This is a genomic window from Streptomyces sp. NRRL S-350 (assembly GCF_000719705.1).
In the GTDB taxonomy this organism is placed as follows: domain Bacteria; phylum Actinomycetota; class Actinomycetes; order Streptomycetales; family Streptomycetaceae; genus Kitasatospora.
In genome coordinates, this window is the sequence record NZ_JOHO01000061.1 from 1 (window position 1) to 43678 (window position 43678).

The 43678-nt window shown below is 73.7% G+C and carries 39 protein-coding genes and 1 pseudogene; 22 read left to right on the top strand and 18 right to left on the bottom strand.

All coding sequences use genetic code 11. The features are described from left to right. From IF30_RS0133485 to IF30_RS44130, 4 genes and pseudogenes are all read left to right on the top strand, one after another. A partial coding sequence (locus tag IF30_RS0133485) for an electron transfer flavoprotein subunit beta/FixA family protein (RefSeq protein ID WP_030245556.1) occupies positions 1-546 on the top strand: 546 nt, incomplete at its 5' end. Positions 547-587: 41 nt separating this feature from the next. Then, positions 588-1475, top strand: a pseudogene (locus IF30_RS0133490) (electron transfer flavoprotein subunit alpha/FixB family protein); the annotation flags it as partial. A gap of 308 nt (positions 1476-1783) precedes the next feature. Further along, positions 1784-3205 carry an acyl-CoA synthetase gene (locus IF30_RS0133495; protein WP_030245561.1) on the top strand — a complete coding sequence of 474 codons (1422 nt, stop codon included), beginning with the start codon at positions 1784-1786 and terminating at the stop codon, positions 3203-3205. A 341-nt stretch (positions 3206-3546) separates the two neighbouring features. Beyond that, positions 3547-4428, top strand: a complete 882-nt coding sequence (locus IF30_RS44130; RefSeq protein ID WP_051711753.1) for a C40 family peptidase — start codon at positions 3547-3549, stop codon at positions 4426-4428. Here IF30_RS44130 and IF30_RS0133505 read toward each other — a convergent pair. Further along, a complete protein-coding gene (locus IF30_RS0133505) occupies positions 4401-4859 on the bottom strand; it encodes a PfkB family carbohydrate kinase (protein WP_030245565.1) in 459 nt (152 codons plus the stop codon). The genes IF30_RS44130 and IF30_RS0133505 overlap by 28 nt on opposite strands. A gap of 599 nt (positions 4860-5458) precedes the next feature. Here IF30_RS0133505 and IF30_RS0133510 point away from each other — a divergent pair. Continuing rightward, positions 5459-6526 carry an NUDIX hydrolase gene (locus IF30_RS0133510; protein ID WP_030245566.1) on the top strand — a complete coding sequence of 356 codons (1068 nt, stop codon included), beginning with the start codon at positions 5459-5461 and terminating at the stop codon, positions 6524-6526. 148 nt (positions 6527-6674) lie between these two features. Next, positions 6675-7559 carry a DUF4184 family protein gene (locus IF30_RS0133515; protein WP_030245568.1) on the top strand — a complete coding sequence of 295 codons (885 nt, stop codon included), beginning with the start codon at positions 6675-6677 and terminating at the stop codon, positions 7557-7559. Here IF30_RS0133515 and IF30_RS0133520 read toward each other — a convergent pair. Continuing rightward, the gene (locus IF30_RS0133520; protein ID WP_030245570.1) at positions 7535-8899 is read right to left on the bottom strand and encodes a dipeptidase; all 1365 of its coding nucleotides are present in this window, start codon (positions 8897-8899) and stop codon (positions 7535-7537) included. The genes IF30_RS0133515 and IF30_RS0133520 overlap by 25 nt on opposite strands. A 310-nt stretch (positions 8900-9209) precedes the next feature. On the opposite strand from IF30_RS0133520, the gene IF30_RS0133525 reads away from it, so the two are divergent. After that, positions 9210-10472 carry a geranylgeranyl reductase family protein gene (locus IF30_RS0133525; protein ID WP_030245572.1) on the top strand — a complete coding sequence of 421 codons (1263 nt, stop codon included), beginning with the start codon at positions 9210-9212 and terminating at the stop codon, positions 10470-10472. 114 nt (positions 10473-10586) lie between these two features. Here IF30_RS0133525 and IF30_RS0133530 read toward each other — a convergent pair whose 3' ends face one another. Then, positions 10587-11573: an ArsR/SmtB family transcription factor gene (locus IF30_RS0133530; protein ID WP_030245574.1), complete on the bottom strand. Its 987-nt coding sequence runs from the start codon at positions 11571-11573 to the stop codon at positions 10587-10589. Between the two features lie 268 nt (positions 11574-11841). Here IF30_RS0133530 and IF30_RS0133535 point away from each other — a divergent pair, with 268 nt between their 5' ends. Continuing rightward, positions 11842-13173 (top strand): MFS transporter, encoded by a 1332-nt coding sequence (locus IF30_RS0133535; protein WP_030245577.1) that lies wholly within the window; start codon positions 11842-11844, stop codon positions 13171-13173. A gap of 64 nt (positions 13174-13237) precedes the next feature. On the opposite strand, the gene IF30_RS0133540 is transcribed toward IF30_RS0133535, so the two are convergent. After that, entirely contained in the window at positions 13238-13642 is a 405-nt protein-coding gene (locus IF30_RS0133540; protein WP_030245579.1) for a RidA family protein, read from the bottom strand. 65 nt (positions 13643-13707) lie between these two features. Then, positions 13708-14661 (bottom strand): ATP-grasp domain-containing protein, encoded by a 954-nt coding sequence (locus tag IF30_RS0133545; RefSeq protein ID WP_078891906.1) that lies wholly within the window; start codon positions 14659-14661, stop codon positions 13708-13710. A gap of 291 nt (positions 14662-14952) precedes the next feature. On the opposite strand from IF30_RS0133545, the gene IF30_RS0133550 reads away from it, so the two are divergent. Then, complete coding sequence (locus IF30_RS0133550; RefSeq protein WP_030245581.1) at positions 14953-15726, top strand: enoyl-CoA hydratase family protein; 774 nt, start codon at positions 14953-14955, stop codon at positions 15724-15726. A 160-nt stretch (positions 15727-15886) separates the two neighbouring features. Here the strand turns inward: IF30_RS0133550 and IF30_RS0133555 are convergent, their stop codons facing one another. Beyond that, a complete protein-coding gene (locus IF30_RS0133555) occupies positions 15887-16651 on the bottom strand; it encodes a maleylpyruvate isomerase family mycothiol-dependent enzyme (protein ID WP_030245583.1) in 765 nt (254 codons plus the stop codon). Between the two features lie 217 nt (positions 16652-16868). Here IF30_RS0133555 and IF30_RS0133560 point away from each other — a divergent pair, with 217 nt between their 5' ends. Together IF30_RS0133560 and IF30_RS0133565 are read left to right on the top strand one after the other, a co-directional pair. Beyond that, a complete protein-coding gene (locus IF30_RS0133560) occupies positions 16869-17624 on the top strand; it encodes an acyltransferase (RefSeq protein WP_030245586.1) in 756 nt (251 codons plus the stop codon). A 242-nt stretch (positions 17625-17866) separates the two neighbouring features. Then, positions 17867-18229 (top strand): peptidoglycan-binding domain-containing protein, encoded by a 363-nt coding sequence (locus IF30_RS0133565; RefSeq protein ID WP_030245588.1) that lies wholly within the window; start codon positions 17867-17869, stop codon positions 18227-18229. A 185-nt stretch (positions 18230-18414) separates the two neighbouring features. Here the strand turns inward: IF30_RS0133565 and IF30_RS0133570 are convergent, their stop codons facing one another. Next, entirely contained in the window at positions 18415-19728 is a 1314-nt protein-coding gene (locus IF30_RS0133570) for a PucR family transcriptional regulator (RefSeq protein WP_051711755.1), read from the bottom strand. 224 nt (positions 19729-19952) lie between these two features. Here IF30_RS0133570 and IF30_RS0133575 point away from each other — a divergent pair, with 224 nt between their 5' ends. Further along, a complete protein-coding gene (locus IF30_RS0133575; protein WP_420791181.1) occupies positions 19953-20873 on the top strand; it encodes an esterase/lipase family protein in 921 nt (306 codons plus the stop codon). A gap of 142 nt (positions 20874-21015) precedes the next feature. Here the strand turns inward: IF30_RS0133575 and IF30_RS0133580 are convergent, their stop codons facing one another. Both IF30_RS0133580 and IF30_RS0133585 read right to left on the bottom strand, forming a co-directional pair. Further along, positions 21016-21603, bottom strand: a complete 588-nt coding sequence (locus IF30_RS0133580; protein WP_030245600.1) for a HutD family protein — start codon at positions 21601-21603, stop codon at positions 21016-21018. Between the two features lie 184 nt (positions 21604-21787). Then, the gene (locus IF30_RS0133585; RefSeq protein WP_030245601.1) at positions 21788-23089 is read right to left on the bottom strand and encodes an MFS transporter; all 1302 of its coding nucleotides are present in this window, start codon (positions 23087-23089) and stop codon (positions 21788-21790) included. Between the two features lie 17 nt (positions 23090-23106). On the opposite strand from IF30_RS0133585, the gene IF30_RS0133590 reads away from it, so the two are divergent. Beyond that, on the top strand, positions 23107-24381 hold the full coding sequence (locus tag IF30_RS0133590) for an ROK family protein (protein WP_078891907.1): 1275 nt from the start codon (positions 23107-23109) through the stop codon (positions 24379-24381). A 260-nt stretch (positions 24382-24641) separates the two neighbouring features. Beyond that, entirely contained in the window at positions 24642-25832 is a 1191-nt protein-coding gene (locus tag IF30_RS0133595) for a PLP-dependent cysteine synthase family protein (protein ID WP_078891908.1), read from the top strand. A gap of 24 nt (positions 25833-25856) precedes the next feature. On the opposite strand, the gene IF30_RS0133600 is transcribed toward IF30_RS0133595, so the two are convergent. Beyond that, a complete protein-coding gene (locus IF30_RS0133600; RefSeq protein WP_107054580.1) occupies positions 25857-26399 on the bottom strand; it encodes a DUF4267 domain-containing protein in 543 nt (180 codons plus the stop codon). 114 nt (positions 26400-26513) lie between these two features. Between IF30_RS0133600 and IF30_RS0133605 the strand changes: the two genes are divergently transcribed. Continuing rightward, on the top strand, positions 26514-27086 hold the full coding sequence (locus IF30_RS0133605; RefSeq protein WP_030245615.1) for a TetR/AcrR family transcriptional regulator: 573 nt from the start codon (positions 26514-26516) through the stop codon (positions 27084-27086). A gap of 192 nt (positions 27087-27278) precedes the next feature. Here IF30_RS0133605 and IF30_RS0133610 read toward each other — a convergent pair whose 3' ends face one another. From IF30_RS0133610 to mscL, 4 genes are all read right to left on the bottom strand, one after another. Then, on the bottom strand, positions 27279-29834 hold the full coding sequence (locus tag IF30_RS0133610; RefSeq protein ID WP_030245616.1) for a right-handed parallel beta-helix repeat-containing protein: 2556 nt from the start codon (positions 29832-29834) through the stop codon (positions 27279-27281). A 400-nt stretch (positions 29835-30234) separates the two neighbouring features. Continuing rightward, the gene (locus IF30_RS0133615) at positions 30235-31110 is read right to left on the bottom strand and encodes an MOSC domain-containing protein (protein WP_030245617.1); all 876 of its coding nucleotides are present in this window, start codon (positions 31108-31110) and stop codon (positions 30235-30237) included. A gap of 278 nt (positions 31111-31388) precedes the next feature. Next, the gene (locus IF30_RS50865; protein WP_107054581.1) at positions 31389-32189 is read right to left on the bottom strand and encodes a DUF6643 family protein; all 801 of its coding nucleotides are present in this window, start codon (positions 32187-32189) and stop codon (positions 31389-31391) included. A 452-nt stretch (positions 32190-32641) separates the two neighbouring features. After that, positions 32642-33088 carry a large conductance mechanosensitive channel protein MscL gene (gene mscL, locus IF30_RS0133625; protein WP_030245620.1) on the bottom strand — a complete coding sequence of 149 codons (447 nt, stop codon included), beginning with the start codon at positions 33086-33088 and terminating at the stop codon, positions 32642-32644. A 452-nt stretch (positions 33089-33540) separates the two neighbouring features. On the opposite strand from mscL, the gene IF30_RS44135 reads away from it, so the two are divergent. From IF30_RS44135 to IF30_RS0133640, 3 genes are all read left to right on the top strand, one after another. Continuing rightward, on the top strand, positions 33541-34707 hold the full coding sequence (locus IF30_RS44135; protein ID WP_051711757.1) for a glycosyltransferase: 1167 nt from the start codon (positions 33541-33543) through the stop codon (positions 34705-34707). A gap of 174 nt (positions 34708-34881) precedes the next feature. Then, positions 34882-35556: a thiol:disulfide interchange protein DsbA/DsbL gene (locus IF30_RS0133635; protein WP_030245623.1), complete on the top strand. Its 675-nt coding sequence runs from the start codon at positions 34882-34884 to the stop codon at positions 35554-35556. An 84-nt stretch (positions 35557-35640) separates the two neighbouring features. Beyond that, positions 35641-36531, top strand: coding sequence for an alpha/beta fold hydrolase (locus IF30_RS0133640; protein WP_030245624.1), 891 nt, complete (start codon positions 35641-35643; stop codon positions 36529-36531). A gap of 71 nt (positions 36532-36602) precedes the next feature. Here IF30_RS0133640 and IF30_RS0133645 read toward each other — a convergent pair whose 3' ends face one another. Then, complete coding sequence (locus IF30_RS0133645; protein ID WP_030245626.1) at positions 36603-37349, bottom strand: SAM-dependent methyltransferase; 747 nt, start codon at positions 37347-37349, stop codon at positions 36603-36605. Between the two features lie 76 nt (positions 37350-37425). Continuing rightward, a complete protein-coding gene (locus IF30_RS0133650; protein WP_078891909.1) occupies positions 37426-38607 on the bottom strand; it encodes a glycosyltransferase in 1182 nt (393 codons plus the stop codon). Positions 38608-38631: 24 nt separating this feature from the next. Here IF30_RS0133650 and IF30_RS0133655 point away from each other — a divergent pair, with 24 nt between their 5' ends. Further along, a complete protein-coding gene (locus IF30_RS0133655) occupies positions 38632-39402 on the top strand; it encodes a glutamate racemase (RefSeq protein WP_030245630.1) in 771 nt (256 codons plus the stop codon). Positions 39403-39890: 488 nt separating this feature from the next. Here IF30_RS0133655 and IF30_RS0133660 read toward each other — a convergent pair whose 3' ends face one another. Further along, entirely contained in the window at positions 39891-41129 is a 1239-nt protein-coding gene (locus IF30_RS0133660) for a polysaccharide deacetylase family protein (RefSeq protein ID WP_234322939.1), read from the bottom strand. A gap of 350 nt (positions 41130-41479) precedes the next feature. On the opposite strand from IF30_RS0133660, the gene IF30_RS0133665 reads away from it, so the two are divergent. The 3 genes from IF30_RS0133665 (at position 41480) to IF30_RS0133675 (ending at position 43110) form a co-directional block, all read left to right on the top strand. Then, positions 41480-41752 carry a hypothetical protein gene (locus tag IF30_RS0133665; RefSeq protein WP_158835666.1) on the top strand — a complete coding sequence of 91 codons (273 nt, stop codon included), beginning with the start codon at positions 41480-41482 and terminating at the stop codon, positions 41750-41752. Between the two features lie 292 nt (positions 41753-42044). Then, positions 42045-42587, top strand: a complete 543-nt coding sequence (locus IF30_RS0133670; protein ID WP_037901983.1) for a sugar transferase — start codon at positions 42045-42047, stop codon at positions 42585-42587. A gap of 34 nt (positions 42588-42621) precedes the next feature. Beyond that, a complete protein-coding gene (locus tag IF30_RS0133675) occupies positions 42622-43110 on the top strand; it encodes an NUDIX hydrolase (protein ID WP_037901985.1) in 489 nt (162 codons plus the stop codon). A 124-nt stretch (positions 43111-43234) separates the two neighbouring features. Here the strand turns inward: IF30_RS0133675 and IF30_RS0133680 are convergent, their stop codons facing one another. After that, entirely contained in the window at positions 43235-43675 is a 441-nt protein-coding gene (locus IF30_RS0133680) for a PTS-dependent dihydroxyacetone kinase phosphotransferase subunit DhaM (protein WP_030245639.1), read from the bottom strand. Positions 43676-43678: the final 3 nt, after the last annotated feature.

Here is a 43678-nt window from a genome sequence, read left to right on the forward strand (position 1 = left end):
GCGGACCGGGCCGTGCACGTGAGCGACGAGGACATCCACGGTTCGGATGTGATGGCGACGTCGGCGGTCGTGGCGAAGGCGTTGGAGCGGACCGGGTTCGATCTGGTGATCGGTGGGATGGCGTCGACGGACGGCACGATGGGTGTGCTGCCGGCGTTGTTGGCGGAGCGTCTGGGTGTGCCGCAGGTGACGTTGCTGTCGGAGGTGTCGGTCGAGGGCGGTGTGGTGCGGGGCCGTCGTGACGGGGATGCGGCGACGGAGCTGGTGGAGGCGGCGTTGCCGGCGGTGGTGTCGGTGACGGACCAGTCGGGTGAGGCGCGGTACCCGTCGTTCAAGGGGATCATGGCGGCGAAGAAGAAGCCGGTGGAGTCGCTGGATCTGGACGATCTGGGGATCGGGGCGGACGAGGTGGGTCTGGCGGGGTCGTGGACGGCGGTGGAGTCGGTGGCGGCGCGTGCGGCGCGGACGGCGGGCACGGTCGTGAAGGACGAGGGTGAGGGCGGCAAGGCGCTCGCCGGGTTCCTGGCCGGTCAGAAGTTCATCTAGTCCCTTCCCTGGTTACCTGCGAAACACGGAGACATTGAGCAATGGCTGAGATTCTCGTCCTGGTGGACCACGCGGATGGTGTGGTGCGCAAGCCGGCCCTGGAGTTGTTGACGCTGGCGCGTCGGATCGGTGAGCCGTCGGCGGTGGTGCTGGGGGCCGGTGGCGCGGCCGCGGGTGTCGCGGCGAAGGCTGCCGAGTACGGTGCGGTGAAGGTGTACGTGGCGGAGGGGGCGGAGTTCGCGGATCTGCTGGTGGTGCCGAAGGTGGACGCGCTGGCGCAGATCGCGAAGGCGAACGGTGTGGGGGCGGTCTTGGTGACGTCCTCGGGGGAGGGCAAGGAGGTCGCGGCGCGGGTGGCGTTGCGGCTGGGTTCGGGTGTGATCACCGATGCGGTGGACGTGGAGGCGGGTGAGGGTGGCCCGGTGGCGACGCAGTCGGTGTTCGCGGCGTCGTTCCAGGTGAAGTCCGTGGTGACGCGGGGGGTGCCGGTGATCACGGTGAAGCCGAACGCGGTGGCGCCGGAGGCGGCGCCGGCGGCGGGTGCGGTGGAGGAGGTGTCGGTGGAGTTCACCGGCGCCGCGGCCCGGGTGACGTCGCGGACGGCGCGGGTGTCGACGGGTCGTCCGGAGCTGACGGAGGCTGCGATCGTGGTGTCCGGTGGTCGTGGTGTCGGTGCGGCGGAGGGCTTCGGGGTGGTCGAGGAGCTCGCGGACGCGCTGGGCGCGGCGGTGGGCGCCTCGCGTGCGGCGGTCGACGCCGGCTGGTACCCGCACAGCAGCCAGGTCGGCCAGACCGGCAAGCAGGTCTCCCCCCAGCTCTACATCGCGGCGGGCATCTCCGGTGCCATCCAGCACCGGGCCGGCATGCAGACGTCGAAGACCATCGTGGCCGTCAACAAGGACCCGGAGGCCCCGATCTTCGAGCTGGTGCCGGAGCCCGGAGCCCGGAGCCCGGGCGGCCAGGCAGCGGCCCGTAGAGTCGGCGTGAGCACGTGACGGGAGGTCATGAGCCGACCTCATGAGCCGACCTCATGAGCCGACCTCATGAGCCGACCTCATGCGCCGAGGTCATGAGCTGGCCTCATGGCCCGACCTCATGAGCCGGCCTCATGGCCTTGGCATGAGGCCGGCTCATGACCTCGGCAGGTGGCGTGCGGGGTATGAGTTGACCGCATTACCCGAACGGGTGAGCTGCGGGACGCGACGCGATGGCGTGGGACGAGGGCGAGGACGGTGGCATGGCACTGCTGACGGCACTTCAGGGCGGCTTCGGCGACGTGGCGGACGCGCTGCGGATCGACGGCCGGACGCTCTCCCGGGAGGAACTGCTGGGCGCGGCGACCGCCGTCGCCGACCGGGTGGCGGGTGCCCCCGCGCTGGCGGTGCTCGCCCGGCCCACGGTCGAGACCGTCACCGCCGTGGTGGGCGGCTTGCTGGCGGGAGTGCCGGTGGTGCCGCTGCCGCCCGACTCGGGGCCCAAGGAGCGCGAGCACATCCTGCGGGATTCGGGCGCGGTGCTCCTCGCCCATGCGGCTGGGGAGACGCTGCCGGAGGGGACTCCGGTGGAGGGGCTGCCGGTCGATCCCGGGCAGCACTCCGCCGCCACGTACGCCGAACCGGCTGCCGAGTCGGTCGGCTTCGTGCTCTACACCTCGGGAACCACCGGCGCGCCCAAGGGCGCGGTGATCCGGCGCGAGGCGATCGCCGCAGACCTGGACGCCCTGGCCGCGGCCTGGCAGTGGACCGCCGAGGACACCCTCGCCCACGGTCTGCCCCTGTTCCACGTGCACGGGCTCCTGCTCGGTGTGCTCGGCGCCCTGCGCACCGGGAGCCGGCTGGTGCACACCGGCCGGCCGACCGCGCAGGCCTACGCCGCGGCGGGCGGCAGCCTCTACTTCGGCGTGCCCACGGTCTGGTCCCGGCTGGCGGCCGATCCGGAGGCGGCGGCCCGGCTGGCCGCGGCCCGGCTGCTGGTCTCCGGCAGTGCCCCCCTGCCCGTGCCGGTGTTCGAGAAGTTGGCGGCGCTCACCGGGCACGCCCCGATCGAGCGGTACGGCATGACCGAGTCGCTGATCACCGTCAGCACCCGGGCGGACGGCGAGCGGCGGCCGGGGAGCGTCGGGCTGCCGCTGGACGGGGTGCGCACCCGGCTGGTCGGCGAGGACGGCGCCCCGGTGCCGCACGACGGGGAGACCGTCGGTGAGCTGCAGGTCTGCGGCCCGACACTGTTCAGCGGGTACCTCAACCGGCCGGACGCGGACGCCGAGGCGTGGACGTCGGACGGGTGGTTCCGCACCGGCGACGTCGCGGTGATCGGGCCGGACGGCTTCCACCGGATCGTCGGCCGCGCCTCGGTGGACCTGATCAAGAGCGGCGGCTACCGGATCGGTGCGGGCGAGGTGGAGGCCGCGCTGCGTGACCACCCGTCGGTCGCCGACGCGGCGGTGGTCGGCGTGCCGGACGAGGACCTCGGGCAGTCGATCGTGGCGTACGTCATCCCGGACGGCACCGTGACGGGGGAGCAGCTGACGGCCTTTGTGGCGGAGCGGCTGTCGGTGCACAAGCGGCCGCGCCGGGTCGTCCTGGTGCCCGAACTGCCCAGGAACGCCCTGGGAAAGGTGCTGAAGAAGCAGCTGTTGGCGGAGGACGGCGGCCGGTGATGAGGGGGCGTCGGATCGCCCTGCGGTGACGGGCTCTCACCCTGATGCGCCGTCGGCGCTCACCGCCCGTGACCCTTCCATTGGCGCACTCCACTGCGCGCTGTGAGCGGACGCGTGCCTAACGTGACACGCAGGCAGAACTGAATCCCCGGGCGACGGCGCCACTGCTTCCGGTCGTGGAGCCGGAGGCCGCGGCTCGTCCGACGGGGATCTGCCGAGCCGTACGAACCGGCGGTGCCGGGGCGTACGGCGGATCCGAAGCAGTTCCGCAGCCGCCGCCCGGCGGCCGTCCGCAGAGATTCGCAGCAGTGAAGCTCGCAGCAGTGAAGGAAGTCAGCAGGATGACCACCGTCAACACCGGCGCGCCGGATGCCGCCGACGAACCGACCGGGCAGCAGTGTGCTGCCGCCGCCCCTTCCTCCCGTCCGGCCCGGGCCGCGCGGCTTCGGCGGGGGATAGGCATGGTGGCCGTGATCGTGGCCGGAGCGGGCGTGTTCGGCCTCGGCACCGGTGTGAGCCCCGCGGCCGCTGAGTCCGCGCCGGCGCACGCCGGGTGGGACGGCTCGCGGTACTGGTTCAAGAACAGCCAGGGGCAGTGGCGCTGGACCTCGCACTACAGCGTGTACGTGACGCGCACAGGGGGCGGAGCGAAGTCCTCCGGCACGTCGTCGAGCGGCGCGAAGTCGAGCGGGGGGATCAAACAGGGGTGGGACGGGTCGCGCTACTGGTTCCGCAACAGCAAGGGCGAGTGGCGCTGGACCTCGCACTACGACGTCTACCTGGCGCGGACCGGCGGCGGCTCCTCGTCCTCGGCCGGTTCCTCCGGCTCGGGATCGGTCCACGACTCGGTCGCCGAGGACCAGGACGTCGAGACCGCCGTGCAGTACGCGCTCGCCCAGCTGGGCAAACCGTTCCGCACGGCGGGCAACGGGCCGGACGGCTACGACTGCTCGGGCCTGGTGCAGCAGTCCTTCAAGCGCGGCGGCATCAGCCTGCCGAGGGTCGCCAACGACCAGTACGCGGCGACCACGCCGATCAGGGCGAGCCAGCTGCGCCGCGGTGACCTGCTCTTCTGGTCGCCGGACGGGACCGCCCGGGGCATCCAGCACGTGGCGATCTACCTGGGCAACAACCAGTACGTCGAGGCCGCGCGGCCCGGGACCAACATCAGGATCTCGGGGATCAGCAGCGGCTACTACCCGACGTACATGGGGCGGCCGTAGCGCGCCCTGACCGGTCCGCAGGTCGGGGGCGCCCGTTTCGGCGGGCGCCTCCGGCGTGTGTTGTTCCGTGGGCGCGTGTTCGGGGTGTTCGGGGTGTTCGGTGCGGTCGTCCGCGCGGTCGGGGGTCGGCGGTCGGGGGTCGGTGGGGCGGGGAGGGCGCCGCGGGCACCGAGGGCGGTGACGGCGAAGGCCCCGGGGGCGACGGCCGTCGTGGCCGCGGTGGGGAGGCCGGCACCGCGCGCGAGTCCGGCGGCGAGGGCGCCGCTGAAGACGGCACCGGCCCCCGTGGTGGCGACCACCCGGACGGCGGGGGCGGGCAGCCGGATCGGCCGGTCCTCGGTGACGACCTCCGCAGCGGGCAGCTCGGCGAGGGTTGCCTCGCCCTCGGCGTCGCCTCCGACCTTGGCGACCAGGTGGGTCGCCTCGCCCATCCGGGCCAACCGCCACCGTCTGGTTCGCGCCGTTGCCGCCGAAGCCCTGGGGGACGGCGGCGGGGACGGCCCCGCCCGCCGGGGGAGGGGAGCGCGGGGCAACGGAGGATCCGGTCGGTGTTGACCGCTCCGATGACGACCACTCGGCCGACGGGCAGCAGCTTCATGGTTCCTCCGTACGGGCCGGGGTGCGGGTGGCGCGAGGAGGTCGCGGTGCGGCGGAACCCCGGGGCGGGCCGACGGCGCGCGGGCGTGGGCGGAAGGGTGTCGGGGGCGTCACCGGTGTAGGAGCGGGGGCGCGCGAACGGGGGCGCGCGAGCGGGGCGCGTACGGCAAGTCTGCCCACTCGAGTTCCTGTGGGTGAGCAGTGGTGAAGGGGCGCAATTTTGATGTAGACCGGTCTGCGGGTTTCCGGTCGTAGGCGCCTGGCCTGGGCACATGCCGCTGTCACGGGGCACGCCGGGGCGCGCGGACAGGCGCGATGGGCAGGCATGGGGAGCGGCGTGGCGCGGGTACCACCACGGGTGGCGCTGGTTCGGCTGACGGGCGCGCTGCCCGGTGCGAACGGCATCGGGGGAAGTCTAGGGGCAGGGGACGTTGTGATCGTCTGGGTCAATGGCACATTCGGGGCGGGCAAGACGAGTGCCTGCCGCGAGCTGGTGGAACTGCTGCCGGGGAGCGTGCTCTTCGATCCCGAACTGGTGGGCTCCGGTCTGCGTCGGATGCTCCCGGCCGACCGGCTGGCAACGGTGTCCGACTTCCAGGACCTGGCGGCCTGGCGCCGGCTCGTCCCCGAGACGGCGGCCGCGCTGCTCAATGAGGTCGGGGGCCCGCTGGTGGTCCCGATGACCCTGCTCAGAGAGGACTACCGGGACGAGATCTTCGGCGACCTGGCCTCGCACGGGATCACGGTGCATCACGTCGTGCTGGACCCAGAAGAAACGATCCTGCGCGACCGCATCGCCCAGCGCGACGAGTGCCCGGGTGACCCGGCAGCCAGCGAGCGGGTCCGCGCGTGGTGCCTCGAACACCTGCCCCGCTACCGCGCCGCCCGCCGCTGGCTGGTCGGCGACGCCCGGTTGATCGACACCGGCGAGCTCACCCCCCGGGAGACCGCGCTCCGGATCGCCGAGCTGGTCAGGGTCGGCGCCGCGCGCTGCCCGATCGTCCAGACCCCGGACCCGACCGGGGACACCGTCGCCTCCGCCGTCCTGTTGTTCGACGAGCAGGACCGCGTCCTGCTCGTCGACCCCGTCTACAAGCCCGACTGGGACTTCCCCGGCGGCGTGGTCGAACGCGGCGAAGCCCCCACCGACGCCGCCCTGCGCGAGACCGCCGAGGAACTGGGTCTGCGCCTCGACCCGGCCGGCCTGCGCCTGCTCGCCGTCGACTGGGAACCCCGCACCGGCCCGCGGCGCGGGGGCCTGCGGCTGATGTACGACGGCGGCCTGCTGGACGCCGCGGGCCGCCAGAACCTGCTGCTGCAGCAGGAGGAACTGCGCAGCTGGCGCTTCGTCACGCTGGACGAGTCGGCCGAACTGCTGCCGCCGAGCCGGTACCGTCGCCTCGCGGCCGCCCTGGACGCCCGGCGGAGCGGCGAGCTGCGGTACCTGGAAGCGGGGTGCCGGGTGGCGGTCGGCTTGGCGAGCACGGCGGACGCGGCGTAGCCGGCCGAGCCGTGCCGACGGGGCGCTCGCGTTCGCCAGGGCCGGCGGGGCCGGCGTGGCTGGAGGGGACGGCAGGTCTGGAAGGGCTTATAAGCCGCCGGGGCCGCCGGGTTGGCCCGGCAGTCGGTGTGGGCGGGAGGATGGCGGCATGCCGTTCACACTGAGCCACCCCGCTGCCGTCCTGCCCCTGCTGCGCCGCGCCGGGGAGCGTGGGCCGTTGGTGGCGTCGGCGCTGGTCGCCGGGTCGATGGCGCCCGACGTCCCGTTCTTCGCCGAGTCGCTGCTGCCCGGGGTGTACGGCCACGGCGGTCTGACGCACCGCTGGTGGGCGGTGCCGACGCTCGATGTGGCGATCGCCGGTGCGCTGGTGGCCGGTTGGCACGGCCTGCTCCGGGCGCCGCTCGTGGCGCTGCTGCCCGAGCGGTGGGCCGGCGGCGCCGAGGCGCTGACGGCCCGGCGGGCAGGACTCGGCCCGGGCCTGGACACGGGCGTCGGCCTGCACACTGGCGCGGGCGCGGACGCGGCGTGGTTCGCGGCCTCGGCGGCGATCGGCGCGGCCACCCACGTCGGCTGGGACGCGTTCACGCACGGCGGCCGGCTGGGCGTGCGGCTGCTGCCCGTACTGGACCGGCAGGTAGCCGGGGTGCCGCTGTACGAGGCGCTGCAGTACGGCAGTTCGGCGCTCGCGCTGGCGGCGATGGGCGGCTGGGCGGCGCGTGCGGTGCGGTCCGTCGAGCCCGTGCGTCCGGCCGTCGGGCTCGCGCCCCGGACGCGACGGGCCGCCGTCGCGGTGCTGGGCGCGGCGACGGCGGCCGGGGTGTTGCAGCGGCTCAGCCCGTTGAAGCGGAACCTGGTGCCGGAGGTCTGCTTCGGTGCCGGGGCAGGGCTCGCGGTGGGTGCGGTCGGGTACGCGGCGGTGGTGGCGGCCGCCCGCCGGCTGCGGGGCGGGCGGCCGGGGCCCGGGCCGGGAGCCGCTGCCCCCGGCCCGACACCCCGGAGCGACGCCCGTCAGGCGGAGCGCAGTTCGGCGTAGCGGCGCAGGAACAGGGCCTCGGTGAGGGCCATCCGCTCCAGCTCCTGCGGGTCCACGCTCTCGTTGACCGCGTGGATCTGGGTGGTCGGTTCCTCGACCCCGATCAGCACGATCTCGGCCTGCGGGTAGAGCGAGCGCAGCGTGTTGCAGAGCGGGATCGAGCCGCCCTCGCCGGAGGCGACCATCTCGGTGCCGAAGGCCTCGGCCATCGCCTCGCCCATCGCCTCGTACGCCGGGCCGGTGGTGTCGGCGCGGAACGGGGAGCCGACGCCCTGGCGCTGGACGGTGAGCCGGGCGCCCAGCGGGACGTGCGCCTCCAGGTGGGCGACCAGCGCCTCCTGGGCGGCGGAGGCGTCCATGCCCGGCGGGACGCGCAGGCTGATCAGGGCCTTGGCGGCCGCCTGGACGGAAGAGGTGGCTCCGATCACGGGCGGGGCGTCGATGCCGAGGACGGTGACGGCGGGGCGAGCCCACAGCCGGTCGGCGATGGTGCCGGTACCGGTCAGGGCGACACCGTCGAGCACCTTGGCGTCGACGCGGAACTGCTCCTCGGGGTACTGCACGCCCTCCCAGCTCTGGTCGGAGGTCAGGCCGGCGACGGCGACGTCGCCGTTCTCGTCGTGCAGCGAGGCGAGGATCCGGACCAGGGACTGCAGTGCGTCCGGGGCGGCGCCGCCGAACGCACCGGAGTGCAGGTTGCCGGCCAGGGTGGTGACCGAGGCCTCGACCACGGTCATGCCGCGCAGCGAGGCGGTGACGGTGGGCAGGCCGGGGGCGAAGTTGCCGGTGTCGCCGATGACGATGGCGTCGGCGGCGAGCAGCTCGGGGTGCGCCTCGGCGTAGCGCTCCAGACCGCCGGTGCCCTGCTCCTCCGAGCCCTCGACGATGATCTTCAGGCTGACCGGGTAGCCGTCCCCGTACACCTGGCGCAGTGCCCGCAGGGCGGTCAGGTGCATCAGGATGTTGCCCTTGCAGTCGGCGGCGCCGCGCCCGTACCAGCGGCCGTCACGCTCGGTCAGCTCGAAGGCGGGGCTGAGCCAGGCGTCCTCGTCGAGCGGGGGCTGGACGTCGTAGTGCGAGTAGAGCAGGACGGTCGGCGCGCCCTCCGGGCCGGGCAGCTCGGCGTAGACGGACTGGGTGCCGTCCGGGGTGTCGAGCAACTGGACCTTGGTCAGGCCCTCGGCGGCGAATGCGTCGGCGACCCAGCGCGCGGCCTTCTCGCACTCCTCGACCGGGAACTGGCGCGGGTCGGCGACCGACGGGAAGGCGACCAGTTCGGCGAGGTCGGTGCGGGCACGGTCCATCAGGGACCGGACGGCGTCGGCCAGGGGCTGTGACATCGGGGCTCCGAGGGGATGGGTCCGCCCGGGGGGTGACGCGGGCGGAGGCGGTTGCTTGGGGTACCGCCGATCATAGGCGGAGGGGAATCGGGCGCTTCGGGGCCGGGTGGGGCCGCGGTCGCGGGTGGTGAGCGGCTGGTCCCGGGCCGGGTGCGTCCGCGCTCCGGGGTCGGTGTCGCGGTCGTCCGGGGGCGGTGGCCTGTCGGTCGGGCGGCGCGGCGGAGTCCCGGTGGCGCGTCGTCCGGCGGAGCGGCGGAGTCCGGGTGGCGCGTCGTCCGGCGGGCTGGGCGGACGCATAGGATTGCTCGACGTGACTGACTCCGGAAGCTCCGATTCCCGTAGCCCGCTCGACAGCCCGCTCGACGACACGGCCTCGCTGCTCGACGACGCGGCCTCGCCGCTCGACGGCGTCTGGGACGTCGTGGTGGTCGGCGCCGGCCCGGCGGGCGCCTCGGCCGCGCACGCCGCCGCCGCCCAGGGCCGCCGGGTGCTGCTCCTCGACAAGGCCGAGCACCCCCGCTACAAGACCTGCGGTGGCGGCATCATCGGTCCCTCCCGGGACAGCCTGCCGCCGGACTTCCGGCTGCCGCTGCAGGACCGCGTGCACGCCGTCACCTTCGCCTACAACGGTCGGTACACCCGGACACGCCGTTCCCAGCGGATGCTGTTCGGCCTGGTCAACCGGGACGAGTTCGACCTGCGCCTGGTGCAGGCGGCCAAGGAGGCCGGGGCGGTGCTGGTCACCGGAGTGACCGTCACGGGCGTCGAGCAGCGCGGCGGCGAGCACCGGACGGCGCTGGTGACGGCGGCGGACGGTCGCACCTTCGAAGCCCGGGCGGTGGTCGGCGCGGACGGCAGCGCGAGCCGGATCGCCCGGCACGTCGGCGTCACCTTCGACCAGATCGACCTCGGCCTGGAGGCGGAGATCCCGGTGCCGCCGCAGGTCGCCGCCGACTGGGCCGGACGGATCCACCTCGACTGGGGCCCGCTGCCCGGCAGTTACGGCTGGGTCTTCCCGAAGACCGAGACCAGCAGCCTGACCGTCGGTGTCATCTCGGCGCGCGGCGACGGTGAGCAGACGAAGCAGTACCTCGCCGACTACATCCGGCGGTTGGGGCTGTCCGGATTCACCCCCAAGGTCGAGTCCGGGCACCTGACCCGTTGCCGGGCCGAGGACTCGCCGCTCTCCCGCGGCCGGGTGCTGGTCGCCGGAGACGCGGCGGGACTGCTCGAGCCGTGGACCCGTGAAGGCATCTCGTACGCGCTGCGCTCGGGCCGGCTGGCCGGCGAGTGGGCGGTCCGGGTCGCCGAGGCGGGCAACGCGGCGGCGGTGCGGCGCGAGGCGCTGAACTACGCGTTCGCGGTCAAGGCCGGGCTGGGTGTGGAGATGCGCGCGGGCAAGCAGCTGCTGGGTGCCTTCGAGCGGCGCCCGTACCTGTTCCACGCGGCGGTCTGCCTGATTCCGGCCGCCTGGCGGGCCTTCGCCAGGACCACCCAGGGGCGCACCACCTTCGCCCAGGTGCTGCGGCAGAACCGGGCGGCGCGGAAGCTGATGTCGATGGCGTCCCGGTAGGGCGCTCGAACCGCTGCGGGGCAGGTGCTTCGGTGCGGGGCCGGTGCTCCGGCGTCGGTCGCCCGGCTTCGGCCGTCGGCCGTCCGGCGTCGGTCGTCGGTCACCTGCCGACCGTCACCTGTTCGCACCCGTGAGCTCGTCGCCCAGCGGGCTGCGCCGGTACAGCACCGATCGGCCGTGGCGGGCCCGGTCGACCAGGCCGGTGGCCGCGAGGACGGCCAGGTGCTGGCTGACCGCACCGGGAGTGACGCCGAGGCGGTAGGCGAGGTCGGTGGTGGAAGCGGGCTCGGCGAGCATCGCCAGCAGTCGGGCCTTCGGTGCACCGACCAGCGCCTCCACGGCCTGCGGCGGCACCGGCGCGCCCCGACCGGCCATGCCCGCCTGCCCGCGGGCCGGGTAACTGATCTGCGGAGCCCGGTCTTTGCTGATCATCGTGATCGCGCCGCGGACGAAGAAGGTGGGACAGAGCACGAGGCCGCGCCCGTCCACGGGGGTCTCCACGTCCCCGTCCGTCCAGCGGTGGTTGATCGACAGCACGCCGTTCTCCCAGTGGAGCCGGTGGTCCAGGTCGGCGAAGAGGGCCGCCGCGCCGTGCCGGGCCAGCACCCGGGCGCGGTAGACCAGGTCGGCCTCCAGCACCGAGCGGGCCTGCGGCCACCAGGCGGGCGCGAGGCACAGCTCCCAGTACTCCTCCAGTGCGTCGGCGATCCGCGCCAACAGCCGCTCCGGGTGGGCGAGTCCGGCGGCGAGCCCGGGCGGAAGCGGTTGGCCGTGCAGGAGGAAGGTCTGCTCCAGCTCGGGGCGCAACTGCTCCGGCGGCAGCGCGCGGACGGTGGCGAGTTCGGCGTGGAACTCGGGCGCGGGGGAGGTGGGGCGGGGCGTCAGGAAGTCCGGCACGAACCGGTTCTCGGCGACGAGCGAGAGCAGCAGCCGTGAGTCGAGGCGTTCGAAGGTGGGCCTGATCTGTTCGAAGGCCCGGGTCTGGAGGTGGTAGACGCCCGGGTGGGTCCACATCCGCAGGCTGAGCACGGCTTCGAGGATCGGCGAGGCGGCGAACCAGGTGGTGGCGAGGTCGGCCAGGCGGAGGGTGAACCGGTGCACCGGGGTGTCCTCCTGCAGGGATCGGGTCGGGTCGGGCCGGGAGCCCGGTTGCGGAGTTGGATTCAGCCAGAGCCTAAAGGAGTACCGGGACTGCCTGGATCGGCGGTGGGATCGCTGCATGACCACGACGGCGGAGTCCCCCGCACCTTCCCCTGCCACGCCCGAAGCCTCCGCTGAGGCCGAAGCCGCCGGCGCGCCCGAAGCCCCCGGCGCGCCCGAAGCCCCCGGCGTGTCTGCGGCTCCCCCCAGCGGCGGTGTCCTCGGTGTCGTGCGACGCCGCCTGCACCCCGATCCGACGGTCCGCCGACTCGCCGGGATCACCCTGGTCAACACCGTGGGCAACGGCCTCTCCCTCTCCGTCTCGGTGCTGTTCTTCACCCGCGTGCTCGGTCTGAGCGCTGCCCAGCTGGGGCTCGGAATGACCGCCGCCGGTCTCTGCGGGGTGGCCGCCAGCGTGCCGGCCGGCCGGGCCGCCGACCGCTGGGGCGCCCGGCGGGTGCTGGTGGCGCTGGTCTCGGTGCAGGCGGTCGGCACCGCCGGGTACGCGCTGGTGCACAGCTACCCGGCGTTCGTGGCGCTGGCCTGCCTGGTCTCCGCAGTCGACCGCGGGTCCGCCGCCGTACGGAACGCGCTGTACGCCGAGGTGCTGCCCGCCGAGGGTCGGGTGGCGGGCCGGGCGTACCTGCGGGTGGTGACCAACGTGGGCATCTGCCTGGGCACGGCCCTGGGTGCGGTCGCCCTCCAGTGGGACACCCGGCCGGTCTACCTGACGGCGATCCTGGCCGACGCGGCCTCGTTCGTGGTCGTTGCCGTGCTGTTCCACCGCCTCGCCGACCTGCTGCGTCCGGTGGCGGGACGGTCATCGGTGGCCGAGCCGTCGGTGGCCGAGCCGACAATGGCCGAGCCGTCGGTGGCCGAGTCGTCACGGGGTTCTGGTGTCCCTGACCCGTCGGACCCTTCGGGCAAGGGGCGCAGGCAGGGCCGACGCCGGAATCCGGCGCTGCGGGACGGCCCGTTCCTCGCTGTGACCGTGCTGAACGCCGTGCTCTGCCTGCAGTTCGCCGTCCTGGAGGTCGGTGTGCCGCTCTGGATCGTCCAGGAGACCGACGCGCCGAGGATCACCGTCGCGGGCACCCTGGTGGTCAACACCCTGCTGGTGATCACCCTGCAGGTGCGGGCCACCCGCGGCACCGAGGAACGGGCGGTCGCCGCTCGGGCCTGCGGGCGCGCCGGGTTGGCGCTCGCGGCCTCCTGCCTGGTCATCTCGCTGGCGCACGGCCTGCCCGCGGCCCTCGCGGCCGTGGTGGTACTCGGCGGGGTGGCGCTGCAGTCCCTCGGTGAGGTCATCGGGCAGGCGGGCGGCTGGGCGCTCAGCTACGACCTCGCGGGCGAGCGCGACCACGGCGCCTACCAGGGCGTGTACAACGCGGGGACGGCAGCCGCAATGATGGCCGGTCCGGCGCTGGTCAGCACCCTGGTGATCGGGTACGGCGTGGCCGGCTGGGTCGCCCTGGGCGCGTTGCTCGCGGCGGCGGGCCTGACGATGCGTCCCGTCGTCCGGTGGGCCGGACGACGGGACGGCAGCCCCGGACCCGCCTGACGCCGGGGCCGCTCGCGGCCGGCGCGGGCCCGGGCCGCTCACGACCGGCCGGTTCCGGATCCGACTACTCGGGGACGACCGCCAGCGCCTCGATCTCGATCAGCACCTCGGGCTGGAACAGGGCCACGACCTGCATCGCGGACGCGGCAGGCAGGGGCAGGTCGCCCAGGTACTCGTCACGCGCGTCGCGGATGGCCGGGAGGTACGCGATGTCGGTCATGAAGAAGGTGAACTTCACGACGTGCTCGAACCCCGCCCCGGCGGCGGCCAGGCAGCGGCGCAGGTTCTCGAAGATCTGCCGCGCCTGCGCCTTCGGGTCGCCCACGCCGACGAGGTTCCGGTCCTCGTCGAAGGCGACCTGGCCGGAGACCTGGACCAGTCGGCCGGCGCCCGTGACGACCTGGGTGTAACCGGTGCCGGGCGCGACCCCGGGCGGCTCGGTGATGTGGGTGAGATGAGAGGTGGTCATGGCTCGGATGCTGGGCCATGAGCCACCGTGACCGCAAGTTCCACGTTCCCCGCCTCCGGCGACCGTCAGCGCAGCACCTCGGGCAGGTCGCGAAGGAACGGCCGGTCGGTGGCAGGGAGTTGGGCGGACGGTCCGCCCGCGCGCAACACCACGTCGAGCACCGCGTCCGGATCGGCGGCATAACCGCCGCTGGCCCAGGCCGCGTTGGCCTCCACCACCGCCCAACGGCCGCCTGTCGTAAGGCCGACGTCCACGACGGCGGCGCTCGGCAACGGCGCCTGCGTCACCGAGGCGGCCAGGACGTCGCGGGTGAACGCGAGCACCTCGGCGGCCTCTCCGCCGGACGCCTTCCCCGAGGCCCCGCCCGGCGTCGCGGCGGACCTGGGTGCGGCGGACTTCGGTGCGGCGGACGCGGGCGCGACGGCCATCGGTGCGACGGACAGGTCGCCGTCCACCGCGTAGCGCGAGCCGGCCCGCACCGTGCCGTCCAGCACGAACAGCCGGTACTCCGTGCCGAACCGCACCACCTCGCTCACCAGCACCGGCGTGTCACCGTCCAGGACCTCGGGCCCCGGCAGCGCCCCGCCGTCGGGGTACACCCGGGCGGCGAACAGCTTGTCGGCCGGCGGCTTGACGAAGGCCGGAGGCCGCAAGCGGCGCGCCTCGGCGAGCGTGGTGCAGGTGACCCGCCGTCCGGTCAGGGCGGGCGGCAGCCGGGTCAGCCAGTCGGCTGCCGGTTCCAGCAGACCGAGGCCGAGCTCCCGCCCGACGGCATCACCGAACAGGGGCCCGCCGTACACGTGCACCGTCGAGCCGAGCAGTTCTCCCGGGGCCTGCCAGGACGTGGCCACGCACGCCCGCAGGCCGCGCCGCCCGGCGGCGGTGCGCAGCTGGAGACCCGTGTCGTTGATGCGCGGGGCGAGGAGAAGGGCGGCGGTGCCGATGGTGCCGGCGCCGGCGACCTGCGAGATGCCCGTGCCCTGCGCGGTGTCGGTCGTCCGGCCGGGGTCGCTGGTCATGGGGACGATGCTGCCGTGGGTGCGACGGATCTGACCACCGGATTACGGCCCGCCGGGAGGGCGGTCGGCCTCGGCGGTGGGAGCGGCCCCGCTTTCCGCTGCCGGGGCCGGGCCGGGGCGGTCCGGGTCAGGGCGGGCCGGGGGCGGGGCCGGGCGAGGCGGGGCGAGACAGCGTGGGTTGGCTCTGGCCGCGGGACGGGTGGGCGTGCCAAAGTCGTCCGGGCGCGATCCGGGCACCCCGGACCGCGCCCGCAGTCCGACCCACCCTCAGCCGGAAGGCAGGCCCCGACGATGACCAGCGCAGAGCCCCTCGTCCGCGTCACCACCGCCGACGCCGTTACCACGCTCACCCTCGACTCTCCGCACAACCGCAACGCGCTCTCCACCCGTCTGATGGCCGAGCTGCACGCCGGTCTGGCGACGGCCGCAGCCGACCCGGAGGTCCGCGCCGTGGTGCTCGGCCACACCGGCAAGGTGTTCTGTGCGGGCGCGGACCTCTCGGAGGCGACCGGCGCGGACCCGACGGTCGGCCCGCGCGGCCTGGTCGAGTTGCAGCGGGCGATCGTGGACTGCGCCAAGCCGGTGATCGCCCTCATCGACGGGCACGTCCGGGCCGGTGGCCTGGGCCTGGTCGGCGCGGCGGACCTCGCCGTCGCCGGACCGGCCTCGACCTTCGCCTTCACCGAGGTCCGGCTCGGCCTCGCGCCCGCCGTCATCTCGCTGCCGCTGCGTCCCAAGCTGGAGCCGCGCGCCTCCTCCCGCTACTACCTCACCGGGGAGGTCTTCGACGCCGCCGAGGCCGCCCGGATCGGCCTGATCAGCAGCGCAACCGGGTCCGCCGAGGAAACCGGTGTCGTGCTGAAGGGGCTGCTGGACGCGCTGCGCCAGGGCTCGCCGCAGGGCCTGGCGGAGTCGAAGCGGCTGGCCAACGCGGACGTGGTGCGCTCCTTCACGCGGGACGCGGACGAGCTGGTGGAGCTCTCGGCGCGGCTGTTCGGCTCGGCGGAGGCGCAGGAGGGCATGCGGGCGTTCCTGGAGAAGCGGCCCGCGCGCTGGGTGCGCTGACAGCTGGGTGCGTTGACGGCGGCGTACTCGTGAGCGTGCCGTCGTTGAGCGGGCCCGACCGTCGGGGCGCGGGCGCGGGCGCGGGCGCGGGCGCGGCGCGAGCGTGGCTGCCGTCGTGTGAGCGCTACGCCCCGCCTCCCCGGCCGCGACGATCAGCTGATCAGCTGATCGTCGCGGCTTCGCTCCAGAGGTCGAGCAGGTCCTGGTCCCCGGTTGCCTCGACCTTCCGGGCCTGCCCGGCCGGCTGCCGGTTCCAGAGCAGCAGGTAGAGCTCGTGGGCGGGGCCGGTGAGGGTGAGATCGGCGGGCTTGGGGCTCTCGTCGGTGGTGACGGCCGGTGTCTCCTGGGTGATCGTCAGGTGCCAGGAAGGTGCGCCGTCGGTGGGCCGGACCCGGAGGGTGCGCGGCCGGTCGCTGCGCAGCGTGGCCCGGCTGCGGGTCATGAAGCCGCGCACCAGTTCGTCGATGCCGTCGAGGGCGAGCGCGGTGTCCACGGCCGGGCCGGGGGTGCCCGCGGCCGCGTCGGCGTCGTGGCGGTGGATCGCGGTCTCGTGCGCCTGGCGCCGGGCCCAGAACGCCAGCGGGCTGGGGGCGGGCAGGAAGCTCCAGCACTCGATGTCGGCCGGGGCCTCGGTGAGCGTGGCCACCAGGGCGGCGTGGCCTTCGCGGAACCAGTCGAGCAGTGCGGCGTCCGAAGGCGGTGCCCCGATGGCGGCGTCCGCGTCCGCCTCGTCCAGTGGCGCCCGCAGGCCCCGGGCGAGGATGTCGGCGGCCCAACGGTGGACCCGGCCGGTGTGCCGCAGCAGGTCCGCCAGCTGCCAACCCGGGCAGGTGGGAACGGGGGCGGACAGCTCGGCACGGGCGGCGGCATCGGCGAGTCGGACACCCTCGTGGCGCAGTGCGTCGATGTGTTCGGTGATCTTCATGGGGCGGAGTCTTCCACCAGGGGCCGCCGACGGTCGCGGACTTCGGACATTCCCCCGGTGGCGGGTGGCGGGTGCCGAGTGTCTGGGCCCCCGTGCCGGGTGCCCGGTTTCCCCGCAGCCCGGTGCTGCGGTCGGTCGGGCAAGTGGGCTGGGGCGGCCGATGTGATGTTGGCCGCCTGGCGGCCGGGTGACTGCTACGGGCCGGTAACGTGAGCGCATGCCGATAACCCGTTCCGTCGTCTCCGCCCTCCGGGCCGGTGGCCGCCGTGCCGCAGGGCGCCTCGTGCACCGGGGCTGGCGCTGGGTGCAGCGGACCGGCGCGGTCACTAACCAGAGCCCGGGACCGTACCGGTTTGGCGAGCTGGGGGACGGCACGACGCTCGCCTTCCCGCTCGGTGCTGTGTTCAACGAGCAGTGGATCACCATCGGACCGTTCTCGATCGTCGGCGAGCGGGTCACCATCAGCGCCGGATTCCTGCCCGGCCTCGACCTCGGGCCGGTCCCGATCGTGCGGATCGGCGGCGGCTGCGTGATCGGCCGGGACAGCCACATCGTCGGTCACCAGTCGATCGTGCTCGGCGACGACGTCTGGACCGGACCCGGCGTCTACATCTCCGACCAGGCGCACGAGTACCGGGCCACCGACCTGCCGATCGGCAAGCAGTGGCCGCGCAACGAGCCGGTGGAGATCGGCGCGGGCAGCTGGATCGGCACCGGCGCGGTGATCCTGCCGGGAGCGAGGATCGGTCGCAACGTGGTGGTCGCGGCGGGGGCGGTGGTGCGCGGCGAGGTGCCCGATCACAGCGTCGTCGCCGGGGCGCCTGCCAAGGTGGTCCGCCGATGGACCGTGGAGGAGGGCTGGCAGCCCCCGCTGCGCCATGACGCGCCCCAGCCGGTGCCGGAGGGCGTGACGGCGGAGCAGTTGCGTGCCCTGGTGGGGTGGGACCTGAGGCTGCCGGGGGAGCAGGACTGAGGATCGTTTGGGCGATCCGTTGTTTTGTCGATCCTTTAGGCGACATCTCCGTTCTTCTGATGAATCGTCGGTTAGGGTGCCGCTTGTTTGACCATGATCGACCTTGGTTGACCTTGGTTGACCTGGGGTTGGGCTTGGTTGACCTGGGTTGGGCTTGGTTGATCCTGGTCGCCGTCGGGTGATCCTCGGCCGAGTGGTCGACCTTGACGGACATCGATAGATCCATCGAACGGGGGACTCCCATGCGCAACCGTCTCGTCGGCGGTCTCGTCACCGCCGGACTCGTGCTGGCGGCCGGTATCGCGACCGCGCCCACCGCCTCGGCGCAGGCCTCGCAGTACTGCGGCTACACCAGTGCTCAGCCCACCCTGCGCTACGGCAACACCGGTGACGCGGTGAAGCAGCTCCAGTGCGAGCTCAACCACGTCACGTACTCCTCCTGGAACAGCAGCCTGGACGAGGACGGGGTCTGGGGCTCCGCGACCGACAGCGCCGTCTGGCGGTTCCAGCGGTGCACCGGCCTCTCGCAGGACGGCGTCGTGGGCCCGATGACCTGGGACAAGGTGAACGGCTGGGTGCTGACCCACGGCTCGATCAACTGCTGAGGCCGGGACCGGACCGCTGAGCGGAGCTTTCGCGGCACCCGTGCCGTCGTCGTCGTGACCGACGGCGGTGGCGCGGGTGCCGCGTCGTGCCGTGAGGTGTTCGGGTTCGTGCCTTGTTCGGTGCCGTGCTCGTGTCGCGCAGTGCCGTGTCCGCGCCCTGCCAGGCGGGGTGGGGCTGGTCGGAACTACCGTACGGGCGAAGCCTGTTCGGCTGTCCGTGCGGCGAGGGCGGCGGTGATCCGCAGGATGTCGGCGGGGTGCGTCGGATCCAGGCCGGTCAGGACGGCGATGCGGCGCAGCCGGTAGTCGACGGTGTTCGGGTGCAGGTGCAGGGTGCTCGCCGTGTGCCGACGGTTGAGCCCGCCGCCCAGGTGGGTGCGCAGGGTGGTGAGCAACTCCCCGGTGTCGGCGAGGGGTTCCAGGAGGGCGGCGAGTCGGGCTCGGGCCTGGGTCGGTCGGGTGAGCTGATACTCCAGCAGGACGTCGTCCAGCCGGTGCAGTCCGGGCGGCCGCCCGAACGCCCGGGCGACCTCCAGGACTTCGTAAGCGAGAGCGGCCGCGTCGGGCACCCCGGCGGGAGCGGCTGCGGCGGCTCCGACCAGTACCGGCACGCCGGCCGCGCGGGACGCCGTGGCTAGGGTGGCGGCGAGGTGCGGCCAGGGGGCTTCGACGCCGGGGGCGCCGGGTGATTCCTGGGGCGGGCCGAACGGGACGAGAACCAGTCCGCCCGACGGTGTGAGCGCGGTGAGCGCCGACTGCCGTGTGCAGTGGTCGAGTTCGGCGGCCAGGCGCCGGAGCTTGCGGCGGCCGGCGATACCGGGGTCGACGCCGGGGGAGCGCTCGTCCGGGTGCTCGGCGACGGACAGGCAGAGGACGGCGTAGCCGGCGGACAGCCGGAGACCGGCCCGGGTGGCTGCCTCGTCGGCTGGTGCGCCCGCCAGCAGCGCGGTGAGCAGGGACTGCCGCGCTGCGTACCGGCGGTCGGCGGCCGGGCGGCGGCCCTCCAGGTAGCCCGCGCCGGCGGCGGTGACGGCCTGGCGGAGCTGGTCGAGCAGCAGCCGGTGGAGGACCAGTAGTTCGGCGGTGTCACTGTCCCGGGCGTGGCGGGTGACGAACTCCCAGCAGATCTCCAGTCCGAGGTGGTGGGCGAGCAGGACGGCGTCCAGTGGCAGGCCTTCCTCGGCGCGCCGGGCGGCGGCCTCCCGCACGGCGGTGAACTCCTCGGCCGGAGCGGGGAGTCCGGTGCGGACGGTGTGGGCGAGGGCGCGGATCCGGCGCTCGGTGTCCCGGGTGAGTTCGCCGGTGAGCTGTTCGCGGGGCAGGCGGTGGTAGACCGGCACGCGTTCCAGCAGGGCGGCGACCACGGCTTCGGCCAACTCGCGGACGGCGCGAAGGAGTCGTCGGTCGGCGGGCAGCCCGCCGATCACCGGGATCCGCCAACCCGGTGCCTGGGCGGAGGTGTCGGGGGGTGGGCAGTGGGGTGCGTTGTGACCGGTCACAGAGAACACCGTCCAGGTCTGGGGGACACCCAAGAGCCGGGCCGGAGGGGCGACCGCATGATGGAGCACTCGGGTTACCTGTTGGTAACAAACTTCCGCTGTGGAGGCAACAGTTGAGAACCCCACTTCTCCGCTTCTCCGCAAGTCCCTTCCGCCGGGCGTTCAGTCGCGCGTTCGGTGCGTTCCGCGCGTTCGGTACGTTCGGCGCGGCCGTGCTCGCAGGGGTGCTGCTCGTCGGCGCGACGACGGCTCCTGCGTACGCGGCCCCGACCGGCCCGGCGGTCCCGACCGCCGCCACGGCTGCCGAGGCCGCCGGCGGTGCTGCCGCTCTCAGTGCCCCGGGCGAGCTGCCGCCCGACGGCGACACGGTGGCCTCACCCCCCGGCGCCAACGACTGGAACTGCCGGCCCACCGCCGCGCACCCCGACCCGGTCGTCCTGGTGCACGGCACCTTCGCCAACCGCTACGAGAACTGGCTGGCGCTGTCCCCGCTCCTGAAGGGCCTCGGGTACTGCGTCTTCGCCCTCGACTACGGGACGATCCCCGGCGTCACCTCCACCGGCAGCGGCCTGCTGCTCCCGATCGGAGGCCTCGGCCCGGTGCCGGACTCGGCCGCCCAACTCGCCCGCTTCGTCGACCTGGTGCGCAACGCGACGGGCGCGGCCAAGGTCGACATCGTCGGGCACTCGCAGGGCGGCATGCTGCCGAACTACTACCTGAAATTCCTCGGCGGCGCCTCCAAGGTCGGCAAGCTGATCGGGCTCGCGCCGTCCAACCACGGCACGACACTCGACGGGATCACCAACCTCGCGCCGTACTTCCCGGGTGTGGCGGACCTGATTTTCACCGTCTGCCAGGCCTGCCGCGACCAGGCGGTGGGTTCGGACTTCAACACGACGATGGCCTCCCGCCCGGACACCGTGCCGGGCGGGCGCTACACGGTGATCTCGACCGTGTACGACGAGGTCGTCACCCCGTGGCGGACCCAGTTCCTGAACGGTGCCGACGTCGACAACCAGGTGGTGCAGAGCCACTGCCCGGTCTCGCTCGTCGAACACGTCGCGATCGCGTTCTCGCCGACGGCGCTGCACCTGGTGACCAATGCCCTGGACCCGGCACACGCCACGCCGGCGCTCTGCGGCTGACAGGGCAGACGGCGCTCCCGCTCCCGCTCCCGCTCCCCGGATTCGGGGGCGGGAGCGCCGGTCGTTCGACGGCAGCGCGTCAGCGTGGTCTCGACGCACCGTCGGCGGAGCGCCGGTGTCCGAGCCGTCGACGGGGGACGCGTCAGCGGGCGGTGCGGAAGGTGACGACGGCGGTGACTCCGCTCGGGCGCAGCTCGTGCGTGCCCGGGCAGTCGAGCAGGGCGGCGTCGTAGCAGGCGAGTTCGGCGGGGGCGAGTTCGGAGCCGCCGACGACCGCCGAGCCGGCGAGGCAGACGAGGAGGACGGTGCCTCCGGCCGGGACCTCGACGGTGGCGGGCGCGGTGACCGGGTCAACGGTGGCTTCGACCCGTCCGCGACGGGTCATCACGTTGAAGTCCACGACCGGGCCGGCCAGCAGCCGGCAGTCCGTGGTGGCGTCACCGGAGAAGGCGAACGGTCGGTACGGCGCGTCGACCAGCTGCTCGACGCCGTCGACGGTGAGTGCCATGCCGGCGCCCTCGGCCAGGGTGATCACCCGGTCGATGCCGGGAAAACGGGAGAACGGCCCGGCCGAGGCCACGTCGGCCAGGCTGACCCGCCACTCGAACCCGTCCAGCCCGGCGCCGGTCGGGAACCCGGCGACCTCCCTGGTCACCCCGCCCCCGTTGAGCCATGCCGTCGCCGGGCGCTCGCTCGCCCGCAGTACCTGGATGGGTTCGCTGGTCGTCATGGCCACGCATCCTGCCACTACCGGGGCAGGGCCGTCGCTGGGAGGGCGGCAGGGCAGGTAGCAGGTGACAGCTGAAGGACGACGGATGACAGATGACAGACGTTGAAATCTGTTATCTGTTATCTGTTATTTGTGATCTGTCAGCTGCCCGTTGCCACCTGTCGTTCGTCGCCCGTCATCTGTTTCACGCCCGCCTCGCGACCGCCAGCGGCAGCAGCGCCGCCGCAGTGGCAGCCACCGCGACCGTGGTGAGGGCGATCGGCAGCCCGGCCGCGTCGGCGAGGAAGCCGATCACCACCGGGCCGATCAACATCCCGCCGTACCCGAGGGATGAAGCGAGCGCCACACCCTGCGGGCCGCCCGCCGCGCCGGCCCGGGCGATGGCGAGCGGGAAGAGGTTGGCCAGCCCGAGGCCGGCCAGGACGAACCCGCAGATCGCGAGCGGCACCACCGGCGCGAGCGCGGCCACCAGCATGCCCGCCGCCGCCGTCAGCCCGCCGAGGAGCATCAGCCGGTTCTGGCCGAGCCTTATGGACAGCCAGGTGCCGCCGACCCGTCCGCCTGCCATCGCGAACGCGTACGCGCCGTAGCCGGTGGCGGCCACCGCCGCGGTTGCGTGGACGTCGTCGGTGAGGTGGAGGGTGGTCCAGTCGGCGATCGCGCCCTCGCCGTACGCGGTGCACAGCGCGGTGACGCCGAGCAGCAGCACCAGCAGCCGGACATGGCGACGGCCCGCGCCCGCGCCCGTACCCGCGGTCCCGCTGCCGGCCGCAGCCGACGAACCCGCCGGATCCGCCGCACCCGACGAGCCTGCCGAACTCGACGCCCGCTCGGGCGCGACCAGCGGAGCCGCCGGGCTTCGCATCAGCACGATGCCCGCGCCGATGGTGACGGCCGCGCCCAGCGCCCCACTGAGCGCGAGCGCCCACGCGGTGCTCAGGGGGCCGGCCAGGAGGCCGCTGACGCCGGTGCCGAGCAGTCCTCCGAAGCTGTATCCGGCGTGGAAGCTGGGCATGACGGGCCGTCGCAGCTGCGCCACCAGGTCGACGGCGGCGCTGTTCATCGCGACGTTCGCCCCGCCGTACCCGGCGCCGAACAGCAGCAGTACGCCGCCCAGGGCGGTGACCGAGTGGGCGTGCGCGGGCAGTAGGACGGCGACGCTGAGGAGGGCGAGCGAGCCGACCGTGATCGGGCGCGAGCCGTACCGCAGGCAGAGCCGCCCGACCAGGGGCATGGTGATGACGGCGCCGATGGACAGGCAGAGCAGGGCGAGTCCGAGGTCGCTGTGCGAGGCGTTGACCTGGCTGCGGACGTCCGGGATGCGGACGACCCAGGCTGCGAAGAGGAAGCCGTCGACGGCGAAGAACGCGGTGAGTGCGAGGCGTGCGGGGCCCCAGGGGCTGTCGGTCACCGGGGTCGTGCTGCGAGACTGGGGGGAGAGGCGGTCCGGGGCGGGGCGGGAACGGATTTTGTTTCGAAGCGGCACAAAGTCACAATAGGGGCGTGCAGCTCTCACCATCAAGCCCGCGGCCCGGCACCGGGAACGACCCCGACGCGCAGCGCGACGGCCACCGGCGCGCGGCCCCCGACCGCGGTCGGACGCTGCTCGGCCCCGCGCTCTCGCTGATCCACACCGGCCAGACGCCCACCCGCTCGGCGCTCACCCGCGCGCTGGACGTCACCCGGGCCACCGCCGGGGCGGTCACCGCCGAGCTGGAGGCGCTCGGCCTGATCACCGTCGACTCGCGCCCGGCCGGCGGCGGCCGCGGCCGCCCCTCGCACCGGCTCGCGATCGACCCCCAGGGGCCGGTCGTGGTCGCCGGCCAGATCCACGCCGACGGGCTGAGCGTCACGCTGGCCTGCCTCGGCGGCCTGTTGGACCCGCCCCTCCACCTGCCGCTGCCCGCCGCCACCGATCCGGTCCGGATGCTGCGCGCCGTCGCCGAGGCGGGCGCCGCACTCGCCCGGGCCACCGACCGCCGCTGCCTGGGCGCCGCGCTCGCGCTGCCCAACCCGGTCACTGAGCCGGACGGCGCGGCGCTCGCCGCGCTGCACTTCGCCTGGCCCAGCGGCACCCCGGTCGCCGACCTGTACGACGTCGAGGTCGGCCGCGCCGACCACGGCCCGCGGGCCCTGCGCCCGATGCCCGCCGCGATCGCCAACGACGCCAACCTCGCGGCGCTCGCCGAGTACCGGCACGGCGCCGGCCGCGGTGCCCGCCACCTGCTCTTCGTCACCTCCGGGCACCGCGGTGTCGGTGGCGCGCTGGTCATCGACGGGCACCTGCACACCGGCAGCGCCGGCCTCGCCCTGGAGGTCGGTCACCTCACCGTCGACCCGCAGGGGCGGCCGTGCATGTGCGGAAACCGAGGCTGCCTCAACTCCGAGACCGACCCCGACGCGCTGTTCGCCGCCGCCGGGCGCACCCCGGATCCGGGGCGCCCCCTGCTCGACCAGGCGCGCGAGCTGTGCCGGGCGGCCGCCACGGACGACCGGGCGCGAGCGGCGGTGGAGCACGTCATCGACCGGCTCGGCCTCGGGCTGGCCGGCGTCGCCAACATCCTCAACCCCGACCGGGTGGTCCTCAGCGGCCTGCACCTCGACCTGCTGAACGCCGCGCCCGAGCGGCTGCGCACGGTGGTCGCCGAGCGCTGCCTCTGGGGGCGCAGCGGCCGGGTGCCGATCGTGGGCGCGGAGCTGGCGCACGGTGCGCTCGCGGGCGCTGCCGAGCTTGGCTGGGGGCCCTATCTGGCGGACCCGCAGTCGGTGCCCGTCTAGGGCCTGCGCCACTGGCTGCGACGAGTGCGGAGGGGAGTCGTACCGGTCCGTGGGAAGACCAGGCCCCGCCGGGTTCGAGGTGGGGAGCCGGCTCGCTGCGCCATGGCAGGAGTGACGCCTCCGTTGATCCACTTCTGGAGCGGACCCGGCCCCTACCCGGGGGCGATAAGCGGAAGCTGGGTCTTCGACAACGGTTACTTATCGTGACTCTCATACACTCGTAGTGAGCAGTGGGGGGTCACCGCGAGAGAGAAGCGACCATGAGCATCCAGCCCGGCACCCGGCCCGGTAGCGATCGGGGCCCCCGGCCCGGTAGCGATCGGAGCCCCCGGCCCGGCAACGAGCGAGGCATCGAGCCGACCGTCGACGTCGACCGGTCCGACCCGGAGTACCGCGCCTGGCTGAAGGAGGCGGTGCGCAAGGTCCAGGCCGACGCCAACCGCTCCGCCGACACCCACCTGCTGCGCTTCCCGCTGCCCGCCGAGTGGGGGATCGACCTCTACCTCAAGGACGAGTCCACCCACCCGACCGGCTCGCTCAAGCACCGGCTGGCCCGCTCGCTCTTCCTCTACGGGCTCTGCAACGGCTGGATCCGCCCCGGCAAGCCGGTGATCGAGGCCTCCAGCGGCTCCACCGCCGTCTCGGAGGCCTACTTCGCGCAGCTCATCGGGGTGCCGTTCATCGCCGTCATGGCCAAGAGCACCAGCCAGGCCAAGATCGACCTGATCGAGTTCCACGGCGGTGAGTGCCACCTGGTCGAACGCTCGGACGAGGTGTACGCGGCCTCGGCGCGGCTCGCCGAGGAGACCGGCGGGCATTACATGGACCAGTTCACCTACGCCGAGCGGGCCACCGACTGGCGCGGCAACAACAACATCGCCGAGTCGGTCTTCGCCCAGCTGCGCCTGGAGCCGCACCCCGAGCCGGCCTGGATCGTCGCCACCGCAGGGACGGGGGGCACCTCGGCGACCATCGCCCGGTTCGTGCACTACATGCAGTACGACACCCGGATCTGCGTCGCGGACCCGGAGAACTCCTGTTTCTTCGACGGCTGGGTGCACCACGACCCGGACGCCGTCTGCGAGAGCGGCTCGCGGATCGAGGGCATCGGGCGCCCCCGGATGGAACCGAGCTTCGTCCCGGGGGCGGTCGACCGGATGATGAAGGTGCCGGACGCCGCGTCGATCGCCGCCGTCCGGGTGCTGGAGCAGGTGCTCGGCAAGAAGGCCGGCGCCTCCACGGGCACCGGCCTCTGGAGCGCGCTGCGGATCGTCGCGGAAATGCGCGCGGACGGGCGGACGGGCAGCGTCGTCGGGCTGATCTGCGACCCGGGGGACCGCTACCTGGACAAGTACTACTCGGACGACTGGCTGGCCGGCGAGCGGATCGACATCGCGCCCTACCGGGCCGCCCTGGAGTCCTTCCTCGCCGGCGGCCCGTGGAGGGGCTGACCCCACCGTCGGCCCGACGCCCCGTCAGACGGCTCGCCGAGCACCCCGGCCGCCGGGGCGGGTGCTCCGGTCGCTGGAACCGGCACCCCGGGTGCTGCGGCTGGTGCTGTCCGGACGCTCGGTGAGCAGTAGCGCGGCCGCGACGGCGACCCCGACCGCGGTGGCGGCGTGGACGCCGAGCGCGGTCGCGGTCGAACCGTGGTGGGTCAGCACGTTGACGGCGTCGCCGGCCGGGACCAGCGCCTCGACGAGCAGGACCCACCCGAGGGCCCGCCGCTGACCGGTGAACAGCAGGACCAACGGGGCGATGCCGGAGGCGAGGTCCCGGATGCCCTTGATGCCGAAGAACGCCGCGGCCTCGCCGTGCGGCCACTCGGGCAGGCCGAAGCCGGAGACGACGCTCTCCGGCGCGAACAGGTAGCAGATGCCGACGTAGCTGATGCCTGCGGCGGCCAGCACGGTCAGCGTGTCGGCGATCAGCGTACGGGCGCGGGCGGCGGTGCCGGCGGTGCCCGCGGCGGTGCTGGTGTTGCTGGTGGTTGTCGTGTTGGTGGCGGTGTCGGGCATGGCTCCCCCTCGGACTCGGCGGCTTGGTGCCGCTCCGTTGTCTAGCGTTGCTAGGAACAGGAACGACGCTAGACCGATCGCCGCTTGTTTGTCTAGCGATGCTAGGATCCGGACATGTCGATTCCTCAGCGCCGCGAGCGCGAACGCGCCGAACGGCACCGACTGATCATCAGCACCGCCCGGAACCTGGCCGAGGCCGAGGGCTGGGAGGCGGTGACGACCCGTCGGCTGGCCGAGCGGATCGAGTACAGCCAGCCGGTGCTCTACAGCCACTTCGCAGGCAAGACGGAGATCGTCGCGGCCGTGGCGGTGGAGGGCTTCGCGGAACTCGCGGCGGAACTGCGGGCCGTCATCGCCGAGGCGGACGGACCAGCGGCGGCGTTCGCGGCGGCGGCGAGGAAGTACCTGGCCTTCGGGCTCGCCAATCCGGCCCTCTACGACGCGATGTTCACCCTCGGGACGGGCCTTCCGTTCGGGCGGCCCGATGCGCCCGCTCCGCTGAAGGACGCGTTCGAAGCGCTGGCCGGCGCCTTCGCGCGGGCTGCGGGGGAGGGGGATCCGGACGTGTTCACGGAGGTGGGCTGGGCCTCCCTGCACGGCCTGGTGACCTTGTCGCGGGGCGGCCGACTCCGGCCGGACCTGGCGGAGCAGCGGGTGGAGCTGCTGGTGCGGCGGCTGCTGGGGTGAGGGCGCCCGGCCGGGGGCGGGGAGTGGGGTGCCCGGGACGATGACGGGCACCCGCCGGCGAGCGACGGGGGCCCGGCGACGGATGCCGGATGACAGCTGACAGATTTCAGACTCTGTCAGCTGTCATCTGTCATCCGTTACTTGTCATCGGTCATCGTCTGTCGGCCGTCTGTCATCCGTTCGCCGCCTGCCCTACGGCAGCGGAGCCACCGGCAGGTCCGCCGGGACGAGCAACTGGAGTTCCTCGGTGGACGGGTCGGCGAGGTGGGCGATCCGTACCGCGTGCCGCTCGATCATGGTCTCGAAGACCTGTCGGGCGGTGCGCCCGTTGCCGAAGTTGGGGCCGCGATCGAGCCGTCCGAAGTGTTCCAGCAGTGCGCGCTCCGTCTCCTCCGAGAGCGCGTACTCGTGCTCCGCGCACTGCGCCCGGGCGATCTCCAGCAGCTCGTCCGCCGTGTAGTCGGGAAACCTGATGGTTCGTGAGAAGCGGGACGAGACGCCGGGGTTGGCGGAGAGGAAGCGCTCCATCTCGGCGGTGTAGCCCGCCACGATGACGACCACCTCGTCCCGGTGGTCCTCCATCAGCTTGACCAGGGTGTCGATTGCCTCGCGCCCGAAGTCCCGGGCGCCGTCCTCCGGTGCGAGCGCGTACGCCTCGTCGATGAAGAGGACTCCGCCGCGCGCCCGGTCGAAGGCTGCCGCGGTCCGGATCGCGGTGGAACCGATGTGCTCGCCGACCAGGTCGACGCGGGCCACTTCCACCAGGTGCCCGAGCTGGAGCACCCCGAGCGAGGCGAGGATCTCGCCGTAGAGCCGGGCGACGGTGGTCTTGCCGGTGCCGGGGGCGCCGGTGAAGACCAGATGGCGGCGCAGCGAGGGGGCCTTGAGCCCGGCCTGGCGGCGACGCCGGCCGACCGAGATCAGGTCGATCAGGGTGCGCACTTCCTGCTTCACCGTGGCCAGTCCGACCAGGGAGTCCAGTTCGGCGAGCGCCTCGTCGGCCGGTCGGCAGTCGGGGATCGGCGCGATCGCCGACGAAGCCGTCGCCGACGGCGCCAGCAGCTGTCCGACGGAGGCCAGTTGGGAGGTCCGGGGCGCCGGTACGTCCGCGCCGCCGTACGGTGCTCCCGAGCCGCTCCCGCGCCCCGACCCCAGCCCCGCTCCACCGCCGGGCCCACCCGGCCCACCGGTCCCACTCGGCCTGCCCGGTCCGCCGGGACCACCATGCCCGGCGGGCCCCCCGGGACCTGCCGGCACGACCGCCGTCGGCGTCGCCTGTACGTCGTCCGAGGTGCACCCCTCGGCGACCGGCCCCGGCTCGGAGAATTCGAATCCGGCCCGTTCGTTCTGCTCCGCCCGGCACCGGATGAGCTGCGTGCGGCAGCCGTCGATGACGTGGAAGCCGAAGCCCTTGCCGTGCGAGACCCGGCAGTCCTCGAAGGTGCCCCGCCCCTGCGCCGAGACGTAGACCCCCGCGTCCGTACTGGCCCGGACGGTGCAGTCGCGCAGCACCGGGTCGGCGCCCTTGGTGACGATCACCCCGGTCGCGACGTCGGAGATCTCGCAGTCGGTGAGCAGCCCGCCGCTGCCGTGGTCGCGGAACCAGAGCCCCGTTCCGGTTTCCTGCATCCGGCAGGCGGCGAGGGAGACGGTGGCCCCGCCGCTGACCGAGACCGCGGAGCTGCGGATCCGGCTGAACGAGCAGCCCTCGGCGGTGGCGGCGGAGTCCCGGTCGAGGACGAACAGGGCGTCCGGCAGGTCGTGCAGCGAGCAGTCGGTGAGGGTGAGCCGGGCGCCGTCGCTGACCCACAGCGCCGGGTACTCGCCGGTCGAGCTGTGGATCTGGCACGACTCGGCGACGGCCTCGGTGCCCTGGTCCCAGATCGACAGGGCGCCGCGCCCGAAGTCCCGGACGGTGCTGTTCGCAAGGCTGAGCCGGGCGCGTCCGCGCAGGTCGGCGCCGTTCTCCGGCAGGTCGTGCACCCGGCAGCCGGTGAGCACCAGTTCGGCCTCGCCGTCCAGGGTCAGGCCGTTGCCGGTGACCCGGTGGATCTCGCAGTCGACCAGCCGCCCGCCGGCCTGGGCCTCGGCCTGGACGCCGCTGCCGCGGATCTCGTAGATCTCGCAGCCGGTCAGTTCGGCGGCGCTCCCGGGGTCCGAGATGAGTACGCCGGCGCCGGAGGCGTGGTGGATGCGGCAACGGTCGAGGGCGGCGGTCGCGCCGCCGAGGACGGCCAGCCCGGCTTGCCCGGCGGCGGCGACCTCGCAGTCCTCGAAGGCGGCGGCGGTGTCTTCGCCGCGCAGCCGTAGCCCGAGTCCGCCAGGGTTGGCGATGACGCAGCCGCGCAGGGTGGGCCGGGCGCCGGCGGTGATCTCGATCCCGGTGGCCGAGCGGGTCTCGATCCGGCAACCGCTGAACGAGGGCGTCGCCTGGTCGCCGGTGACCAGGACGGCCGGGGAGGAGCTTTCGCCGCCTTCCACGACCAGGTCGCGGACGGTCGCGGCGGCGGTCACGGTGATCGCGACGCCGGACGGCGGTTCGATCCGCACGGTGCCGGGGCCCTGGGCCGGGACCACCGTCACCGGCTTGTCCAGCAGCACGTTCTCCCGGAAGGTGCCGGGCCGGACGGTCACGGTGTCGCCCGGTTCGGCGGCCGCCAGGGCTTCCGCGAGCGTGTCGTACTCACCCGCGCGGCGACGCCAGCGGGATGCGCTGTCCTGGGTGACCCGGACCCTGTGCTCAGCCATGACGGTCTGTCGTCCCCACCTTCGTCGAGCCGGCGATCATCGGGCCGAACGCGCGGGCGTGCGCGGGCCGTCCGCCCACCGTAGCGCGCCCACGTGGGTGGTCCGGCCGCCCGTTGTCGCGCGGACACCGGTAGCGCTCACCGCGGCCACAGGTTCCGACCACTTGTTTCAACGAGCGCGCACAGCGGTGGTTCCGTCGCGGCCGGCAGGTCCACGGTCGGCGGGGCCACGGCCGGCAGGTCCACGGTCGGCGGGGATACGGCCGGCAGGTCCACGGTCGGCGGGTCCGGGGTCGCCAGGCGCGGGGTCGGCGGGTGGAGCGTCGACAACCCCGCGGTCGGCGGCTTCGGGTCCGACTTCGGTTGGTAGCCCGAGGGCGGACCCGGGGCGCGGCGCCCGGTCAGCGCCCGTCGGCGGGCCAGTGTGCCCCGGCCTCCAGCACCTCGACGCCGTCGCCCAGGCGCAGCACCCCCAGCTCGTCGCCCTCGACGCCGGCCGGCCGCTCGGGGATGAGGTTCTGCCCGAACGCGGCCTTGCGCAACAGCCGGTGGTGCCGTGCCAGGGTGCGCAGCGGCTCCTTGCCGCGGCGCTCGCCGGTCTCCTGGTCGGTGGTGGTGATGACGCATCGGCCGCAGGGCTTGACCACCTTGAAGGTCAGCCCGCCGATCCGGATCCGGCGCCAGCCGTCCTCGGCCCAGGGCTCGGAGCCGGTGACCACCACGTTGGGGCGGAAGCGCTCCATCGGCAGGGTCTCGTGGTCCTCCGGGTGTTCGGCGGAGATCAGTTCGTTGAGCCGGTCGAGCGAGGCGGTGGTGGTGAGCAGCAGGGGGAAGCCGTCGGCCATCGAGACGGTGTCACCGGGCTCGCCGAACTCGGGGTCGACGGGCCGGGCGCGCGGGTCGTCGAGGTGCACCAGGCGGTAGTCGCCGAGGTGTTCGGCGATCCACTCGTGCGCGTCCTTGGCGGCCTCGACGGCACGGAAGCGGGTGCCCCAGACCTCGACTTCGGCGAGCGGGGCGCCGGTGGCGAGGGCGGGGGCCGGGATTTCGATCCGGGAGCCGTCGGGGGCGGTCAGCGCGAGGGAGCCGTCGGGGAGGAGCCCGGGCCGGATCTGTCCGAGGGCGGTGTTCTCGCGCTGGCTGACGAAGCGTCCGGTCGGGTCGGCGAGCATCCAGCGGCGGTCTCCGGCCAGGCCCCAGGGGTGGACCGGGGTGGTGTCCGGGCTCAGGCGGTACATGGACTTGACGGGGTAGACGTGGAGTCCGGTGAGCTGCATTCCCCCATCCTGCCAGCCGGGTTCGGGTCGTCCGCAGGCCCCCCGCAACTCCCCTGTGCGCAGTGCTCGTCCGTGCCGTGCTGCAGTGCCCGTCTGCAGGCCGCACGTGGTCATGGCCCCGTATGCGCACGGACCGCCCGGGACGCCGTGGGGGGGGCGTTCCGGGCGGTCCGTGGATGACCCGTTTCTCCGTTCGCCCGGCGTTCAGGGGGCGCCGGGTGGTGCTCAGGTGGTGCGGGTGGGGGCCGGTGGGGGGACGGCCTCGGGGGTGCGGTGGTTCAGTAGCCCTGGCCCTGCGGCTGGTAGCCGCTGCCCTGTCCGGCCGCGTTGAAGGAGCCGGGACCGGGCTCGCCGTACGGGCCCGGGCGCTGCGGCTGCATCGGGCGGACCGGCGCGACCGGCGCCATGGCCGGGCGCAGCTGGGCGCCACCGAAGGACTGGTCACCGCCCTGGCCTTGGTAGCCGGGGCCGCCGGCGTTCGGACCGCCGAAGGACTGCTGTCCGCCGAAGCCCTGCGGTCCGCCGGGCTGGGCCTGGCCGAAACCGCCCGGGCCGGCGGCGGCCTGGGCACCGAAGTTCTGCTGCCCGCCCTGGCCGCCGATGAAGGTGTTCTGGCCGCCGAAGCTCTGGCCGCCGGTCGGCTGGTAGCCGCCGCCGGTGGTCTGGGTGAAGGTCGGGGCGCCGGTCTGCTGTCGCTGGTACGGCTGGGGGGCGCCGTAGCCGGGGACCGGCGGCTGGGGAGAGGCGTACGCCGGCGCGGGCTGCGCGGGGATGTACGCCGTGGCGGGACCGGCGGAGGGGCCGCTGCTCGGGCCGGGGCCCAGGGCGAGGCGGGCGGCCGGCAGCGCGGGGAGGTTGCTGCCGGCGTTGTCGTACCCGTTGCCGTACCGGTTGTCGTAGGACTGGCCGTGGCCAGATCCGTAGCCGGACGACAGTGCAGGCGGCAGGGCGGCCGGCACGTTGATGGGTGCGATCTGGGGGACGCCGCGCTCAGCCACGAGGCTGTCGTAAATCGGCGTGCCGGAGGAGAAAGACGGAGAGGGGTAGCCGACTCCGTCGTAGGAGCGGGGCGAGGTCATGGGGCATACGGTAAGCCCACAATGCGCCTGCTGAGGAGAGCGGGAGGGGGAGCAGTTCGAGTGTTTACACAGTCTTCGCTCGCACAAAGGTTTCGAAAGTAGTAAGAACGGACATACCAGGCGTTCGGTTCCGGACAACCTTGGTGTCCCGTCAGTGATCGAACAGTGGCCGGACGATGGGGCCGCAAGGCCTTGCGGTGACCGGCCGGTGGATGGTTGCGGGCCCGGCGGAGAAACTTTTGCGGACAGGGCGTGCGCCGGGCGCATTCGAGCCCCCGTCGAGGGTGGCGGGGGCTCGTGAATGTTTCGGGAATAAAATTGCCGTCAGCTCGCCGACTGCCGGGCCCGAGGCCCGCTGACCACCTGGTTCGCGGTCGCCGGCCACCTGGTTCGAGAACACCGACCCCCTGGTTCGCGGCCCCCGGCCGGTCACCGCCGGCCCCTGCGCCGGTTCAGTGCGACTGCAGCGCCTGGGCCTGCGCCGGCAGGCCCGGCTTGCCCACCTCCGAGGTGCAGAAGGAACAGCGCGTCGCGGCGGCCGGGATCGAGCTCAGGCACTCCGGGCAGTCCACCTTCGGGGCCGGTGCGGCCTTGGCCGATTCGAAGCGCGTCTGCAGCTTGCCGACCGGCAGCACCACGGCGAAGTAGATGACGGCGGCGGTCAGCACGAACCCGATCACCGCGTTGACGAAGACGCCGTACGGGAACCGGGTGCCGCCCACCTCGAAAGTCTTCTGGGTGAAGTCGCCGACGGCGCCGGCCGCGACCCCGACCAGCGGGGTGAGGAAGGCGGTGACGAACCCGGTGACGACCGCGGTGAAGGCCGCACCGATCACGATGCCGACCGCGAGGTCCACCACGTTTCCGCGCAGCAGGAAGCTGCGGAATCCCTTGATCACCGGGTGACTCCAAATCCGTACGGGGGAGGGGAAGATGGGGCGACCGACGGTGCCCCGGCGGGACATCCTGCCGAGCGGTCCGGGTGGAGGTCCAACCGCGTTCACCCGATCCGCGTAACGGCTCCCGGGCCGCCGGGCCTCGGGCCGGGCGGTGTCCGGGCGCTCCGCGTACGGGCCCATCAGGGTGTCGGCGGCTGCCGGCAAACCGCCAGTGGCGCAGCGAACTTGACGTGACGTTCGGACCCGGCCCGGCGAGCGGCGCCGGAGGTGATGCGGCGCGACGGGAGCGAACCGGAGCGCGTCAGGGGGTGAGACGGGGCGCACGGCGATCGCAACCGGCGCACGACGGCGGTCCTCTGGCGCACATCGGGTGTACGGGCGCGGGCGGTTGGGCCACCACGAGGTTGCGCGAAGGGGCTGTACCGGGCGGGGCGCTGTGCCAAGGTCGGTCCATGCCCGACCACATGTCGGCCGACTCGGCCGGAATCCGTCCGCGTGTCCTGCACCTGATCAGCGGCTCACGGCGTGGCGGCGCCCAGAACTTCGCCCGTGACCTCCACCGGGAACTGGGCCGCCGGGGCCAGTCCTCCGCCCTGTGCGCCCTCGCCCCGCACCCGCCCGGCCGCGCCGGTGCCGCGGAGGCCGACCCGGGCGACTGCCCCGACGCCACCAGGCTGCCGCGCGCCGCCGCCGTCCTCGGCCCGGGGCGCCTGCGCCCGAGCACCCTGCGGGCACTGCGCACCACCGCGCGCGCCGCCGACGTGGTGCTCGCCCACGGCTCCGACACCCTGGCCGCCTGTGCCCTCGCGCTGACCGGCACCAACACCCCCTTCGTCTACGTCTCCGTCGGCCACCCCCGGTACTGGACCGCCACCCGGTTGCGCCGGGTCCGCGGCGGTGCGCTGATGCACCGCGCCGCCGCCGTCACCACGCTCACCGACGAGGCGCGGGCCGTCCTCGAGGAGCAGTTCGGGCTGCCCGACGGCAAGGTGCACGTGATCCCCAACTCCCGCGCCGCCGAGAGCTATCCGCCCGCCGACGGCAGGGAGGACCGGCGGGCCGCCCGGCACGCACTGGGCCTTCCCGCGGACGTGCTGCTGGTCGCCTGGATCGGCGCGATAGCGCCCGAGAAGCGGCTCGACCTCGCCCTCGACGTCCTCGACCGCCTGCCCGACGTCCGGCTCGCCGTCGCCGGGGACGGCCCGCTGCGCGAGACGCTGGCCCGCCACCCGGCGGCCGCCCGCGCCCACTTCCTCGGCCCCCTGCCCGATCCGGCCCCGCTCTACCGTGCCGCCGACGCGCTGCTGCTCACCAGCGACAGCGAAGGCGTGCCCGGCGCGCTCATCGAAGCGGCCCTGGCCGGGGTGCCCGCCGTCGCCACCGACGTCGGCTGGGTGCGCGAGGTCGTCCGGGACGGCGCCACCGGCGCCCTCGTCGCCCCCGGCGACCCGCTCGCCCTCGCGGAGGCGCTGGGCAGGGTGCTGGCGGTCAACCGGGCGGGCCTCGGCGCGGCGGCCCGGGCGCACGCGCTGGAGCACTTCGAACTGGGTGCGGTGGTGGACGCGTGGCAGCGGCTGGTGGCTGACGTGTGGACGGAACGCGCGGTGCCGGCCGGCTGACCCGGGCCCCCGGGCCCCCGGGCCCACGGGCCCCCGGGCCCCCGGGCCCCCGGGCCTTCAGCCCCACGTCCCCGCAGACCGATGCCGTGCCTGCTACCCCCTTTCAGGTGAATCCAGACCCACCACCGGCCACCAACTCGTCGGTAACGAACCGCCGCCACCACACTTCCCGGTGTGAAATCGAAGTCGCTGCTGCGATCCACCGTCCTGTTCGCCGTCGCCGTCGGGATTGCCGCGTCCCCCGTCCAGGCCGGCGCGATGACCCACCAACCTCCGTCCGAGGGAGCCCAGTACGTCAGGCTCGACCACCCGCAACCGGTGCGCGAGAGCTCCCGGACGGAGGCGGTCGAGTTCTTCTGGTACGACTGCGGCCACTCCCAGGCGCTCGAACAGCCGCTGCAAGCCTGGGCGGAGAAGCACCGCGACGACGTCGCGCTGCGCCGCGTCCCGGCGATCTGGCCGGGAAGCCCGGAGGAGAAGGTGCAGCGCGGCCATGCGCGGATGTACTACGCGCTGGAGCGACTCGGCCTGGTCGAGCGCCTGCAGACCAGCGTCTTCCGGGCCGTCCACGACGACGGGGTGGACCTCGCCGGCGAGGCTTCGGCCACCGATTGGGCCGTGCGCCACGGTGTCGACGCGCAGCTCTTCGCCCAGGCCTACCGGTCCGCCGAGGTCGGCCGGTCGGTCGACGACGCCGCTGCCGCGTTCGTCCGCTACGGCGTCAACGAGCTGCCGACCGTGATCGTCCAGGGCGAGTACCGGACCTCCCCGAGCAAGGCCGGCGGTGTCGAGGCGATGCCCGAGGTGCTCGACTACCTGGTGCAGCAGGAGCAGTTGAAGACCGGTTGAGCTCTCGCCGGTCCCGTGATGTCGGGTCAGCTCGCTCGTTGTGCGCCTCTTGCCTAACCTTTCAAATCCTGTTTAATGGTTAGCATGAGCGAGCTGACGATCCCCCACATCCACCACCGGCACGTCGACGTCAACGGCGTGCGCGTCTTCTACCGCGAGACCGGCCCGGCCGACGCCCCCGTCCTCCTGCTGCTGCACGGCTTCCCCTCCGCCTCGCACCAGTACGCCCGGCTGCTCGACGCCCTCGGCACCCGCTACCGGCTGATAGCCCCCGACTACCCCGGCTTCGGCCACAGCGAAAGCCCCGCGCCCGACGCCTTCCCGTACCGCTTCGACACCCTCGCCGACGTGATCGAGGGCTTCTGCCTCGCCCTCGGCCTGGACCGCTTCGCGCTGTACGTCTTCGACTTCGGCGCCCCCGTCGGCCTGCGGCTGGCCACCCGCCGCCCGGAGTGGATCACCGGCCTGGTGGTCCAGAACGGCAACGCCTACGAGGAGGGACTCTCCGACCAGGCCCGGGAGTTCATCGCCAACCGGCGCGGCGTCCCGGGCGCCGAGGAAGCCGCCCGCTCGATCCTCACCCTGGAGATCACCCGCAGCCAGTACGAAGGCGGCACCGGCGACCCGAGCCTGGTCGCCCCCGACGGCTGGACCCTCGACCAGCACTTCCTCGACCTGCCCGGCCGCAAGGACATCCAGGTCGAACTCGCCCTCGACTACTTCTCCAACGTCGAGCTCTACCCGGCCTGGCAGGCCTGGCTGCGCGCCGACCAGCCGCCCACGCTCGTCCTCTGGGGCAACGGCGACCCGTTCTTCACCGAGGCCGGCGCCCGCGCCTACCTCCGCGACCTGCCCGACGCCGAGCTGCACGTGTTCGACACCGGGCACTTCGCGCTGGAGGAGAAGCTGCCCGAAATCGCTCCGCTGATCGACGACTTCCTCGCGCGGACGCAGAAGCAGGCGCAAGCTCAGTAGCAGCAGGCGCAGTAGCGGGCGCGGGAACAGCCTGGGTGGCTGCCGGGGAGCAGCGGCCACCCCGGCCGTGTTCAGTCGCGGCGCAGCAGGTACGTGACGAAGCCGAGCGTCCCCCGGTAGCCGTGCAGCCACTCCGCGCGGTGCCGGTCGGCGGCCTCCCGGGCGGTGGCCGCGTCCGGATGGTCCGGGTGGTCGATGGCCCACTCGGCCAGCGCACCCGTCCAGGAGAACTCGTAGTCGTCCCACTCCTGTTCGGTGCTGACGTGCCCGAAGACCGGCGTCCAGCCGTCCGCGAGGACCTGGTCGGTGGTCCCCGCCAGATCCGCGAAGTCCTCCCGGGCGGCGCCGAGTCCGTCCAGCGCCTCGGGGGAGGGATCGCGCTGCCAGAACCCGTCACCGACCAGCAGCCGGCCACCCGGCGCCAGGAGTGCGCGGGCGGCGGCGAGCGTCGGCAGCAGCCCGCCGAAGGCATGGGTGGCACCGACGCACAGCACCAGGTCGAACGGCTCCTTCGCGGTGAACTCCCTCGCGTCCACGTGGTGCAGGCCGATCCGGCGCACCACGCCGAGCGCGGTCGCGCTCTCCCGGGCGCGGGTCAGCGCCGCGGCGTCCACGTCCACTCCGACCGCCTGCCAGCGCGGGCGGGCGGCCAGCGCCCGGAGCAGCCACGCGCCCTCGCCGCAGCCCAGGTCCAGCGCCCGGCCCTCGTCCGTGCCGGCCGTGGCCCGGTCCAGCAGGCGGGCCACCGATCCGTCGGACAGCGGAGCCGCGATCGGGTGGTGGGCATGGGCGAGGCGGGAGATCTGCTGACGGTCCATCCGAGCAGTATGGATCGGGTCGGCCCGTCGCGCCGGGGAATTCCGGGTTCGCGGAGCGACCGGGGAACTGGGCGGCTCACGCCCGCGAGTAGGTCCGGCCCTTCCACGCCGCGCCCCGGCCCAGCCAGTGCTGCACCGCCGAGTCCACCGTCATCAGCAGGTACATTCCCGCCGTGAACGGCAGCAGCACCACGGCCGGCGCCGGCTGCCCGTAGTACCGGACCATCGGCAGGTACGTGCCCGCCATCAGCGCCCAGGCCGCCCCGCCTGCCACCGCCACCGCGGGCGCGCCTGCCACCAGCCCGGCGACCGTCGCCACCGGCGGCACCAGGTACACCAGCGCCAGCCCCACCACCGTCCCGAGCAGCAGCAGCGGCGAGTGCCTGAGCTGGGCGTACGCGCTGCGCGAGACCATCCGCCACAGCTGGTCCAGCCGCGGGTACGGCCGGACGCTGTCGACGTCGTCGGCCAGGCCCAGCCAGATCCGCCCGCCGGTGGACTTCACCGCCCGGGCCAGCGAGACGTCGTCGATCACCGCGCCCCGGATCGCCGCCACCCCGCCGGCCCGCTCCAGCGCCTCGCGCCGCACCAGGGAGCAGCCGCCCGCCGCAGCGGCCGTCCGGGCACCCGGACGGTTGCTCCGGCGGAACGGGTAGAGCTGGGCGAAGAAGTACACGAAGGCGGGCACGATCAGCCGTTCCCAGCCGGTCTCCACCCGCAGCCGGGCCATCTGCGACACCAGGTCCAGGCCGTTGCTCTCGGCCGCGGCCACCAACTCGGCGAGCGACTCCGGGCCGTGCGCGATGTCCGCGTCCGTCAACAGCAGGAACTCGACGTCCGGACCGGCCAGCGCCACCCCGTGCCGCAGCGCCCACAGCTTGCCCGTCCAACCGGGCGGCAGCGGGGGAGGAGTGGTGACGGTCAGGTCCAATCCGTCGATCGTCCGCAGCTCCGCCGCCAGCGCGCCGGTGCCGTCCGAACTGTGGTCGTCCACCAGGACCACCCGGGCCCGACCGGGGTACTTCTGCGCCAGCAGCGTCGGGAGGCTCGCCGGCAGCACCGCCGCCTCGTCCCGGGCCGGCACCACGATCGCCACCTGCGGCCACCGGACCGGCGGGCGGCGCGGCGGCAGCCGGACGTCGGTGCGCCAGAACAAGCCGTGGCAGCACGCCAGCCAGAGCCAGACCAGCAGGGAGAAGACGGTGATCCACAGCAGGACGGTCACCCCGGCAGTCTGCCGCAGACGAGGGCCGGACATGCGGATCGACTAAAGTCTTGACCCGTGAAGATCGCACTGATGGACTCGGGAATCGGCCTGCTGGCCGCCGCTGCCGCCATTCGGAAGCTGCGCCCGGACGCCGACCTGGTGCTGTCCTCCAACCCCGCCTCGATGCCGTGGGGGCCGCTCACGCCCGAAGAGGTCACCGAACTGGCCCTCGGCTGCTGCCGGGCCGCCGCCGCGCTCCGGCCCGACGCGCTGGTGATCGCCTGCAACACGGCGTCCGTCCACGCCCTCGCCGCCATCCGCGCCGCTCTGGAACCCGGACTGCCGGTGATCGGCACCGTCCCGGCCATCAAGCCCGCCGCCGCGCAGGGCGGCCGGGTCGCCATCTGGGCCACCCCGGCCACCACCGGGAGCGCCTACCAGCGCGGACTGATCCGCGACTTCGGCGGCGCCGCGGAGGTCACCGAGGTCGCCTGCCCGGGCCTCGCGGACGCCGTCGAGCACGGTGACGACGACGCCATCACGGCCGCGATCGCCGACGCCGCAAGCCGGACGCCGGTCGGCACCGACGCCATCGTGCTGGGCTGTACCCACTACGAACTCGTGCTCGACCGCATCCGCGCAGCCGTTGCCCCGACCGCCTCCCCGGCGCTCACCTTCCACGGCTCCGCCGACGCCGTCGCCGCCCAGGCCCTGCGCCGCGCCGGAGACACCAGTCGGACGGGGGCGGGCACGCTCACCGTCCTCCACGCCGGCGTGCCCGCCGAACTGCCCTCGGCCGCCGCCCTCTACCCGCAGGGCCACGCCCTGGCCACCCTCATCGGCTGATCCCCGGTCGGCCGGACCTCCCGGGGCCGGTCGCCCGGACTTCCCCGCGAACCGGGGAGCTCCGGGCGACCGCTTGGCGCCGGACATGAGTTTCACTGGTCGCGCCTCGGGGCCCATGAAGAATCATGGCGGGACCATCCGGAAATCCGATCAGCCTTTGCCGCGCAATATCGGCTCCGCCGGCATCCGGACCGAGATCGGGAACGCCGGCCGGATCGATTTCCGGTACGCGACCGACGAGTCGACCCGTCAGCGATGCCTCACCGAACCCTGCCCAGGAGAGGGCGCGGTGCGGCTCTCGTCACGTGGGGGATCCAGGTGGCCCGGTCGGCGTGCACGAGAAGTCGGACCGGTCGACGTTTCGGGGGCGCGGACATCTGCCCTGGCGGCATTGCGACTGTCTGTGGGGCAAAACAGGGCGTGCGGCGCTGCGCGGGAAGTCGGCTGGTCCGACTTCCCGCGCAGCGCCGCACGCGCCGCATCGGGGGTCAGGCGACGGCTTGGCGGCGCCAGCGGCGGTAGGCGGGTTCGAGGCCGGAGAGGATGGTGTCGAACCGGCGGCTGCTGGTCGTGGAGTCGACCTGGAGGCGGCTGATCTGGAGGGGGTTGGCGGGCAGGCGGGGGCCGAGGCGGTGGTCGGAGAGGAAACCGAGGCGGTAGCCCAGCTCCTGCAGGACGGTCTCGGCGCGGACGTCGTGGCCGCCGTCCGGGTAGGCGAAGGCGATCGGAGGCTCCCCCAGCCAGCGGGTGAGTGCTTCGTGGGCGCCGGTGATCTCGGTGCGGACCGTGGCGTCGTCGCAGCGTCCCAGGCACGGGTGCCCTTGGGTGTGGTTGCCGATGGCGACGCCCCCGTCCTGCAGGGCGAGGAGGTCGGCGGGGCTGAGCTGCTCCTGGCGGGGCGGCCGGCGGTCGGCGCTGGCCCGCAGTTCGTGCAGGCTCCGTCGGCGGTCCGGGTCGGGCATCGCCTTGAGCCGGCGGAGCAACTGGGAAGGGTGTCCGCAGTCGAGCGACCGGGCCCGGCCCCCGTGCCGGGCGAGGAAGTCGGCCTCGTGCCACCAGAACGGCCGCTCGGTACCGATGAGCTCCGAGATGACGAAGGCGGTGGCTGGAATGCGTCGGGCGTCGAGAGCGGGCAGGGCGTGGGTGAGGACGCTCCGGTCGGCGTCGTCGAAGGTGACCAGGACGCTCCGGGGCGGCAGTGGCCGCCGTTCCGTCACGGCCTGGAGGACGGCGGCGAGCGAGACCGGGGTGGCCAGTCGTCGGAGCCGGTCGAGCTGGGCGCCGAAGGAGCGGTGGTCGGTCACCCCGTGGTAGGCGAGCACGGCGAGGCGCTGGGCGGCCCGGGCCCGGAACAGCGGCTGGACGGGGGCGAACCGCAGCCATTCGCCCCGAGCGTCCTGCTGCTCCGTTTCGACGGACGGTCGGCGACGGCCCCCGCCGTGCCGGCCCCCGTCGTGTCCGGTTCCTCCGGGTAGGGCCCGGTCGTACCGGCTGCCCTCGTACCGGCTGCCCTCGTACCGGTTGCCGTCGTATCGGTTGCCGTCGTACCGGCTCCCGTCAGGTCGGACCCGGTCAGGTCGGGCCCGGTCAGGTCGGACCCCGTCATGTCGGCCGCCGTCGTACCAGCCCGCCGCGCAGCCGACGGGTGGTGGCGGCAGCGCGCGCATGCCGGAGACGGGCCTGGCACGGGCCGTGGAGATCGATGGTGTGGACTGGGACTGCGGCACGGTTCCCCCTCGTTCGCCGAGCGGCGTGGCGGTACCGCCGGAGGACGGAGCCCGGCCTCCGACTCCAGGGGCGGCGGCTCCGCCCCTGGACTTTCCTGTTCTCGGTGGGGGGTTCACACCCGTCCCTCGAACGGCTCCTGGATCACTCAATGCCATTGAGACCGCTGCACCACAGGGATGGTTGTACCGGGGGGACGAGGATTTTTCGTGGACTGATTGTGTAGCCGGAATGCGCATCGGCACACCCCCGGAACACGCCTGACCAGCTCTGATCCCGCGATTGCGGACAGTGGTGGAACCTTCACTGCGTGCGGGCTGCCCGCCGCTCCGGCCCGGGGTACCTTGGGCTCATGGCAGATGCGGACCGTGACCCCTTCCACCTGCACGGTGCCTCCCGGATGGCGCGCGCGTGCAGGGGTGGAGCCCTGGTCACCCACCAGCTCCCGCTCGCCGTGGTGGGCGTGGCCTGCCTGGCGGCGGGCATCATCGTGGCCGTGACCGTCCCGGACAGTGACGGCCCGGCGTGGGCGATGGCAGTGGCCGGATGCCTGGCGGCCGGTGTCCTGATGCTCGGCCGGATCGCCTTCGGCCTGTTCCGGGACCGGCGGCGCGCCGCGCTCTAGCGGCGGGCGAGCCGGCGCAGGGCCGTCGGCGCCGACTCGAACGCGTCGGTCGGATCGGACGGCTCCCGGCCCCACTGCCGGGTCGACCGTTTTCGGCATTTCGAAACGGTAGATCGAGCGAAATTGGTCAGACCGACCAAATATCGTCCTGTCGGACAATCCTCCGTGCCTGTGTTTCACCATTCCCGGACATCGACTCCATCGCGCCTCTACCGTGAATGCGTTCTTCCGGCTCGAAACGCCGTGGAGGGGGAGCGATGAGCGGCAGACCGGACATGGCCGTGCCCGCCACGTGAAACGCGGTGGCGACCTCGCCGTCGCCGCCCTGGCCGCGATCGCCGCGGTGCCGCTGGCGCTGCTCATCGCGGCCCTGCTGCGCTGCACCACCGGCGGCCCGGTCCTCGAACGGCAGACCCGGACGGGGCAGCACGGCCGTGAGTTCCGGATCCTGCGCTTCCGAACCACCCCGGACGGCCGGCTCGGCACCCTGCTGCGCCGCACCGGCCTGGACGAACTGCCACGGCTCTGGAACGTCGCCCATGGCGACATGGGAGTGGTCGGTCCCCGGCCCGACCACCCCGACCAGGTGGCCCGCTACTCCTGCCGGGAGCGGGGCCGCCTCGCCGTACGCCCCGGACTGACCGGCTGGGCCCAGCTCCACGCCCACGGCCACCCGCCGGCCGGCGACCGCACCCGCAGTCGGGCCGAACTCGACCTCTGGTACGTCGAGCACCGGTCGCTCCGGCTCGACCTGCGCATCCTCGGGCTCACCGTCCTGGCCCTGCTGCGCCCCGGGGCCGCTGAGCTGCGCCCAGCTGCGAACCGGCCGGGCTGAGCCGGCCGGGAACCACCCCGCTAGGCTGCGCGACATGGCCATTCCCCCCTTCCTCGCCGAACTCCGCTCCGTCGTGGGCAACCGCCCGCTCTGGCTGAGCGCCGTCGTCGCCGTCGTGCTGGACGACCACGACCGGGTGCTCCTCGCCCGTCGGGTCGACGACGGCCGGTGGGCGCCGGTCGGCGGCATCCTCGACCCCGGCGAGCAGCCCGGCGACGGCGTGGTGCGCGAATGCCTGGAGGAGACCGGTGTGGTGGCCGTGCCCGAGCTGCTCGCCTCGGTGTCCGTCTCGCCGCAGGTGACCTACCCCAACGGCGATGTGACGCAGTACCTGGTGCTGACCTTCCGCTGCCGCGCGGTCGGCGGGGAGGCGCGGGTGAACGACGACGAGTCCCTGGAGGTCGGCTGGTTCGCGCTGGACGAGCTGCCGCCGATGATCGAGACCGAGCACGAGCGGCTGCGCCACGCGATGGAGTGCGAGGGCCCGGCCGTGTTCACGTGGGACGGCAAGGAGCGGCCCTGAGCCGCTACCCCGGGCCGGGCCGCCACTCCTGACCTCACCACTCCTGACCTCACCACTCCCGACCCGACCACTCCCGACCCACCCGTCGACCCGGCCCGGCCCCGACCGCCTGACGCCGTGCCGGTCAGCCCTTGTGCTGCCGGTAGGCCTCCTCCGCCGCGTCGAGCACGGCGGACAGGTCGCCGCCCGCCGTCGCGGTGGTCGTGGCCGCCACCGCGCCCTCGACGAACGGGGCGTTGGCGAACCGGACCGGGAACGGCAGACCGTGCTCGTCGGCGTCGGACAGCAGTGCGCGGACGGTGGTGACGGCGCTGCCGAGGTCGGCCAGCACCACCACGCCGTGCCCCTGGTCGACCCGGCGGGTCGCGGCGGCGACCAGCACGGCGCTGATGCCGGGCCCGTTCGACGGGTCGCCGCCGGTCGCGGCGACCGGCGCGGGGGAGTCGGATCCGGTCAGTGCGAGCGCCAGCGACCGTACGGCGGTGGCCAGTTCCTGGCTGTGCGAGACCAGGACGATCCCGACCCGGCCGTGCGAGGTGGGCCGGGCGGGGGTCGGCCGGGGCAGCGG

Bases quoted from the DNA above. Each gene is read 5' to 3' on its own strand.
- IF30_RS50865 (WP_107054581.1), bottom strand. From the start codon at position 32,189: ATGACCTCGCCCCGCTCCTACGACGGAGTCGGCTACCCCTCTCCGTCT.
- IF30_RS0133550 (WP_030245581.1), top strand. From the start codon at position 14,953: ATGACCAGCGCAGAGCCCCTCGTCCGCGTCACCACCGCCGACGCCGTT.
- IF30_RS0133610 (WP_030245616.1), bottom strand. From the start codon at position 29,834: ATGGCTGAGCACAGGGTCCGGGTCACCCAGGACAGCGCATCCCGCTGG.
- IF30_RS0133495 (WP_030245561.1), top strand. From the start codon at position 1,784: ATGGCACTGCTGACGGCACTTCAGGGCGGCTTCGGCGACGTGGCGGAC.
- IF30_RS44130 (WP_051711753.1), top strand. From the start codon at position 3,547: ATGACCACCGTCAACACCGGCGCGCCGGATGCCGCCGACGAACCGACC.
- IF30_RS0133555 (WP_030245583.1), bottom strand. From the start codon at position 16,651: ATGAAGATCACCGAACACATCGACGCACTGCGCCACGAGGGTGTCCGA.
- IF30_RS0133650 (WP_078891909.1), bottom strand. From the start codon at position 38,607: ATGTCCGGCCCTCGTCTGCGGCAGACTGCCGGGGTGACCGTCCTGCTG.
- IF30_RS0133520 (WP_030245570.1), bottom strand. From the start codon at position 8,899: ATGTCACAGCCCCTGGCCGACGCCGTCCGGTCCCTGATGGACCGTGCC.
- IF30_RS0133595 (WP_078891908.1), top strand. From the start codon at position 24,642: ATGAGCATCCAGCCCGGCACCCGGCCCGGTAGCGATCGGGGCCCCCGG.
- IF30_RS0133545 (WP_078891906.1), bottom strand. From the start codon at position 14,661: ATGACCAGCGACCCCGGCCGGACGACCGACACCGCGCAGGGCACGGGC.
- IF30_RS0133675 (WP_037901985.1), top strand. From the start codon at position 42,622: ATGGCCATTCCCCCCTTCCTCGCCGAACTCCGCTCCGTCGTGGGCAAC.
- IF30_RS0133560 (WP_030245586.1), top strand. From the start codon at position 16,869: ATGCCGATAACCCGTTCCGTCGTCTCCGCCCTCCGGGCCGGTGGCCGC.
- IF30_RS0133515 (WP_030245568.1), top strand. From the start codon at position 6,675: ATGCCGTTCACACTGAGCCACCCCGCTGCCGTCCTGCCCCTGCTGCGC.
- IF30_RS0133600 (WP_107054580.1), bottom strand. From the start codon at position 26,399: ATGCCCGACACCGCCACCAACACGACAACCACCAGCAACACCAGCACC.
- IF30_RS0133645 (WP_030245626.1), bottom strand. From the start codon at position 37,349: ATGGACCGTCAGCAGATCTCCCGCCTCGCCCATGCCCACCACCCGATC.
- IF30_RS44135 (WP_051711757.1), top strand. From the start codon at position 33,541: ATGCCCGACCACATGTCGGCCGACTCGGCCGGAATCCGTCCGCGTGTC.
- IF30_RS0133540 (WP_030245579.1), bottom strand. From the start codon at position 13,642: ATGACCACCTCTCATCTCACCCACATCACCGAGCCGCCCGGGGTCGCG.
- IF30_RS0133505 (WP_030245565.1), bottom strand. From the start codon at position 4,859: ATGGGCGAGGCGACCCACCTGGTCGCCAAGGTCGGAGGCGACGCCGAG.
- IF30_RS0133640 (WP_030245624.1), top strand. From the start codon at position 35,641: ATGAGCGAGCTGACGATCCCCCACATCCACCACCGGCACGTCGACGTC.
- IF30_RS0133605 (WP_030245615.1), top strand. From the start codon at position 26,514: ATGTCGATTCCTCAGCGCCGCGAGCGCGAACGCGCCGAACGGCACCGA.
- IF30_RS0133565 (WP_030245588.1), top strand. From the start codon at position 17,867: ATGCGCAACCGTCTCGTCGGCGGTCTCGTCACCGCCGGACTCGTGCTG.
- IF30_RS0133615 (WP_030245617.1), bottom strand. From the start codon at position 31,110: ATGCAGCTCACCGGACTCCACGTCTACCCCGTCAAGTCCATGTACCGC.
- IF30_RS0133580 (WP_030245600.1), bottom strand. From the start codon at position 21,603: ATGACGACCAGCGAACCCATCCAGGTACTGCGGGCGAGCGAGCGCCCG.
- IF30_RS0133665 (WP_158835666.1), top strand. From the start codon at position 41,480: ATGGCAGATGCGGACCGTGACCCCTTCCACCTGCACGGTGCCTCCCGG.